Source organism: Deinococcus cellulosilyticus NBRC 106333 = KACC 11606 (assembly GCF_007990775.1).
GTDB classification, from domain to species: Bacteria; Deinococcota; Deinococci; order Deinococcales; family Deinococcaceae; genus Deinococcus_C; species Deinococcus_C cellulosilyticus.
The window spans coordinates 1-50,663 of the sequence record NZ_BJXB01000035.1 but is presented as its reverse complement, the minus strand read 5'-3'; the positions used below and the strand labels follow the sequence as shown (position 1 = coordinate 50,663).

General features: G+C 55.7%; 43 protein-coding genes. 23 read left to right on the top strand and 20 right to left on the bottom strand.

The window, feature by feature from the left end; genetic code table 11:
* Positions 1–51 precede the first annotated feature (51 nt).
* From DC3_RS25095 to DC3_RS25075, 5 genes are all read left to right on the top strand, one after another.
* Positions 52–432, top strand: a complete 381-nt coding sequence (locus DC3_RS25095; protein ID WP_146890113.1) for a hypothetical protein — start codon at positions 52–54, stop codon at positions 430–432.
* Between the two features lie 848 nt (positions 433–1,280).
* A complete protein-coding gene (locus DC3_RS25090; protein WP_146890110.1) occupies positions 1,281–2,444 on the top strand; it encodes an Ig-like domain-containing protein in 1,164 nt (387 codons plus the stop codon).
* Positions 2,441–4,510: a S8 family peptidase gene (locus tag DC3_RS25085; RefSeq protein WP_146890107.1), complete on the top strand. Its 2,070-nt coding sequence runs from the start codon at positions 2,441–2,443 to the stop codon at positions 4,508–4,510. The genes DC3_RS25090 and DC3_RS25085 overlap by 4 nt, the downstream gene beginning before the upstream one ends.
* On the top strand, positions 4,507–5,793 hold the full coding sequence (locus tag DC3_RS25080; RefSeq protein WP_146890104.1) for a type II secretion system protein GspD: 1,287 nt from the start codon (positions 4,507–4,509) through the stop codon (positions 5,791–5,793). Before DC3_RS25085 ends, DC3_RS25080 begins: the two co-directional genes overlap by 4 nt.
* Complete coding sequence (locus DC3_RS25075) at positions 5,790–6,242, top strand: hypothetical protein (RefSeq protein WP_146890100.1); 453 nt, start codon at positions 5,790–5,792, stop codon at positions 6,240–6,242. Before DC3_RS25080 ends, DC3_RS25075 begins: the two co-directional genes overlap by 4 nt.
* A gap of 509 nt (positions 6,243–6,751) precedes the next feature.
* Here the strand turns inward: DC3_RS25075 and DC3_RS25070 are convergent.
* Positions 6,752–14,311 (bottom strand): polymorphic toxin-type HINT domain-containing protein, encoded by a 7,560-nt coding sequence (locus DC3_RS25070; protein WP_186816255.1) that lies wholly within the window; start codon positions 14,309–14,311, stop codon positions 6,752–6,754.
* Between DC3_RS25070 and DC3_RS29375 the strand changes: the two genes are divergently transcribed.
* Both DC3_RS29375 and DC3_RS25065 read left to right on the top strand, forming a co-directional pair.
* Positions 14,255–14,848, top strand: coding sequence for a hypothetical protein (locus DC3_RS29375; protein ID WP_186816254.1), 594 nt, complete (start codon positions 14,255–14,257; stop codon positions 14,846–14,848). The genes DC3_RS25070 and DC3_RS29375 overlap by 57 nt on opposite strands.
* A gap of 296 nt (positions 14,849–15,144) precedes the next feature.
* Positions 15,145–18,117, top strand: a complete 2,973-nt coding sequence (locus DC3_RS25065; protein ID WP_186816253.1) for a Tn3 family transposase — start codon at positions 15,145–15,147, stop codon at positions 18,115–18,117.
* A 314-nt stretch (positions 18,118–18,431) separates the two neighbouring features.
* Here the strand turns inward: DC3_RS25065 and DC3_RS25060 are convergent, their stop codons facing one another.
* The 4 genes from DC3_RS25060 to DC3_RS25045 form a co-directional block, all read right to left on the bottom strand.
* A complete protein-coding gene (locus tag DC3_RS25060; RefSeq protein ID WP_146890092.1) occupies positions 18,432–19,061 on the bottom strand; it encodes a hypothetical protein in 630 nt (209 codons plus the stop codon).
* Between the two features lie 92 nt (positions 19,062–19,153).
* Positions 19,154–19,834, bottom strand: coding sequence for a hypothetical protein (locus tag DC3_RS25055; RefSeq protein WP_146890089.1), 681 nt, complete (start codon positions 19,832–19,834; stop codon positions 19,154–19,156).
* Between the two features lie 188 nt (positions 19,835–20,022).
* Positions 20,023–20,961, bottom strand: a complete 939-nt coding sequence (locus tag DC3_RS25050; protein ID WP_146890087.1) for a hypothetical protein — start codon at positions 20,959–20,961, stop codon at positions 20,023–20,025.
* Between the two features lie 160 nt (positions 20,962–21,121).
* Positions 21,122–21,853, bottom strand: coding sequence for a hypothetical protein (locus DC3_RS25045; protein ID WP_146890084.1), 732 nt, complete (start codon positions 21,851–21,853; stop codon positions 21,122–21,124).
* A gap of 405 nt (positions 21,854–22,258) precedes the next feature.
* Between DC3_RS25045 and DC3_RS25040 the strand changes: the two genes are divergently transcribed.
* Positions 22,259–22,591: a hypothetical protein gene (locus DC3_RS25040; protein WP_146890081.1), complete on the top strand. Its 333-nt coding sequence runs from the start codon at positions 22,259–22,261 to the stop codon at positions 22,589–22,591.
* A gap of 195 nt (positions 22,592–22,786) precedes the next feature.
* Here the strand turns inward: DC3_RS25040 and DC3_RS25035 are convergent, their stop codons facing one another.
* From DC3_RS25035 to DC3_RS25015, 5 genes are all read right to left on the bottom strand, one after another.
* Positions 22,787–23,209, bottom strand: a complete 423-nt coding sequence (locus DC3_RS25035; protein WP_146890078.1) for a hypothetical protein — start codon at positions 23,207–23,209, stop codon at positions 22,787–22,789.
* A gap of 85 nt (positions 23,210–23,294) precedes the next feature.
* Positions 23,295–25,088: an SIR2 family protein gene (locus tag DC3_RS25030; protein ID WP_186816252.1), complete on the bottom strand. Its 1,794-nt coding sequence runs from the start codon at positions 25,086–25,088 to the stop codon at positions 23,295–23,297.
* 423 nt (positions 25,089–25,511) lie between these two features.
* Positions 25,512–26,729, bottom strand: coding sequence for a hypothetical protein (locus tag DC3_RS25025; RefSeq protein WP_146890071.1), 1,218 nt, complete (start codon positions 26,727–26,729; stop codon positions 25,512–25,514).
* Positions 26,730–26,996: 267 nt separating this feature from the next.
* Complete coding sequence (locus DC3_RS25020; protein WP_146890068.1) at positions 26,997–27,239, bottom strand: hypothetical protein; 243 nt, start codon at positions 27,237–27,239, stop codon at positions 26,997–26,999.
* A gap of 121 nt (positions 27,240–27,360) precedes the next feature.
* Positions 27,361–27,756, bottom strand: a complete 396-nt coding sequence (locus tag DC3_RS25015; protein ID WP_146890065.1) for a hypothetical protein — start codon at positions 27,754–27,756, stop codon at positions 27,361–27,363.
* A 312-nt stretch (positions 27,757–28,068) separates the two neighbouring features.
* On the opposite strand from DC3_RS25015, the gene DC3_RS25010 reads away from it, so the two are divergent.
* Genes DC3_RS25010 through DC3_RS24990 form a run of 5 tightly spaced genes read left to right on the top strand, consistent with a single transcriptional unit; the run spans position 28,069 to position 31,352 of the window.
* Positions 28,069–28,500, top strand: coding sequence for a hypothetical protein (locus tag DC3_RS25010; protein ID WP_146890063.1), 432 nt, complete (start codon positions 28,069–28,071; stop codon positions 28,498–28,500).
* A 45-nt stretch (positions 28,501–28,545) separates the two neighbouring features.
* A complete protein-coding gene (locus DC3_RS25005) occupies positions 28,546–29,559 on the top strand; it encodes a hypothetical protein (RefSeq protein ID WP_146890060.1) in 1,014 nt (337 codons plus the stop codon).
* A gap of 20 nt (positions 29,560–29,579) precedes the next feature.
* The gene (locus DC3_RS25000; RefSeq protein ID WP_146890057.1) at positions 29,580–30,068 is read left to right on the top strand and encodes a hypothetical protein; all 489 of its coding nucleotides are present in this window, start codon (positions 29,580–29,582) and stop codon (positions 30,066–30,068) included.
* Positions 30,069–30,078: 10 nt separating this feature from the next.
* The gene (locus tag DC3_RS24995; protein WP_146890054.1) at positions 30,079–30,690 is read left to right on the top strand and encodes a TerD family protein; all 612 of its coding nucleotides are present in this window, start codon (positions 30,079–30,081) and stop codon (positions 30,688–30,690) included.
* Positions 30,660–31,352 carry a vWA domain-containing protein gene (locus tag DC3_RS24990; protein WP_146890052.1) on the top strand — a complete coding sequence of 231 codons (693 nt, stop codon included), beginning with the start codon at positions 30,660–30,662 and terminating at the stop codon, positions 31,350–31,352. Before DC3_RS24995 ends, DC3_RS24990 begins: the two co-directional genes overlap by 31 nt.
* A gap of 9 nt (positions 31,353–31,361) precedes the next feature.
* Here DC3_RS24990 and DC3_RS24985 read toward each other — a convergent pair whose 3' ends face one another.
* Positions 31,362–36,932 carry a tetratricopeptide repeat protein gene (locus DC3_RS24985; protein ID WP_146890049.1) on the bottom strand — a complete coding sequence of 1,857 codons (5,571 nt, stop codon included), beginning with the start codon at positions 36,930–36,932 and terminating at the stop codon, positions 31,362–31,364.
* A 129-nt stretch (positions 36,933–37,061) separates the two neighbouring features.
* Positions 37,062–37,967, bottom strand: coding sequence for an SIR2 family NAD-dependent protein deacylase (locus DC3_RS24980; protein ID WP_186816250.1), 906 nt, complete (start codon positions 37,965–37,967; stop codon positions 37,062–37,064).
* 518 nt (positions 37,968–38,485) lie between these two features.
* Here DC3_RS24980 and DC3_RS24975 point away from each other — a divergent pair.
* Both DC3_RS24975 and DC3_RS24970 read left to right on the top strand, forming a co-directional pair.
* Positions 38,486–38,896 (top strand): hypothetical protein, encoded by a 411-nt coding sequence (locus DC3_RS24975; RefSeq protein ID WP_146890043.1) that lies wholly within the window; start codon positions 38,486–38,488, stop codon positions 38,894–38,896.
* Between the two features lie 233 nt (positions 38,897–39,129).
* Positions 39,130–39,375, top strand: a complete 246-nt coding sequence (locus DC3_RS24970; RefSeq protein WP_146890040.1) for a hypothetical protein — start codon at positions 39,130–39,132, stop codon at positions 39,373–39,375.
* Positions 39,376–39,451: 76 nt separating this feature from the next.
* Here the strand turns inward: DC3_RS24970 and DC3_RS24965 are convergent, their stop codons facing one another.
* From DC3_RS24965 to DC3_RS24955, 3 genes are all read right to left on the bottom strand, one after another.
* Entirely contained in the window at positions 39,452–40,033 is a 582-nt protein-coding gene (locus tag DC3_RS24965) for a hypothetical protein (RefSeq protein WP_146890037.1), read from the bottom strand.
* 411 nt (positions 40,034–40,444) lie between these two features.
* A complete protein-coding gene (locus tag DC3_RS24960) occupies positions 40,445–40,645 on the bottom strand; it encodes a hypothetical protein (RefSeq protein ID WP_146890034.1) in 201 nt (66 codons plus the stop codon).
* A 109-nt stretch (positions 40,646–40,754) separates the two neighbouring features.
* Positions 40,755–41,321, bottom strand: a complete 567-nt coding sequence (locus DC3_RS24955; RefSeq protein ID WP_146890031.1) for a hypothetical protein — start codon at positions 41,319–41,321, stop codon at positions 40,755–40,757.
* Positions 41,322–41,486: 165 nt separating this feature from the next.
* On the opposite strand from DC3_RS24955, the gene DC3_RS24950 reads away from it, so the two are divergent.
* The 4 genes from DC3_RS24950 to DC3_RS24935 all read left to right on the top strand — a co-directional run bounded on the left by DC3_RS24950 (position 41,487) and on the right by DC3_RS24935 (position 45,525).
* Positions 41,487–41,879 (top strand): hypothetical protein, encoded by a 393-nt coding sequence (locus tag DC3_RS24950; RefSeq protein ID WP_146890028.1) that lies wholly within the window; start codon positions 41,487–41,489, stop codon positions 41,877–41,879.
* A gap of 113 nt (positions 41,880–41,992) precedes the next feature.
* Positions 41,993–42,925 (top strand): nuclease-related domain-containing protein, encoded by a 933-nt coding sequence (locus DC3_RS24945; protein WP_146890025.1) that lies wholly within the window; start codon positions 41,993–41,995, stop codon positions 42,923–42,925.
* Positions 42,926–42,967: 42 nt separating this feature from the next.
* Entirely contained in the window at positions 42,968–45,202 is a 2,235-nt protein-coding gene (locus DC3_RS24940; protein WP_186816249.1) for a KAP family P-loop NTPase fold protein, read from the top strand.
* 68 nt (positions 45,203–45,270) lie between these two features.
* Positions 45,271–45,525 carry a hypothetical protein gene (locus DC3_RS24935; protein ID WP_146890019.1) on the top strand — a complete coding sequence of 85 codons (255 nt, stop codon included), beginning with the start codon at positions 45,271–45,273 and terminating at the stop codon, positions 45,523–45,525.
* Between the two features lie 41 nt (positions 45,526–45,566).
* Here DC3_RS24935 and DC3_RS24930 read toward each other — a convergent pair whose 3' ends face one another.
* Entirely contained in the window at positions 45,567–45,902 is a 336-nt protein-coding gene (locus DC3_RS24930) for a hypothetical protein (protein WP_146890017.1), read from the bottom strand.
* Between DC3_RS24930 and DC3_RS24925 the strand changes: the two genes are divergently transcribed.
* Positions 45,895–46,410: a hypothetical protein gene (locus tag DC3_RS24925; RefSeq protein ID WP_146890014.1), complete on the top strand. Its 516-nt coding sequence runs from the start codon at positions 45,895–45,897 to the stop codon at positions 46,408–46,410. The genes DC3_RS24930 and DC3_RS24925 overlap by 8 nt on opposite strands.
* A gap of 3 nt (positions 46,411–46,413) precedes the next feature.
* Here the strand turns inward: DC3_RS24925 and DC3_RS24920 are convergent, their stop codons facing one another.
* Positions 46,414–46,710 (bottom strand): helix-turn-helix domain-containing protein, encoded by a 297-nt coding sequence (locus DC3_RS24920; protein ID WP_146890011.1) that lies wholly within the window; start codon positions 46,708–46,710, stop codon positions 46,414–46,416.
* A 197-nt stretch (positions 46,711–46,907) separates the two neighbouring features.
* Between DC3_RS24920 and DC3_RS24915 the strand changes: the two genes are divergently transcribed.
* Both DC3_RS24915 and DC3_RS24910 read left to right on the top strand, forming a co-directional pair.
* Complete coding sequence (locus DC3_RS24915; RefSeq protein WP_146890008.1) at positions 46,908–47,543, top strand: hypothetical protein; 636 nt, start codon at positions 46,908–46,910, stop codon at positions 47,541–47,543.
* A 106-nt stretch (positions 47,544–47,649) separates the two neighbouring features.
* Positions 47,650–48,342, top strand: a complete 693-nt coding sequence (locus DC3_RS24910) for an NHL repeat-containing protein (RefSeq protein ID WP_146890005.1) — start codon at positions 47,650–47,652, stop codon at positions 48,340–48,342.
* A 55-nt stretch (positions 48,343–48,397) separates the two neighbouring features.
* On the opposite strand, the gene DC3_RS24905 is transcribed toward DC3_RS24910, so the two are convergent.
* Positions 48,398–48,913, bottom strand: a complete 516-nt coding sequence (locus DC3_RS24905) for a YfbU family protein (RefSeq protein WP_146890002.1) — start codon at positions 48,911–48,913, stop codon at positions 48,398–48,400.
* Positions 48,914–49,019: 106 nt separating this feature from the next.
* On the opposite strand from DC3_RS24905, the gene DC3_RS24900 reads away from it, so the two are divergent.
* Positions 49,020–49,610, top strand: coding sequence for a hypothetical protein (locus tag DC3_RS24900; protein ID WP_146889999.1), 591 nt, complete (start codon positions 49,020–49,022; stop codon positions 49,608–49,610).
* 12 nt (positions 49,611–49,622) lie between these two features.
* On the opposite strand, the gene DC3_RS24895 is transcribed toward DC3_RS24900, so the two are convergent.
* Together DC3_RS24895 and DC3_RS29370 are read right to left on the bottom strand one after the other, a co-directional pair.
* Positions 49,623–50,048, bottom strand: a complete 426-nt coding sequence (locus DC3_RS24895; protein WP_146889996.1) for a hypothetical protein — start codon at positions 50,046–50,048, stop codon at positions 49,623–49,625.
* A gap of 7 nt (positions 50,049–50,055) precedes the next feature.
* Positions 50,056–50,211 (bottom strand): hypothetical protein, encoded by a 156-nt coding sequence (locus tag DC3_RS29370; protein ID WP_186816248.1) that lies wholly within the window; start codon positions 50,209–50,211, stop codon positions 50,056–50,058.
* Positions 50,212–50,663 lie beyond the last annotated feature (452 nt).

Here is a 50,663-nt window from a genome sequence, read left to right as displayed (position 1 = left end):
AACGGCTCACCCAAAACTTCCTAACACCCTCTAGGCACTCAGGGCTGGTTGGTGCATAACGGTGGGAATAAGAAGACTCCTCTTCCATATGAGTATGGAACAGACAGACAAGAATATGTCGAACAGGTAGCAAAGAAATTTGGCATTAACTTGAAAGGTTCTGGCCAGAAGATTCAAGTCATTTACGATGATACTATCGACTTTACTCAGGAAGGTCTGACCAAAGCCAAAGAAGGGGGTCTGATCATCAGGGTCGGTCCGGGATCATTCAAGACCAGTAATCCTGCGGATCTGGAGGCCAACGTCGCAAACACCATCGCTCACGAGTTGAGGCACGCAAGAAACTACCTCAAAGGCCTTAAGATTGATGACGAGCTCGACGCTTTGGCTTCCGGCGAGAAGCTCGAAGCATACATTAAAGGATGTAAATAATGTGGGAATGGGCTGATGATTCTACCGAGCAAGAGTTCTTCGCTGTGAACCGATCAATGCACGATAGGAAAGGACCTGAGTTTCCTGCTGTTTGTCCATCTTGTGGACAGCAGTCGATGCATTGGTATTGTTACATCTCAAGGCCTCAGAAGGGCAGCGTCTGGGTGTGGTGCCACTCATGTCACCAATACGTTCACTTTACAGGCCTTGTCCCGGAACAGTGGGAAGACCTTAAAGACTTGGATTTAACCAATGGACTTACCCTTGATCTCCTCAATCAAGAACGAGACAGGATCGATAAGCAAGTGGACAAGTTCCTTCAAAGTTAAAGCCGCAAGCAAAGCCCTCCTCGCAACGGGAGGGCTTTCCCTTTGTCCCCAGCCGATACCCCAGCCGACCTCCAGTCGATGGACTTCCCAGCTGTGGAATGAGCTTCAGCCGACCAGAGGTAGGATTCTGCAGAAACTTCTGATTTGGCTGAAGTGACCTGAATTCTCATGGCAGGGTCAGAAATAGGAGGGTTCTCTTCGCGCACGAGGAAACACGGGTCGTGGCCCACGGGTTCACAGCTGGAGGGTGCTGGAACCTTCTGGCGATTCATGAGGGTGGAAGCTTCCCAACTTCCTCTCAAAGTGCCCAACCAGCTCACCTGAGTCAAAACCCATGGCAACCCTGATGAGAGCAAACAGCTTTTACTGCCGTTCTCATGTTCTATGGGCCGACACCAGCAATAGAACACCCCTCTCCTGTCATGCATCCCGTGTTTTCGCAACAACATCCTTCATTCTCATGATGAAGGTCAAACCATGAAAACATCACCCACTTCTCATGTGTCATAATGGCTTCTCGTGAAACATTCTCGACTCAACCCTATAATCCTCCTCAGTGCCCTCCTCATCACCGGGTGCAGTGAAGACACCGCCCCACCCAGTGGAGCCATCCAGTCCCCTAACCACAACAGCACCGTCGGCGGGAAAGTCCCTGTGCAGGTGGTCGCCCGGGGGGACGCCGAAATCAGCAAAATCCAACTGTATGCCCGCAACACCGCAACGCATGAAGAAGGCATTTTCATCGGCAGCACCGTCAGTGCCCCCGGGTCCATCGAGTGGAACACCGGACTTTTCCCCAGTGGCGCCACCCTGGACCTGTACGCCAAAGTCACCGACGTTGCAGGGAATGTTGCCGACACCGACCCCGTCAGCGTCACCATCAACAACACCGACCGGGTGGAGATGCTGCACTTCATGGGCATCCGGGTTCCGCCCGCCAAGAAAACCACGGTGGCCAGGCAGCAGTGGAACCCCAGCGAGTGGCGCAACGTCACAGCCCCCAGCGATCTGGCGGAGCAGCCGAAAGGGCACATCCAGAAACAGGCGGACCCAGTGTACGACAGCAATTCCGAGTACTACCTGGACTGGGTGTGGAAAAGTTACACCCCCGGCGGCAACAAGGTGCTCAATGGCTACCGCCTGAAGTACAGCCACAACAGTCTCGTCGGCCCCTATGACCGCCGGGTCAGCATCCTTCCCCAGGACACCCCGGAAATCGACTCGGTGGACAAGGACAAACCCCTCACCCCCACCGAGGCCGCCGGAACCCATTACGGGGTGGTGGTCGCGGTGGTGGGTGGTGCTGAAATCGCGATGTCCAATTACACCCAATTCCAGTTTCCTGGAGAACAGAAACTCACCAGCCCCCAGAACGGCACGGTGGTCGCGGGTGGGAAACCCACCCTCAGCTGGGAGGCCCCCATCGGTGCAGACGCCTACGTGTTCTACGTGTACAACCAGAAACCTGACGCCCCCAACGTGACCCCCATCTGGACGGTGCCCACCAACGACAAGGGCAAACTGGTCGCCATCAAAGAGACGAGCGTCACCTACCCGAACAGCCAGACGGCCCTCCCAGCGGGGGTGTATTACTGGAAGGTCATTGGGTATGACTTCAACGACGAGAAAGTGCAGGTGGCGGCCACCATCAGCCCGGTGTGGAGTTTCACGGTCGTCCCATGAAACGCTCCCCCCTCTGGACACTCCCCACCCTGGCCCTGGTGCTCGCGGCCTGCGGGGACGAAGCACCCGTCAAGGTCACGTACCGCCTGAATCAGGTGGTGCCTGTCAGTGCCTCTCCTGGAGAGAAAATCACCCTGCTGGGAAAATTCCCCCAGAATGCCCGGGTGGTGGTGGCAGGTCAGACCCTTGACACCCAGCTGAAAGCCGAAGGGGTGCTGGACGCCACCCTGCCCGAATCCCTGCAGGCCGGGAACCTCCGGGTGCAGGTCACGGGCACCGCTCTGGAAACCCAGTACACGGTGGTGCCCAGAATCACTGAGGTGACGGTGAAAGAGAACACCCTGCACCTCAAAGCCCTCGGCTGGCAGGGGGGTGAAGACCTCATGGTGCTGGTGCAGGGCACACCGAACACCCCCACCGTGCAGGGGGACACCTTGCAGGTGAACCTCGCCAGAACCGGACTTTATGGCCCGCTGGACCTTCGGCTGCAGGTGAACACCGTCACCAGCCAGGAGTTCTTCTTCAAACACCAGGCCGCCATCGCCTCTGGCAAGGTGCTGCTCCCCGTTCAACCCTCACTGGAAGGCATGCAAAAACTCCAGGTGCCTCAGGAGGCGTCCTTCACCCAGCTGGCGGTGTACCTGAACCGCTGGACAGACCAGAATCGGCTGGAGGAACTTGCACAGACGGCTGGAGGCAAGGTCACCCGTTGCGTGGAGGTGTTTCAGGCCTGCCAGGTGGAGTTCCAGGACCACCTGCAGGCCCGCAGCGCCCTGCAGGAGTGGGGTGGGGAGGACTTCATTCGCACCCTGCACCCCGATGATGTGGTCGGCACCCAGGCGAACCCCTGCACCGTGCTGAATGCCGACCCGGCAAAACTCGGCACCCAGTGGCATCTCGCGAAACTCAACCTCGCCAGAACCTGGAAGAAAACCCTGGGGGAGGGCGTAACCGTTGCTGTGGTGGACAGTGGCGTCCTGCCCCACGTGGCTTACCAGGACCGCCTGCTCCCCGGGCATGACTTCGTGGATGGGGATGACACCCCCACCGACCTGTACGGGCACGGCACGCACGTCGCAGGACTGATCGGTGCCAACGGTCTGGTGAAAGGCACAGCACCAGGGGTGAACCTCCTCCCGGTCCGGGTGCTGGGTCCGACCGGGGAGGGCAGTGTGCTCGCAGCTGCAGAAGGCATCCTGTATGCCGCCGGGCTGCACCCCACCCTGAAAAACCCCCACCCGGCGCAGGTGATCAACCTGTCCCTGGGCCTGGACAGTTACAGCACCCAGATGCCTGCCTTGCAGGACGCGGTGCAGAAAGCCCTGAACAAACACATCCTGGTGGTCGCAGCCACCGGGAACAAGGGCTACAACCAGATTGCCTTCCCGGCGAACATGAATGGGGTGATTGCGGTGACGGCCGTTTCAGGCCCGGTGAACCCTTACCAGCCCACTTACGCCAACCGGGGAAGAGGGACGGTCCTTGCTGCCTTCGGGGGCGATCTGAAAACCGACCAGGACCACAGTGGCCTGTTCGACGGGGTTCTCTCCACCGCCATCCAGGGCAGTGAACCCTCTTACGGGCTGTGCGTGGGAACCAGCATGGCCGCCCCACAGGTGGCAGGCATTGCCGCACTGGCCCTCTCCCTCGGGACCCCGCCTGAGGAGGTGCTCCCTCTGCTGACCCGCAGCGCCTATGACCTGGGCACCTTCGGGCAGGACCTGGAGACCGGGTACGGCCTGATCAACCCCAGTTTCCTGCCCCGCCTCAAACCCGACACCTTCGTGGTGGCCCTGGACACCCAGAACCAGGTGGTCACCTGGGCTCCGGTGGGCGAAGACGGCCAGTTCACCCTGAGCAACCTCCCCCCGAACACCTCCCTCACCCTGATTGCCGCGAGCGACCCCAACCACAACCACATCCTCGGGGAGCAGGGCGAGGGTCTCAGTGCAGCACGCCCCCTGACTTTTGGCCCGCAAACCCAGACGTCTCTCCCAGACTTCCTCCTCCAGACGAGTGACGGGACAAAACCCATCACCCTGAATGACTTCAAGGACCAACCATGATGCGCAAAACCCTCCTTTCCCTGCTGCTGTCCCTCTCTGTTGCTTTCGCTGCACCCCTGGGGGTGCAGCAGGATCAGGGTTCGGTGATCCTGGCGAGCCCGGAAAGCATCCGTTACACCGCAGACAGTTTGACCCACACCCTGCTGATCACCGACAGCACCCTCCCGGAGAACACCACCCTGAATCTGGGTTTGAAGTGGGTGCAGGACGGCCCTCACCTGAGGATCACCGTGCCGGAGAACCTGTGGTACTACCTGTCCCCGGATGGCAAGAGGCTGTTCATCAGTGCCCCTTCATTGTCGAACAGCACCGTGCTGAGTGCCCCGAGCACCGAGAGCCGGGAAGCGATCATGTACTACCTGAAAAGCGCGGAACCCACAAAGATCAGTGCACTCCTCACCCGTCTCTACCCGAACGTCCGGGTGGAGGTCGATGACCGGCAGCGTGCGCTGGTGGTGTACGTGCTGCCTGCAGAGAAAGACAAGGTCGGCAAGCTCATCAAGCAACTCGATGCCGAGCGCCCCCAGGTGATTTTCGAGGCAGAAATCCTGGAGATCAACCAGAACAACAGTGAGAAACTCGGCATCGATTACGAGGCGGCGCTGGGCATCTCCATCAGTGAGGCGACCCCGGCGAGCCTCTTCAAGTTCGGGAAGTTCACCCGCAGCACCATCGGCACCGGGAAAGCCGGAGGGGGTGGGATCGGCTTCACCCTGAACTTCCTGAAAAGCAACGATGTAGCGCAGGTGCTGGCCCGTCCCCGCGTGACAGCACTGGATGGGGTGGAGGCGAGGATCAACAGCACCCGTTCTCAGGTGATTGTGGTCAGCAAGGATGGCAACCAGAACTTTCAGACCCTGACCACCGGGATCACCATGCGCCTGCTGCCCAAGGTGTCACCGGATGGGGTGATCGAGGCGAACATCACCGTCACCGTCTCCATTCCGTCCACCACCACCACTTCGGGTGAACTGAGTTACTCCACCCGTGAAGCGAGCACCACCGTCAGGGTCAGGAACGGGGAACCCATCGTGATCGGGGGCCTCATTGAGAACCGCACCAGTGAAGCGGTGAAGAAACTGCCGATCCTGGGGGACCTCCCCTTGATTGGGGGCCTTTTTCGCAGCACGTACACCACCAACCAGCGCAGCGACCTGGTGATCATCGTGACTCCCAGACTGATCGTGCCGGATGAATTTCCGGGGAGTGAAGTGAGTCTGGAAACCACCCCAGTCCCGCAAACCGTGCCTGCCATCCAGCCTCAGGAACCCGTGCAACCATGAAACCCATTCTGACATTGCTGCTGGCTCTCACCCTGGTGGGGTGTGCTCCGGCCATGACTTCCCCTGAGGAGGAAACTCCGGAGGTCTCAAGTCTCCCTGTGGAGACTGCTCAGCAACTGCAATCTGCCTTCCAGGAGGTCTTGGTGGATGCAGGGATCACCGTCCAGCAGAAACAGGCCTTCAAGTACTCGGGGTCCGCTGCGACGGGATTCACGGCCCTGATCAACCTGTACTACAAGAAGCATCCGGGGTTCTGTCCGGTGGTGGAGGGGTTTTTCATTTCTTCGTCCCGTCCGAACACCTACATGACCCTGACGGCGAAAGGGAAGCAGGTGAGTGCTTTCGTTTACGACCAGAGCGAGAAGCCAGCGGTGACGTACGCGTACCTGGAGGGGGTAAGCTCTCAGGTGCTGGAAACCCGGCCCTGTGACAACGATCAGGTGAAGTGATTTCAAGGGTGCTGCGGGGTGGACATCCACCCCGCAGCATTTTTGTTGTGCAGAAGGCACACGAATGGAAGTGCCGACCTACAGATCCATCGACTGGAGGTCGGCTGTGGTGTCGGCTGTGAACAAAGGGAAAGCCCTCCCCACAATGGGAGGGCCGGGACAACTGTCGGTTTATCTAGGACTGGAATAAAAATCAAATGTAGATATCTCCAACGACTGATTTAAATATAGTAGTACATAGCATTTATTGGTCCAGCCTTCTCTTGGAGAATCATCATTATGTAACTCTAACTGAATACGAAATGGAAATCTGAAATCGTCTTGTATATCTAATATTACATATTGTCCTATCATATTAACTACGGTTGAATATTTGAGTCGAAAATTAACATTATCATCTATCTCAATATTTACTGCTTCGGCCTTTAATAAATGGTCCTTAAGCCATAAGCCAGCTTGTTGACCATCTAACAGACTGCTTACTGCGCTCAAAATCTCTTTACTGATCATTAATGCAATCCTCCTCGCACAAACTTATCGAATAATAGAACATTTCTACCTCTAATTTCTACAATACGTCCAAGAATTCGATTCGCACTACCATTAATTTTAAGTTCATGTGTATATTTGCCCTCAGCACTTGTGAGAATCTTAATTCCCTGGTTACCCTCTGGCGCTACAATACCTTTAGTCATGGCGATCTTAAGCTTCTTTGCATCTATCGAGCCAGCCTTAGTGTCTAATTCATTATATAACTTCTTCTGAATCCAAGGATACTCAAAGTCATATGCAGATTTGGGCTCAATTTCAATGGGATCCCAGCAATTCTTAGTACCACCGTTATGCACCAACCAGCCCTGGGTGCCAACGAAGAAGGTGTGGGCTTCCTCAACCTCCAGATTGTACATCGTTCTTGCTTCCTGGATGGTGTTGACGTAGCGGACCTCACCCAGTGTGCCATCGGCTTGCTTCAGTTTGTCCCCAACCTTGAGGTGTCCTGCTCCCACCCACTTGTCGCTCAAGTCCGAGTGACCTTCGGGTTTGGGTCTGGGTTCGGTGTCTGAACGCTCCGTGACGTAGAAGGGGTGTTCAGGGGTGGTGGTGATGTACTCCAGCGCCCTGGTTTCAGGATCTTCAATCACCAGTCCAGTGATCGCAGGGTCCTGGTTTTCAAAGACCTGAGTGATCGGATAATACCCCTGCTCTCTTGTCTGTTCATTGAAGGCCAGCACTGGTGTCCCAATGGCCAGTGCTGCAATGGCCACCAGACCGGATCGGGTCCACACCGGGGTGTCCGCAGAGAAGGAGTTGCAACCACAAATACAACCCTTCCCGGCTCCAGTCTTCGGAGGGGTGGTTGTTCTCGGGGATGGGGTGCGGATCGGTCTGGAGGGCAAACCACCCATGCCTTGCTCGACGCCACCAGGGATGTTGTTCACCGCATTGAACGACATGGCCGTCATTCCGGCAAGACGCCTTGACGCTGGTCCGCCCTGATTGAATGATCTTGTGAGGAGGCTTGAATCATATGCCACCAACAAGTGTTCCTTCAATATTTCATCATGGGCCTGGTAAGGATCAAATTCCAGTTTGAGCAGGGATTCACCACTTGCACTTTTTGCACCTATCATTTTGATGCTCTTGTCAAGCATGGTGTTCAGGTGTGCTTTGACTGTTTCATTCTTACTTGATCCCAGATAATGGGCATTGAATCCCAACTGTAAGGTGAACATGGTGCGTTTTTCATACGGCCAATTCTGGGTGATTTCTAATATCTTTTCCACTTTTGACGCAATTCCAGCACCGACTTTTTTGGAAAGCATGTTTACAAGGGCCTTCTGGACGGCATCCAGAAATTCTTTCTTGCCCAGTTTCAGGTCCATCAGTTTCTTGTCGATGGCTGCCGCATCATCAAGTGAATCAGCAAGGTCACTGGCGAAACCCTCTACGTCATCCGCGCTGTGGAAGGGGATTACCCTGGGGTCCTGTACTCCATGCGATCCATCAGGTGATTCCACCCCCGAGCCGGTTCCACTGTTTCCTCCAGTGGTGCCGTTGGTGCCCCCGAGGTTGGGATTCATTTCACTGTCCGGTGCCACCACCCCCGTACTTCCGGTGCTGCCTGAGAGGTTGGGATTGAGTTCAGGGACAGGCAGTGTGGCCTGACCGACCCCGAGATGAGTGGAAGTCGTCAGGTCATTGCTGTCTGCAACTCCAGAGGCCCCCACCCCATTGGGGTTGGCTTCGTTGAGGGGGACCGGAGGACCGAATTCACCGGGATCAATGGGTTCAGTTTGGGTTTCGGTGTTGTTGTGGAGTTGGTTGGGGGTGGGGAGGGGGTTGCTGAAACCACTGACCCCGGTACTGTTCTGGGTGACCTGCACGTCACTGGGAGGAAGCACCGTGGACACACCAAACGGATTTCCGAACCCTTCAGGGGCATCTACACTGCTTGCACCGAGGCCGACGCTGCTCCCAGGGGTTGGGGCTTGGAACTCCTTGTCGGTATCGACGCCCAATTCAAAAGGCAGCACAGCCTCCCATTTGCTGGGGTCATCAACTGAATCTGCCAGAGAATACGTTGGGTCTCTAAAACATGGTTGTGTAGCACAGTATTTGCTTGTGGAAATGCCATATGTTTGAAATTCTTCGGGAGGTTCGCCGTTTTTGTCTGAATATACAAACTGAATTTCATTGTCTGCAAAGTAATATTTCTTAAGAGCATAAATTTTACTCTTGATTGAAGTCGAGTCGGTCACATTTAAGTGAAGTTCACTGAATAGAATCGTATTTCCAAAAGGATCATAAGCAAAATCCTTCATGTTTACGATAAAATAACTGGGACGACAAAAAATCAGGAGATTACAGCCGCCATCTTCACTCTTGCTATTATAAAATTGTGTGGCTTGCTTTTCTGTATTATATCGCTTGTATGTATATTCAGTATACGATTGTACTACATCAGTTCTAATATTTTTAACTGATTTTCTGGTTAATATATCACCTCCCGAGAGTGTTTCATAAGTGGAAGTAATTTCGCTGTACCCGGAATTGCCTGCCGCAGCTGAGAAATTTGATTGTGTTGTTGATAGCTTGGTACCAGCATCATCGTAACGTTCGCTCCAACTTGAACTGGAGGAAGAATCATAGGTCTGATCTGCAGCTCTACTACATTTCGAAAAATCATACATCGAGTAATGATAAATGTATTCACTGCATTGCATCATGATCGAAGTGGTTCCAGCAGAACTCATATTTTGAGTCCCATATGCATCGCTGTTATAGGAAAGGTCATATTTTGAAACCTTAAAGCAATTGTCCTTACAAGTCGGCGTACTCTTTGTTGTCGCATGAGGAGGGTAAATATCAGAATTTATAAGTTGTGACTTCCAGTAGCGATTTACCACAAAACTATAATTTGCCAGGTTCCGACCATAATTTATCTGGCGTTCTCCGGATCCACCTGATGGATCTATCACAGCATCGGTGATTTCTTTGCATATCTCGGATGTATTTGCTGGAAAGATAAGACTATTGGCCCCTTGAGTGCCGCTTGCGCTATTGTGCTTGATTTGTTTGGCGGTATTCGAATCTACCGTTGAATAATTGCAATCACTATACGTAATTTTCAAATCTTGATTCAAGATATAGCTTAAGATTCTATTTTGCTCATATTTGTATTTTACAATTTCAACTGCTTCGTTATTTCTGGAATCACGGTATGACACAATTCTTCCCGTCAGATCGTATTTGAATTCACTCTGTCTGCCAGACTCACGTGTCCTCCCCAGGCTAGTTGAAGTTGCATATTTTTCAGAATATGATCCATTGGAATAATATTGATATTCCGCAGTCATTATTGGGAGGATTTCTGAAAAAGCAGGGCTTTTCGTTATAGATTTAATTATCTGTCCTCTTTGATTGTAATATATCTCGGTGAATTCATTAAATGTCCCTCTGTCAAAATCATTTATCGAATCTTTGTAAGAAAGTGGAGTATACCCTGAAGCAGCAGCCTGCCTATTCATGGCATTATACGTGTAATCAAAACGCGAGAGAACAGTGCTTCCATCTACGGACACGTCGACCCGTGAAAGCATATTGCCAACAGAATCATAGTTCCACAAGGTGGTGTACTGACGTGGCATATTGGATGTCATGATGCTTCCATCCCTCTTCAAGTGATCGAATACACGGCCATCCCCAGAAAAAGACCTTTTCAGACGTAAACCGCGTCCATCATAGATGTTCTCCGAGGTGTACTCGGTGAACCGTGCACTTGATGTCCCATCTAAACCCCTGATTTCGCTTTTTGATACCTCAATGACGGGAAGTCCATCGTCTGACAGTTCATACAGTGTTAGATTCCCAGCTGTATCAGTGAACTGACCAGACACCCCATTGGTGATGTTCCCGGTGTAGTCAAAACTGGTGTAAGCCAACTTCATCCCGTCTACTCGATAGACATTGAAGCGGTACAGAGGAGCAGTGACTCTGCTAGGATCATGTGAACGGGTTTCGGCAACAACCTGACCAAGTGAATTGTAGACATGCTTGGTCACAAACTGATTGCGGGTTTCCTCCGTCAAATTGCCCATTCGGTCAAAACGGAAAGTCAGTTTGGGGTGATCAGTGTCGTTAAAACCAGCGGTTGCATCAATGGAAACGGCCTCAGCTCCAGCCCCAGTTGAGGTGCGCCGCGGCCAGTGATGCTCTGTGACAAGGCGTCCCATGCCGTCAAAGTCCCGGGTTACATCAAATTTTTCAGGGCTTTGAGTGTAGATCTCCAGACCTCTGGAATCATATCTGTGGGTCACCACAGCAGTGAATTCACCTGAAGGCAGTTTTTCTGACTGTACACGACCATCAGCATCATATGTGTAAGTGGTTGTGGCCTCCGATCCTGAAGCGGCATCGTTGTTTTCATGTGCCACAGTGATGCTTGCAGGATACGCCCGAAGAGAATAAACCAGTTGTTTCATTATAAACATTCCAGCATAACTTGTTGGTGTCCACTGAGAAGACAATTCGCCGGGAGGTACCGGACTTACCGCTGAACTGGTATTCACATCAGGTTCCAACACTTTTAACAATAGGCCATTATGTGAGTAAACATTGATTTTTCTGACGATTAATGCTCCGGATGAGTCGGGTTCAATTTCACTTGTGACGTTCCCGAGCAGGTTGTAGGTGCGCCTGCGTTCATACCCCCGACCATCAAACGACTGAAACACCCGACCCAGGGCATCAAAACTCTGATAGGTGGTGATCTCCTGCGCAGGAAGGTTCAACCCAGGCTCGTTGCCCTTTAGCACCTCCTGCTCAGTCTTCCACCCATTCCCCGCCTGATCCAGCGTCAACGTCGTTTTGTACCCCCTGGGGCTCACCGTCTCAAACAGCCGGTCCCAGTTGTCATACCGGAACTCCGTGATCTTGAACTCCCCCTCAGGCACCCCAGAGGCATAACTGCTCTTGTAGAAACTCGACAGGGTCGGGATGCTGTTCCCAATCAGTTCCCGCTCGAAGGTCTTGCGACCAAAGTCGTCGTACACATATTCCACGTAAGGCCTGCGGTTGTCCACGTACCCTTTGCCATTCACATCTGAGGTGCGCAGGGCTGGTTTCAACACCCGCAGCAGACGGCCCAAAGTGTCGTACTTCAGGTAACTCGAGTTGTCCGCTGCCGTCTGGTTGATTCCCAGAAGGCGCTGATCCGTGGTCTGCACCACCCGTCCGTACCCGTCATAATACTGGTACACCTGGTACGCCGCCGTGGCATCCGGGTATTGGGTGGCCGTCACCTGCCCGAAAGCATCTCGCGTGTATTTTGTGGTAGCTGTCAGGTTCACATCCCCACCCACCGGACGACTCCCCTGCACATTCTCGGTCACCGTATAAGGTTGACCCGTGATGTCATAGGTGGTGGTCACTGTTCCCACCGGACCCGCAGGGGTCGCTGTGATGTCGTCCGCACGGTTCACATAGGTCTTCTGGGTGGTCATCCGACCCAGCGCATCATAAGCAAACTCCGTCTGGAAGCCGTCCACCGCCTGCTTCAGGACTCGACCTTCACTGTCATACCGGTACTCGGTGGTCTTGCGGGTAGCCTGCACGGTGTTCAGGTCGGTTCCGTTGCCTTCTCCCCACAGGACTTTCTTCACCTGACCCAGGTGGGACCAACTGTCGGTGAAGTACTGGTAGGTGGTCAGGTTTGCGGTGTTCCCTTCCCAGGAGGAAATCAGTTCTCCGGAAGACGCATACAGGGTCATGCTTTGCTGACGAATCGGGCTGCTGGACGGGTACTCACTTGTTCTGGAGAACAACAACTGACCGAAACCATTGCTCTTCTGGTGGAGAGAAATATAACTGTACGAAGGGGTTTTGCTGGCGTCCAGGCTGCTCACCAACACCTTCTGGTCACTGGTGCCGCCTTTACCAAAGGTGTAATCCACCTCCACGTTGCCCAGAGCATCGTAGAAGTACTGGTGGGTGGTGAGCCCGTCATGGACGGTGCGCACCTGATCCGCATACTGGATCACCTGGTTGGCTGGCCCACTGGGTTGGCTGATGGAAGCGGCTGAGGTCACCTGCATTTGGGACCAGCGGTTACCCAGAGCATACGTGTAGGTGGTGGTGCGCAGGGTGCTGGTGGTGTTGCCAGAAGTGCTCTGTGTGAGACGACCTGACGTGTCGTAACTCTGAGTGCTCTTCAGGGCTGTACCAATCACACTCTGCAGGGCCGGAAGGTCAGGGTTGATCTCTCCAGTGAGGGTGGTGACCATTTTCGGCACCCGGAACGTCTGGTTTTTGCTGGGGTCGGTCCCGAAGGTGCTGGCCTCCCACTCCTGGTATTCGGTGGCACTGCCAGAAGGACTGTAACCGTAAGTGGTGTCGGTGCTGGACTTGCTGAAACTCCGCACCAGTCGGTTATCCCCATCGAAAGTGCTCTCGGTGCGCTTCACCCACCCACTCTGGGCAGCAGGGTTGTACGGACCACCCGCGGGAAGGGTGGGAAGGGCCACACTGGTGGCATAGGTGGTTTCACTGGCGAGGTTGCCCTGGGTGTCATACCCGAAGTGGGTGGTGGCCCCACTGGGTTCGGTGACCAGAGCGGTGTAGCCGTTGGCGTAATACCGGTACGTCCAGGTTAGCGTCTGGTTCCCGTCCACCTGTTGTTTTTGCACCACCTGCCCTTTGTTGTTGAGGGTGTACTTGCTGGTGTTAAAAGGCGCCTGGTAGCCCTGATCCACCTGCACCACGAACCCACTGGCAGGCAGGGGTTGGCCTCTGAGGAGGTTGTTGCTGGTGTCCCGGTAGTAGTACACCATGTTGTCCTTGCTGGAACTGGTCACCGCCGTCACCCGGGGTGGACTCACCTGCTCGTCATACGTGTAGGTGTACTCATCAAACACAGGGGTTGAGGACAGTTTGATGTCCCTGAGCAGCGGTTTGCGGAGTTTCTCCAGCAGCACATGACCATTCGCAACCTTATAGTCAAACTCAAAAGTCCGGGCAAAGTACCCTCCAGCGGTGGTGAACCCCTGCTCGAAGTCACTGGTATTGCACACCCTGGTGGGATCATACCCGGAGGCACCTGGAGTCCCGCACGTTGAATTCACCGCAGTGGGATCAGGAGCTTCCCGTCCCGTCTGTGCAATGTACATGACTTTCTTCAGCACGATCTCCGTGCCAAACGGCACCAGACCGTAAGCGAACCGGGTCTGTCTGGTCCAGCTGGTGTCGGTCTGGGTGCTGTCCTGAATGAGTTCCTGAATGGACAGCAGCACGTTGCTTCCCTGGTACGTGCCCCAGGTGTATTTGGTGAACCGTCCCCATTCGTCCGTCACGCTTGCCAGTTGACCGGTGCCGTTGGTGACATACACCAGATTGGTTTTCGGTGAGGCCCCGATGCCCTCAGGGTCACTGTTCTGGGCTCCCCGGAACTGCTGGGAGAGGTTCTGCTTGAAGTCCACGAGGTCACCGTCATTGAAGAAGGTGCTGCGGTTCCCACCGTGATCATAGTGATGGGCGATCCACAGGGTTTCTGTGGCGCTGATTTTGCTTTTCACGAACACCAGATATTCCTGGGGCACCTGCAGTCCCGGTGTGGCTTGACTGGTGTAAATGGCCAGCAAACTGGTGTCGAAATTCCCCCCGTTGCTTTTGATCAGCCCATTGAATTGACTGGTTTTCAGGTTCTGGTACCGCTTGATCCACGAGGGCAGTTTCGGGTCCTCAAAGGTGTTGATGAAGGTGTGGGAGTAAGCGGTGCCACTGCCGTCCCCACTGTAGAGCATCCAGCCACTTTGCATTTTGCTGTCGGTGGGGAGGCCGGTGTAACCTTCGAGCCTGAGTTTGCTCTGCAGGCTCCAGTTCGTCTGGGCGATGGTCTTTTCTTTCTTCTCGTCCTTGCTGCTGTTGGCATCGAGGATGTTGTTTCGGCCGAGACTTCCAGTGTCAACATACACATTTCCGGTGGCGAGGTTGATGGCGTCACTGACGTCTCCGAAGCCTGGGGTGTTGAAGGCGAGGACTTCGATGGGGAGGTCACTGACCCCTGCGCCAGGTCGGGCGTAGAGGCTGGGGGCTGCTGCGGCCATCGGTAAAAACTGCTGCAGGAGGTAGAGGAGGGCGAAGGTGAGGCCAACTCCTCTTCGGGCCGGGTCGGCCATGAGGGTGGTGCGTTTACGATTCCTGAGATAAAAATTCATACGATTTTAATGTTTCACAGTTTCATTTCAGTTTCAACTCAATCTCATAGGTCTGGCCACTGGTGTTACAAGAGCCGGGCTTTTCACGCAGCTTTGAGGAACCTTGTGTAACTGGCCCTACCAGAATGAACGTTTCTGGCAGGCCTCATGGTGTGCCCCGAACAAGTGTAAGACAGCTGCGAAAATGTACCATGCTGACCCATGCACAACGTAAAACGTTTCTGAAGTTCCCTGACCTGGACGAAGGCACCCTCCACCTCCACTACACCCTCAGCAAGCCAGAGCTTGAGTGGGTCATGGAGAAACATGGGGATGCCAGCAGGCTCGGTTATGCCGTGCACCTCAAAATCATGCAGCACCTGGTCCGGGATCCAGAGACTCTGGAGATCCCGGCTTATGTGATCCAGCACGTCGCAGCACAACTCCAGCTCCCTCCCAGCCTCTACCAGGATTACCGGTCAGGCAAGCAAGTCACCCTCAAGCAGCACCGGCAAGACCTCAAGCGCAAGCTCGGTTTTACCTCGTGCAAGCAGCTTGAACTCTACCGGGATTTCTCTACTTTCCTGAAACCCCACGCCCTGCAGCTTTGTACTGGATTCCCCCTGATGGCCTTGCTGGTCGATGAAATGCGGAATCGCAAAGTCATCTGGAGCAAAATCGGCCCTCTGGAAATGACCGTCCATCAACTCCTGGACTGGGCTGAAAAGCACACCCAGGACCTCCTCCTTGTAGGCCTGGGTGAGGAGGGACAGAGGCAAATTGAAAACCTGCTCAGGCCCCACAAGAGTTCCGATGACACCGAGTACCAACTGTTGGGTTGGTTCCGGGAAAAGCATCTGGATGCCAACCCCAAGAGCATCACCAGCCTGCTGGACAAACTGCACTTCCTGCAGCAGATGGGGTTGCCCTGGGAGGCTTTGAAACTCATCCCCAGGAGCCGGCAGGAAGCCATGTTCAGGGAATCCCGTTTTCTGCACGCCCAGCAACTCAGGCAAATGGAAAAAAGGAAACGCTGGTCCACCGTGCTGCTGATCCTGATGGATGTGACGGTGCAGATCACCGACCAGGTGTTCGATTTGCATGCCAAAATCATGCAGGCCCAGCTTCGCAACTGCCGCAACAAGTACCTCGAAGACCTGCAGGACACCCAGCTGGGTCTGGCTGATAGGTTGGCCATCCACCAGAAGGTCGGCAGGGTGCTGATTGAAGCCAGAAAGCAAGGTGAGGACCCGTTCAAGGGCATCGATCAGGTGGTGGAGTGGGACACCTATGTGAAGTCCGTGGATGCGGTGACCGAACTGACCCGCCATACGGAATTTGACAGCCTGTCTTTGATGGCAAGGCGCCTGGAGCACTTCCAGCAGTACTCAGGGAAACTGCTGTCCCACTTCCGTTTCGGTGCCACAGCAGCAGACACCCCTTTTCTGGACGCCATTGAGGTGGTCAAAGAACTGGGAAAAGACCCGGACATGCAGGTTCCAGAAGATGCCCCACTGGATTTTGTTGCTGGCCGCTGGTCGAAGTTTGTTGTGCAAGACGGTAAGGTCAACCCTGCTTATTATGAACTCTGCCTGCTGGACACCCTCACCCGCAAACTTCACGCGGGGGACATCCACCTGGAACGGAGCCGCAAGTACCGGCATTTTGAGGATTACCTGCTCCCGAGGGACACCTGGAGGATCCACCTAAAGCAGCACCCTTTGATGGTTGCCGAGGACTTTTCGGTGTACTGGGAAAACCAGATGAAACGGCTCTCCACCCAACTTACGGAGGTGGACCTGAAACTGGGTCAGGATGAGCTCCAGGACGTGCGGATGGAAGCTGGGAAGATGGTGGTCTCCCGCAATCGTCGGGACATCACGGTGTCTGGTAAAGCCAAACGCCTGGGGAAACGGCTGTATGGGATGATTCCGACCATCAAAATCACCGACATCATGCTGGAGGTGGACACCTGGACAGACTACCAGAAGCACTTCCAGCATTTTGCCCTTTCGAAAACCATCGAGGACGTGCAGGAGCTCTACTCGGTGATCCTGGCAGAGGGAACCAACCTGAGCCTGAGGAAAATGGCCCATGCCACCAATCCAGTGAACTTCAAACGCCTGGCTTTTGTGCGGGAGTGCTTCGTGCGAGAAGAAACGTTCCGGGCGGCTCAGGCGGAACTGGTCAACTTTCACACCAAACTCCCCATTGCCCAGCTGTGGGGTGATGGGGAGCATTCGGCGTCAGATGGCCAGCGGTTTCTGGCCGCCCAGAAGGCATCGGATACGGGAACCTTCAACCGCAGGTATGGCCGGGAACCCGGGGTGACGTTTTACACTCATGTCTCCGACCAGTACTCACCGTTTTACACCAAGGTGATTGCCAGCAACGAACGGGATGCCCTCCACATCTTGGATGGTCTCCTGTACCACCAGAGTGATTTACGCATCACCGAGCACACCACGGACACACATGGCTTTACCGAAGCGGTGTTTGCCCTGCTGAACCTGCTGGGCTTCCGGTTTACCCCGAGGATCCGGGATTTGAAGCACCTGAAGATCTTTGTGCCAGACCGCAGAAAAAAATATCCCACGTTGAGCTCAGTGGTGGGCGGCGGATACGACCGTTCATTGGTGGCCCGACACTGGGAAGACATCTTGCGCCTGGTGACCAGCATCAAGAGTGGGCATGTGACGGCCTCGGTGATCTTGCGCAAACTGTCTTCTTTCCGGCGCAGGAACAGTTTGCTGGCGGCCCTCATTGAGGTGGGGAGGATCTATCGAACCCGGTTCATGTTGGACTGGTGGTCAGATCCGGCCATGCGCAGGGTGGTGCAGCGGAACCTCAATAAGGGCGAACTGTTCCATGACCTGAAAAAGGCGGTGTTCTGCCATGGGCGTGGGGAAGTGCGGGATGATTCCCTGTTCAGCCAGGAACGGCGGGCTGGGGGCCTGAACTTCCTGACCTCCCTGATCAGCACCTGGAATGCGAGGTACCTGCAGGCAGCAGTGAAAGAATTGCGAAGTCAGGGGGAGAAAATTGACGATGAGGTCCTGTCGCACATTTCCCCTTTGAGGTTTGAGCACATTGTGTTTTCTGGGGATTACGTGTGGCGTCAGGATTTGCTTCCTCCAGAGGGGCAGCTGCGTCCACTGGTGGGGATGATGGAGGCGGCAGATTGATCGGTGAAACCCGTGACAGAATCAAACCGCCAGAATCCCATACGTTTGTGTCAGTGTTAGAAACGGAGATTTGGTGTCCCAATTGAGGTTTCCATAAAAGAGGAGAATGGGACAAGTAAGGAGTCGAAAGAAAATCAGGCGTTCTGGACATGGAATTTTCCAGTTTATCCAAAACACCTTTAACAATGGGACAACCCCTACACCTGTGCGAACAGCTGTTTTCCATCCCCATTGGGGCTCGTCTGATCTCTGCCCCTCCAAATGCCCTTCAGTCAGCTGTTCAAACCGTCTGACGGTTCAGGTGCCCTCCAGGTTCACGGAACCGTCCGGGCAGAATTCACCACCAGCCGGACCAGCAGTTCATCCTCATCGGTTTTCGCCTGTCCATTCGGGCCGTACCACAACACGCCCACCAGGGACGCCAGGTCACCCGTGCCAAAGAACAACCGGCTCTTGGTCCCTTTGGGGTACACAGTCATCTTCAAGGTGGTGGTGCCCACCCTGAAGGTCTGGGTGGTGGTGTCATCCAGGGCATTGTTCTCGGAAATCAATCGGTCCAGGTGGTGCATCCACCCCCGGTCGTAGGTGTTGCCGTGGGGAGCACCGTAAGCAAAAGCCACGGCAATGCCCTTCTCGAACTTCACGAACAGGCTCTCTCCTGCATCGTCCGGACAGTACCCATTGGTGTACCCACCCAATGGACTGGGTTGATCGTCGGAGACGTAAAGCTGATCCTCCTGGCTCCAGATCAGGGGGGTGTAGGTGCCCTTGATGCAGTACACGCTGGCCACGTGGGTTTTGATGCCCTCGAAGAACTGGCGTTTCGCTGGACCGAAACGTTCGGTGAGCTTCTCAGGGGTGAGGCCAAACAAACCCACCGCATGAGCAGGGGTCGAGAGCGTCAAGGTTGCGATGAGGATGTGGGAGAACATGGCGTTTTTCATGGTTCATCGTTTTCCTTCTGAGGGTGATCACCACTCCAGGTGCGGGTGTTCTTGTGGCGGCATGGGGCCTGCTGGATGTGTTCCACTGGTCTTCAAGTCTTGTAGCCTTCAAACAGTTGACCCAGCTGCACGATGCTCACCCTCCAGCTTTGCAGGTCCTGCTGGAGTTTCTGCAGACGGGGCAGGAATTCATCGGTTCCAGGGATCTGCTGCCAGCCTTCCACCACCTTCAAGAACACCTGGGTGTCCAGGTCCTGCCGCTGTTGCACCTCCCGGAGGTGTGCCAGCAGGTCCGGCTCCAGTTGCCCGGCCACTTCCCCGGCCTCCTCAAGGAGTTCCAGCACCTCTTCGGTGCCCTGTTGGTGGTCCCGCACCACGGCTTCGATCAAAGGCAAATGCAGCACGCTGCGCTCACCGAACTTTCCAGTCAGGGGCCGGGGGTGTTCCAGCAGCCGTTCAGCGGCCAGCAGCACCGCTTCTTGCACCGCCTCATGGGCGTTCAGTGTCCCTCTGAACGTGCGGATCTCCTGGAGTTGCCGGACCGTCTGGGCCTGACCTTCCCACACATTCAGGGTGTGGTGGATCTCCCGGTTGTCGTGGATGTCCTGCCGGAGTTTGTTGATGGTCTCTTGCAACATGCGGCGTTCCAGGGCATTTTGAGGGCGGCTGGACTGGTAGAGGAACTTGTGGTGCAACCGGTTCCCGTGCTGGACCCGGCTTTGCAGGTCTTTGAGGAGCACGGGCAGCTGGTCCAGGGAAGGGCCTTGGGTCATGGCCCAAGTGTACTTCAGGAAGACTGCATACCCTTACCCCCTCAACCGGAAGGAGGAGAAGGTCAAAAGGGTGCACAGCCAGCTCCCAGGACTTGTTCAACAAGAAACCCATCCCTCGGATGCAAAGTGAAGCCTCCGCTGTTCTGGGTGGGCCATCCCAGCAACACCGAAGGCCTGAAGCCTCTCCCTCAGCGCAGGCTGGATTGCACTTGCACGGGGTACACCAGCCACCGGTATCCCCACGGCACCTGCACCACCAGACCGGAAGGCTGGAACGCGGCTTCTTCGCTGGCCAGGTGCTCCGGGAAGTACATCTCGTGGTCCTCATGCCGGGCCAGGGTGCCGCCCAGAATTCCGGCCTGCTCCTGCAGCTCATCGGGGGCACCCGTGATGGGCTGGGTGTCCAGGGCACCGTAAGACAGGAAGGCCCCCGGGAAGGTTTTGTGCACAAATTCGTACAGGAAGGTGTCCACCACCTCCCAGTGCGCCATGCGGGGATCATCCATCAGCAGGACGTGCGCCTTCCAGAAATGCACCCAGAAGTCGAACAAGAGGGCGTCTTCAGGCAGTTGCTTCACTGCGGCCTGCAATTCGGGGGATCCGTGCTGCAGTGCCCACTTGCGGTTCTGCACGCTGATTTTTTCTGCCTGAGTGAGGAGGAACTTCCGGAAGCGCTCCACCACACCCCTGCCTTTGGCCTGATATGCTTCCTCCAGGGTTCTGCCGAGAGAAGGGTGAATGAATTCATGGTGGGGCAGCAGTTCCTCATCACTGAGGGTCACAAGTCCATCAATGCGGTCCCGGAGGGCCTGCTGGGCTTGCAACCACGCGGCTTTGCGGTCCGCGTAATCCTCAAAGAAACGCATCCAGCGCACGGTGTCAGCGGGATGCAATTCCGGGGCGTAATGGGGTCGGCCTTCCAGCATCAGGGTACAGCGGGCCTCTCCGCCGGTGAGGTCACGGATGAACTGCTGCTGTTCAGGACGGAACACCGCCAGGTTGATGATCCGGTGGTGCGGTGCCCGCTGAGCGTCCGTGTGAAAGCGCTGGAGCTGATCGGACCACCGGGGGATCGCAGAGGCCTGGGATTCGATTTCAATGGTGTGCAGAATGGTGTTTCTCGCCATTTTTTCATTGTACTGGAAGGTCTTGCCGTCTGGCATGGGGCTTTCCCGGAGTGAATTGCCCTTCCTTGCGTGGCCTCAGGTTCACCACCCGCTCTGCCGCAAAGCATCCAAAATAAAAGGCTGGTGGTCGTGGGTCAGCCTGCCTCAGGGTCACACAGGTTCAGCGACGGTCCTCTATGATCCCCACCATCAGGGTGAAGCCCTCGATGTTCTGTTTGGGACTCGTGGGCAGGTTCCTGCGGGTGCCCAGGGTCACGGTCATTTCACCCGCTGCACCCAGAGGGCCGAGGGTCCAGCCGTGGTTCCCGTACACGTTTGCTTTCAGGCCTGCAGGGGCGATGAACTTCACCTGCGTGGAGAACAGGGAATCAAACGGGGTGCTCTGGGGATCTTCCACCACACTCCCGGTGCCATCCCGGAGTTTTCCCCTTTGTGGGGTGAGGGTGTAGGCTTCCTCAGAAGCGTCCGTGCCATCAAAATACCTCGGCACCCGGTAAGGGGTCGGGCCAATGGTCGGGAAGGTGGCGTTGTTGTTCAGATCCTGATCCAAGTCGTCCAGGTTGATGGGGACCACCCAGAGGTTCTTGAAAGCCCGTCCAGAGGCATTCTTCAGGGTGAAGGTGCCGGACACATGCAGCACGTTGCTGGCGTCCTTGAAGCCCGAACCGTTCAGTGATGTCCACTGGATCACAGGCTCGGGTTGCACCGGGCTGGACTCCATCTGCAGGGGAATGGCTGCTGCATTGACCTGTTCCCCTTTCACCGTGAACCGCACCTCGAAGAGCTGCACGTCCTGCAGGGTTGAAGAGACCCCCTGCGAACCGCAAGCCGAGAGGGCACAGGCCAGAAGACTGGAGACGGTCAGGGTGGCTTTCAGGGGGATTCGTGGCATGCAAAACCTGCTTTCAGCTGATTGACAGAGATGGGGAGGGTCTGAGGCTTTGAAGAGGATGATAAAACAACCAAGGGGTTCTGCAGCTCAGGCTTTTCCCTGAGGGGATGACGCGGGCTGTAGGGCAAGAAAACCGGGATGGGGTGCAGAGCACCAGTCACCAAGCTTTTCGTTACCATTCTTATCCACTGGCTTTGTGTCTTTGCTACTGTGAGGGCACCATCCATGCCACCTGTCCCCGCAGGAAAACTGTTTGCTTCCATGGATGCATCCGGACATCACTTTTGTGGTGTCCTTTTCGCTCCCTGCCCCTCACCGCTGGAGGTTTCCTGACCAGAGGGTTGCACCCCGTCTGGTTTTGCACCGACCTCAGCGTGTTTTGCTGGATCCCCGTACACTGGTGGGGTGCTGAAGCTCTTTCTGGTCCGGCATCACCTGGATTGCGTCCTGAAACTCCTGGCCACCAACGACTCCGCCCTGTCCTTGCAGGAAGTGCACCGCAGGCTGGAACACAGCCACCAGTTGCTGACTTCCCTCCAGAAAGGCCCACCCCCCAGGCCGTGGGAAAGCTGGTCGGTGCTGCAGTTCCACTTCCGCAAAAATGAAGTCGATGCGCAACTCCAGACCGCACGGAACCACCTGCGGGGCTGGGTTGGCCCTGATCAGGTGCATCTGGCCCAGCAGACGTTGCTGGTGGTGCACCTGACCCTGGTGGAACCCACAGCAACTCAACGTTGACGGTGGCTTCCATGCCTCAGGCAGGGAGCCGGACACACCATCGATTTGACACCCTCAGGAAACCCAAAGAAGCTGTTGGGTCTGAATGCTGGACTCAAGCAATGGCATGAAACAGGCCCACCCTTGGCCAGATGGGCTGCTGCCCCTTCACTACTTCAGGCCATGAAGAGGTCAGGACTCGGCCCTTAAGGGCGTTCATCGCTTTTTCTGTTGGCTGAGGTACAGCAGGGCCACTTCCAGGTCACTCATGCCCAGCACCTTGTTGATGGTGCCTTCAGACAGTTTGTCGGCCAGTTCCAGCACCTGAGCTGTGACTGCGGTGAGGTCTTTCAGTTGCCCTTCCATGGTCTGCACCCGCTGCAGTTGGGCCGGGGTGAGGGTCAATGCCTTCCAGCGTTCCAGGGTGATTTCGTAGGCGTAAAGCATGCCTTGCTGGTCGGTGTAGACCTTCTTCACCCGAGCGATGATTTCATCGTTGAGCACATGAGGTCTGTCCAGGGCTTCGGTGAGGGTCCCCAGCTGCTCTCGGGTGCCTGCCAGTTCCTCGGTGAGCATGGCCTGGATCATGCCCATCTGGGAGAGGGGAATCACATTCACTTCCTCACGGTTCTCGGTCATACACCATTGTAGACAGGTCTTGCCAGAACGGTTTCGAGATTGAGGGCTGATTCTGTTGTGTATTGTGAGCGGTGAACCCCTGATGTCAGGTTGCAGTGGATGGAAACAAGGTGGCAATGCCTTCGAAAGGTCCGCCTTCACCCCAGCCTAGATTGTTGGCATACTCTTGGGAAAGTTGCTCAAATCTGGTCACAATGGCCGAAAAGTTCTCTCCCAGTAAAACCCGCAATTGACCTTCGTGTTCTGTGAACCACAAATGGTACGGAACAACTGTCGTATTGCGATTGTAGTCACTCAGCAGGTACAGTCCCCTTCCAAAGCGGTTTTCTTTGGTGAGGGCGACCATGTTCATGACCATTTCAGCAATTTGAAAGAAGAACATCTTCGGATCGTCTTGCACTGTCCAGTTGCGGTCGAAAGTCCCGATCAATTGTTCCATGGTGAAGTGTTGAACTGGCAGGGTGTAATCTCTCCCGAGAAGATGGTTCACCAGGTCTTTAGGTTCACTGGAAAAGCGAATCAGTTCAAAGATGGTCACAGGTCGGTTGTTGGAGTTCACGTAGCTCCATCCCATAAAGCGCTGAATGTAGTTCCACTGTTCGTGTTGCAGGGCTGTGGAAAAGAAATGCAGCGTGAAAATGGCCATGGAAATGCGCATGAGTTTTTTGGCATCAGGCCAATGATCGGTCCGTGGGGTCGGGTCAATGTGGATGCGTCGCAAAAATACCCGCTCCCAGAGATCCAGCAGAACTTGATCCTGATCGTACTTGAGCAGGGTGGCCTGAATGCACTGAACACGGGCTGAAAACTGAACAATCTGATACAACTGGTTCCTTCGAATGTCCAGGTTGCCTCCACTGGTCCAACCATCAAAATTGAGGCGCAGTTTGTTGTATTGGTCTGCCTCTGATTCCAGAAGGTCCTGCAGCCGGATGCGGTAGCGATCCAAGTTGGACAGGCACAGTTTTACTTCGGCTTCCAGCAGGTCCAGGGTCTGGGGTGGGGTCCACTGGGCGGTCTTGAGGCCGAGCACTTTGCTTTCCAGCTGGGAGAAAAAAGGATCTGCTCCCATGCCCTCAATCAAGCGACCCCTGCGGTTCTGGAGGAGAGTCTGGGCCACAGGGCTGGGCTGGCTGTACGACGACCAGTACAGCATGTAACGACGGTTGGGGGAGTGTTCTATGCACTCCCTCAGGGCGTGGTCCCAGGTGCCACTCCACCCACAGGTGATCAAACCGAATTCATCGAAGATGCGGCACAGCAGCTCTTTCATGGTTTGCGGGTAGACTCTGAGGTCTTCGTTGCTGTTGCGAACGTTGGCTTTGCGGTAATCCCCGTGCACTTTGATCAAAAACACTCCTCCATGGGCGTAAGGTTCTGCCGCTGGGATTTCTTCGGTGCTGGTGATGGGAAAGAACTGCACGCCAGCGCCTTCCAAGGCCTGTTCCATCAGGTGGTCGAAATTGGTGGTGATGATGATGCGAATGAAGCCCTCTTTGGCGAGTCGGGCGATGGCATGGTGAGCATCGGTGGGTTGCTTGTGGCCCTGTTCCCGGTCTTCTTCGGTGGGTTCAAAGTAGCGTTGCAGCAGCGCCCGTTGGCCTGCAATTGTGGGTTCGGCTTCCTCAATGATGGTGCTGTAGTCGGCTTCCACACCGTAGGTGTCCCGGTACCATTGGTCCAGTGCATTCCCTTCTGGGATGGGGTTTACGTTTTCAAGGTGGGCCTTTTTGCGGATCTGGTCACGCACAATATCCCAGGCGCTCGGCACCCTGGCGGTCACGCTGATTCCTGCCCCGAGGAGCACAGCGTACACGCCGGGGTTGTGGTGCATACTGATGGCCAGTTCATTCAGTCGGTTTTCGGTCTGTGTGGGCATACTGCCTCCTGGTGTGCCAGCTCTGATAATTCTCATAATAGAATTATTGATTATGAGTATAATGAGTAAAGAACGCCCTGAATTCCATTCAAACCCTAAAATGGATCGTGACCTTCTCTTTCTGCCTGAAGCCTGCGTCAACCCCCAGCTGAGTTCCAGCCTGGGTTTAAGTCTCAACCCCTACAGCCCCGAAAGGACCTGATGTGAGGCGAACCGCGAGACGCAACACCGCACCCCTCCAGCCTGAAAAGTCAGATCCTCAGACCAGGAACTCAGTTCCAAAGAAACAAGAAGCATGCCTCCTCAGGGTGACATGCTTCTCAGGCTCATTTCGAACCCAGACCAACGCATGGCGTCATCATGAATCAGAAATCCTTGCAATCACGCCATGCACCTCCCTGGCCTCCAACAATGAGGCCTGGGCTATTTCTTTTTGCCATTCTTGCCCTTATTGGGCTTCAGCAGCAACGTGTCCCACCAGGCCAACAGGGCAGAGCGAGCAATGTACTCAAATGCATTAAGGTTGATTGGAGCCATGGCGCCCGTCCAAACGGCACCAAAGCCCTGTGCCGTGGCTCCCTCCGGCCCTGATGTTTCTTCCCAGCCTGGGCCATATCCTCGGTCCCACAATCTCTTGTGCATGGGCCAGGGGATGGGGTTCGCTGCATGAAGTGCCTTGGACCTCACCCTGTATACCGTCTGAAACACCTCACGCATGGCATCTTCATCTGTCCAGGGCAAACTGTACTCCTTGCTGGGCTTTTTTTGTGGTGGCTCAGGCAAGAAGGCCATCAAGAAATCTTTGAATTGTATGGTGGATTCCGTGAGGTCTTCAAACTTTGTTGCCACTTCTTCCAGCACCAGTTTCCCCTGTGCTGCATCCTCTTCTGAAAGGGTTTCATCTGTCTTGCACAGTTTGAGCAGATCCGCACTGAGCTTTGGGTGCAACTCCTGAAACCGTTCAACAGGACCACCTGCCAGCTTCTTGAAGTGGGCCTTGGCGGCCAGCTCCACAGCGGTCACGAAATAAAGTAAAGCCAGGTCTGGGGCCGACTCTGCAATCCAGGCTCCTTTCTGGTATGCTCTTGCAGCCAACACCACCATCCTGGATTCTTTGGGTTTCAAGTCCATCAGTCGTTTCAGTCTGGTGGCCTGATGCACATCCACATCATCACGCACCAGATTGGGAACCACCCGGTTTCTTCCCTTCGAAATGAAGTGCGGGGTTTCTTCGGGTTCAGGTTCTTGGTACCTTGGCGCTTCACCTTCTCCAGACAGTTCCAGTTGTAGACCACCGGCGTGGAGCCGCACCCCCAGTTCCAGGCTGAGCAGTGCGGCAACCTCATCGAACATCATTCCGCCATGGTAGCCGGTTGCATCTGGCTCCATAGAAGTCAAACCGTTCAACTCCAGGTGACTGTCCGCAGTGAAAACACCGACCCGTTGGGGTTCAGCTGGAAGTCCGGAGTTGGCTGGAAAGGTGACCCGGTATGGGCCGTATTGCACCTCTGCTGGCTGAAAGGCACTGTCAGAGTAAAAATATGACCTCAAACCAGTCTCTTTCTGATCCGGTGTTTGGAGGTGCAATTTCCAGTCCTCGTAAATGATGCTTCCAGGCTTGGGGTTTTGCATCTTGTTCATGAAGTGTCCTTTCAGTGGCCAAAAGACCAATAAAGAGGTCGTTCCCCTGGACGGAAATTTTTTCCCGTTAAGAAAAACTCAGCGTGTCAGACGTGAAGGATTATTCAGTGTCACTGAAAGTCAGGATCTGTCCCATTTGAACCCTCTGATTTTGGAACGCTTTAACATCGTCTGGGACACATAGAGCTTCTGGGTCAATCGAAGTAAGCCTTAATTGGGACTGCTAACGGGAGTTTTTCTCCGGCCAGGGGAATGACCTCTTCCTCCTCACTGGGCCCTCTCTGTGTTCTTCTGCAGCCTGGGGGCCAGCAGAAGCAGCAGGGACACCAGGGGCCACCACATCAGGTGTGTGACCGTGGAGAACAGCTCAAAGAAGGTGAGGGTGCGGTCGGGCTGCAGCACGGAAATGTCCCACACTTGCAGGATCCCAAACGCAAGGCCAGTCAGGGCCATCAGGGAAAACAGCCCTGCAAAGATCAATTCCATTTGCTTCTGCGATTTGTTCATCATGCGTGTCGTGACTCCTGCATTCAGGTACGGCCAACCCTCTGGAAAGTTGCCGATGTTTGCACGGAGTTCAATCCCTCCAGCCCAGCATGTTCCCCAACCGCCCCTCACGGTTTTGGGGCAATCACGATTGATCCCAGCAGTCAATGGTCAGCAGGTGACTGGCCGGGCACGTTCGGATCAGATCGGCATTCATTTCGACTTTACCCCTCCAGCCTGGGGGCAGGGCGTACTCCTCGCCCTCATCGATGCCGAACACCCACACTCCCTCCCTGGGAAGCGAGGTGGTTTCCCCCTGCAAGAGGGGCAGCACATCACCGGCCAGTGCAAGGTAACGGTTCGGGTATCCCCCTCCGGAGAGTCTGGTGGCTTTCCCTGCATCGGTCAGGTCATCCAGCCAGCGGACCCCTTCCACTCCAGTTTCCCACTGGGCGAGGATGGCCCTTTTGCGCCCTTCCAGGTCGGTGAGGTCCCGTTCCTCCGGGGTCTGCATGGACACCACAATCCACCAGCCGATCACCCGTGCACCTCGAAGGTCTGGGGGCTCACACGGGGTGGGTCTTCTTTCTGCCTGATCTGTGTGCTTTCATTGAGGGCAATCAAATGTCTTGTCTTGTTCATGTGCCTGGCTCCTTTCGGGCGGTTTTCAAGTCGGGAACGGCAACGAGCATTCATGGGATCCAGCAGAGGGGCGGGTCTCCAGCAGTCTGGGTGGCACACCTCTGGTGCAACCATACCGCAGGTCACCAGGGAACACCCCACTTCCAGTTCAGACAGGTCGTCTGTCGAATCCTGTCGCGGGCACCGGTTACGCTGAAGTGAGTTTGAACCCATGCAGCACTCCGAACAGACCCATGCCCTCACCCGAGAGATCCTCCGCTTCCTGAAACGCCACGGCAAACCCAGGGCCACCCAGGGGACGCACCCGAGAAAGACTCTGGACACATACCTGCAGGACGTTGAAGACGCCTTGCAACAGGGCCTGCCGGAATTGAAATCCCGGGTGATCTGGGCGGTGGGTCGCCTCGCCCGGAATCCTGAGCACGTCACCCTGAAGGGTCTGGTGCGTGCTTTCCAACAGAGGTGCCAGCACGATGAAGCCCTGTGGCTGAAGTTCCCCGTGAACCTGAACCACCTCCCTGAAGACGTGCAGCAGAGCCTCAGGACCCATCTGGAGCAGCAGGAGGATCAGGTGTTTGCTTTGACTGAAGTCATTCAGGCAGGCCTGTACACCCTGGGACACCCGAGCGAGGGGAAGCCCTGATGGTTCTGCACTCCCCATTCCAGTTACCCTGATGTCAGGAGTCCCATGAAAAAACGTTTGCTTTTCGCCCTGATGACCCTCAGCCCCGCCCTGGCCCAGGGGTTCTACACCGAAATGTTCTACCCCGCCACAGCAAGCATCGATGCCGCCTGCACCGAAGGCTATGCGGACGGCTCCCTCCCCATCGGGGAAACCTCCGGCACCGTCCGGCATTACACGAAGTACGTCTTTGACCTGAAGAACCCGAATCCTGAGGGCTTCGACATTTACGATGTGATCCCCAGCTCCCTGCAAAACGGCCTGGGCGGCATCTACAACATCTGTTTCTCCTCCGGCAAGAAGCTGGACAACAAACCCAGCCTGTCAGCCCTGAGCAGCGCTCCGGCTTCGGTGCTGGTTTACATGTATGCGGTGGCGTCCAGTCCCACCGTGGCCAGAGATTACAACACCGTGCTGGTCCTGAAAGACGCTGCCGGAAAGGAAATCGCCCGCTACCAGCCCACCCAAACCCAGGAGGGGGAGGACTTCAAGGTCAATTGCAGCAAAACCCCTTGCACCTGGAGTGGGGACAACATCTATTATTTCAACCCCAGCAAGATGCCTTCCCTGAAAGAGAACCTGAAGCGCACAGCGAAACTCACCGTGCTGATGTCCAGGGGGCGCGGCATCGAAAGTTTCGATGTGCTGGAAGGGGCCAACAAGCTCACCGAGGACCACAAACCCACCGGTCCCAGACCCGCCAACGTGCAAAGTGGAGTGCCGTACACCCTGCTGTCGGATCTGGTGGTGGCAATGAACAAAGTGGACCCCCAGATGGAGTACATCACCATTTTCGACGATCAGGTCACGGTGCGCTTCAAAACCCACGATGAAACCCTGAAGTACAGCGAAACCGCACCAAGCGATTACATCCGGTACAAAGATCAGGCTTACCTGAGCCCCGAAGTGCTGGCCAGGTTCAACTGCAAGGTGCTGGGCTTCGAAGCAGGACGGGTGAAAGTGTCCTGCCCGGAAATCAGCCGGGATCCCCTCACCCTCACCGGGCAGCAATGGGACTGAATCAGGCTTACAATGCAGGCATGCGACGCTTGTTTCTTGCACTGGCATTGACGCTTTTTCCTTTTGCCCTCGCCCAGGAAAAGCCTGCACAACAGGCCATCCCTGAGGTGAGCTTGCTGCAACGCTCCGTCATCCCAGATGAGGGTTTCGGCCCAACATTGATTCTGTCCCTCAGACTCCACCCCTTGCCGGACATGCCGCTGGATTTCCAGCTGGGCCAGTGTGACTTCCGGTACCGCCTGAAAAACCAGGATGGGGTGGAATTCCCCCTGAGGAAATACGGCAAGATCGGGGAGACCCTGTGCTCCCTGCAAATGCTGCATGTGAAAGCGGATGGCAAGAATCCAGCAGGGACAGAAGTCTTCCCGGTGTTCCAGGCCACCGGGCATCTGCCGGACGGCACCTACACCCTCACCGGGGCGTTTTACCGCACCAGCCTCCCGGACGGCAAGGTGCTGGGCGTGTATTCCCTGAGGCCTTTTTCGTTCTCGGTGCCGGTGAAGCCCTGAGGTTTTTTGAATGTTGATGTTCAGCAAAGGCCAGAAAAGCCCTCTGATCTCCGTGACGCCGCTGCCGGAGTTCACGGTGGCGGTGCGCTTCAAGAACCCCCAGAACCTGACCCTGGACGCCACCCTGTTCGGGGTGGACCATCAGGACCAGCTCTCCGATGACCGTTTCTTCTGTTTCTTCAACCAGCCAGAAAGCCCACGGGGTGCCCTGAGGTTGCTTCCGGGTCAGCCGGGGGAACTGCAGCGCTTCCAGGTGAACCTTGCTCTTTTGCCTGCTTCGGTGCGCAAACTGGTGTTCACGGTGAGCATCGATGGGAACGGCACCCTGCGGGACCTACCAGAAGGGCAAATCACCCTTTTTGCTGGGGACCGGGAGGTGATGATGTTCCAGGTCATCAGTGCAGAGTTCCTCAAGGAGAAAGCCCTGATCTTCCTGGAAGTCTACTTCAAGGACCAGTGGCGCATCGGGGCGGTGGGTCAGGGGTTCTCTGGGGGCCTCTCCCAGCTGCTCCGGCATTACGGCGGGGTGGAGGAAACCCCCACTGCTCCGAAACCCCGAAGCTCAGCAAAGGGCTGGATTTGGAGAAGCGGGTGCAGGCCCACCCGTCCAGTGAGAAGCTGATCAACCTGGTGAAGACCGTCAATTTGACCCTGGAGAAGCACGGCGTTGCAGACGAGAAAGCGGCAGTGGTGCTGGTGATGGACGCGACGGGCAGCATGAAGAACGCCTACCGCAGTGGCACGGTGCAGCAGGTGGTGGACCGCATTGCGGTGCTGGCCATGCGGCTCGACGATGACGGGAAACTGGAGAGCTGGTTTTATGCCAGTGAGCACCACCACACCGAGGACGTGACCCTGCAGAACCTGGAGGGGTACGTGGCCCGGACGGTGCTGACGGAATCCGGGCGGTTTCTGTTGGGATTGGGCGGGGCGAACAATGAACCCCCGGTGATGCGGTCATTGCTGGAGCGGCACAAGAACAGCAATGACCCGGTGGTGATTTTGTTCATTTCCGATGGTGGGGTCAGCCAGACCGGAGCCATCAAACAGGTGATCACCGAGGCGGCGCACTTCCCGATTTTCTGGCAGTTCATTGGTCTGGGTGGCAGGAATTACGGGGTGCTGGAGAAACTGGACGCTCTGGAGGGGCGGGAGGTGGACAACGCGAATTTCTTCGCGGTGGATGACCTTTCGGAGATCAGTGACGCGGAACTCTACCGCCGCATGCTGGCCGAATTCCCCCTGTGGCTGAAAGCAGCACGGGAAAAGCGCATCCTCAGGTAAGGGAGGCATTCAGGTTCCCTCAGGAGGTGCATCCGTTTCATTTGAGGCTTCACCTTGGTTTTCCCTTTCAAGAAGTTGCTCTTCTTCCTCTTTGAGGGCCGGAATGATTTTTTCTGGCATCAGCAAGAAGGCATCCCGTAAATCCACGTCATACCGTTCCATGCGCCAGAGCACAGAGAGTTTCATGTCCCACACTGCAGATGGGGTATCAGCACCATGTGTGTTGCAGATTTGACTGATGCGTCCCAGCAAAAGCGGCAGCAGCGCTTGCTGATCAATGCACACCCCATACAGGGTTTCTGCAAAAACAGTCATGTCCACTGTGGCTTCAGCTGGTGTCCTGCACAGGGCCACGCAGGTTTCCTCGATGTATTCAAAAGAGGTGACCCAGTTTATTTTGCTGGCCCGTTTGATCAGGGTGATCAAGGTGTCCTGCAAGATTTTTTTCTGCTGCTCAAAGTCTTGACAGTAAACCATGAGGTGGGACACCACTGCCAGACCCGTCAGTGCCGATTCAATGTTTTCCTCTGAGATTTCTTCCAGTTGCAGTTTTTTGAATTCCTGAAGCACTTTTTGTGATTGGAGGTCATCAAATTCCTCTTCCTGGGTTTGACGCACCAGCAACCAGTCCCACCACGACCAGGTGTCTTTGGTGAACAATGCCTGCTGGTCGAAGGCATCGTATGTGGTGGCGCTGTCCTCTTCTGCCTGTTTGAAGAAGGCCTCAAAGATCTGCTGTTGTGATGTGGGCAAGATCGAAGCCATGGCATCGTGCTGGGGAATTTCAAGCAGCAACCACCAGGACTGCAAGAGTGGCACCCCTTCATCACTTGACTCTGATTCGAAGAAAACCCGGTCCAGGTCCACCTGATTCAGCTGCCGTGTGACGTGTGCGGGTAAGGCATGCTTCAGAAAGGTGACGTACAGCATGTTGGGGTTCGTCCGTCCAGGCCATGCCCAATCGTTGTTGAGGCTGTTTTTCCGGGTGAGGGTGTTCCCCAACATGGGCACTTCTGCTTCAGAGGCAAGGTCCCTGATGTCGTTCAGGGAGAACCCAACCCGTCGGAGTTGCACGTACACCCGGTGGGCATGGCTCCATAAGGCAGCCAGAATGGCCTGGTTAGACCATGCTCGGGTGCTTCCTTGGATCTCACGGGTGATCCAGAGCAGCACCTGCTGGAAAACGTCCACCTCTTCTTGAAACCCGGGGCGGGTCAACCGCCATTGCAGAATCCGAAGGAGCTGCTGCACCCGTGCGCTGGGTTGCGCAAGTCGACTCAGAAAACGATACGAATGCATCACCGTCAAGGGTCCTGCAAAATTCGAGGCCCATTTCCGTGCGGTGATGTCCTGTTCTGCCTGGGGCAACGCGAGAAACCGCTCAGTCAGGTTGTCCGGCAGGGGAACAGGCAAGGATGAAATGGTTTCCAGGGCATGCAGAACATTTCTCTGGTTGCACAACTGCGCTGCAGCTTCAGCATACAGCTCAGGTGTTGCTGGGTGATCAAGCAAAGCCTCCAGACGCATGTAATGCAAGATGGTGACAGGCTGTTTCGGCAACCAGTTCACATGGCTTTTCACCAGCACCTTTGAAGCCTCCAGGATATGGAACAGGTGGGTGTAGTAGGTGAAACTGGTGTTTTCTTTGAGGTGCTCGAAGGCTGTCCAGCGCTTGTTTGGGTCTTTGATACCGAGAAGTTTTCGAACGGTGGGTTCTCGTTGTGCCTCGGGTTGCTCAAGCAGGGCAGGGTGACCTTTGAGGTACTCTCGGACATCTTTGGGATCATCGGACAGCAGGGCCACATCCGGGAACTGCACTTGTTTGTGCTCTCGGATGTTTTTTTCATTGACCAGCCAGAACACGCGTTCGTCCGAAGCGATGGGAATGGACTCAAACTGCCGGGTCACCCGAAACCATGTTTTCTTGGCTTCAGGGTCAAAGCGCTTCAGGCGAGCGTCTTTGCTGGGAGACCAGGCGGCTTTCTTGAAAGCATGAATCAATTCGCGTTCTTCAAACTGGAAGTTGCCCCCAAAATCCACGTATTGCACCTGCCCGAGGATGCGGTTGTAAGCGGGAATTTTAATCAACTCCTGCTGCACCTTTCGTGGCAGCATGGTTTGGACTTCCTGAAAGAACTGGATGTGTTTCAGTTGCTCTTCAGGGGTGGAAAGAGTTTCGAGGCTTTCGCTGATGGCTTTGCTGTGGCGTTCTGCGAAAAACCTCGCCAACTCCGGTTTTTCCCTCAAACGCACCATCAACGTTTCGCGTTCATACCAGCGACCGTACAGGCGGTTCCGCCGTTGTGCTCCCTGGGTGCCAATGGTGGTGAAGTACGATTCAATCTCACTGGCCTCCAGGTTTGGTTTGTTCACAGCACCAACGGGAAGGTTTGTCCAAGACTGTTGGAAGATGGCGTAGAGTGGCACGTGCAACACCCTGTACAACCACCTGGCTTTCAGCAGTGCCGTCTCATCCTGGGATTCGTGGAAAAATGCTCCGGTGATGGCTTTGTGAACATGGTGGTGGTGTTGAATGGCAAATTGCACTTCATGGAACTCCACCTTGCCATCTGCTGCCTGAATGGGAACGAAGTGGGTGGAGCCGTGGAACACTTCGCTGTAGTACTGACGGAGCAATTTCAGTCCTGGGGTTTCCCTCAAAATCCGACCTTCAATATCGGCCTGGTTGAGGTGGTACAGCAGTTCGTCTGGGGTCACAGGAATGAAACGAAGGCGTGCCTTACGCAGGTGTTGCAGGGCCTCGTACATGCGCTCTGGTTTCCACACTTTGCGTTCCACCAATTGATGGAGGATGTCGAGCACATCGAAGATGGGTTGCTTCAGGGTATCTGCCTGAAAACCCTGGGACCAGCGGTCCGCGACGACCGCCCGGGATTCCGGGTGGGTGGCGGTGGTGAGGTGCCAGAGGCCCAGCAGGTGATTGCCGAGCCCTTCTGGGTCCTCAGGCAGTTCTTCGGGTTCGGTCAGGTAGGTGAGGTGCCCTTCTTGAAGTTGATCTCGAATGAACCCCTGCAGGTGCAGGGTGATGTCTTTCAATCTCGGGTACTGGTGGAGGTCCAGCACATGAAAGTCTTTGACCATCAGGTCGTGCAACACCTGAGAGTGGAACCTGGAGACCCGCACTGTGAAGGTTTTGGCCACATCATGAAAGCATCCGAGGTGCATCAGCAGGCTGAGGGACATGTTATCAAGGCGCAATTCTTTGACCTGTCCGAGTTCACTGGAGCGGTTCTTGACTTTCTGCACGGGCACCCGGTCTCCCCGGAACAGGTACAGGGGGGTGTACTGCCCGAATTCCACCCTTGTTTCGAAGCGCATGGCCAGTTCAGGAAGGAAGTAGTACTTCATGCCTCTGCCCAGGTGATAGAGGCTCAGTTGCCCTCTGTTGTACATGTCCCACAGCACTTCTGAGCGTTTTTCTTCGGCCTGCTGTTCCTCTTCTGAGGCAGGGTCTTGGCTCTTGAGGATCATGATCAGTCGTTTTTCGATGGGTTTGGGGAGGTCCAGTCCAATCTGTTGTGCCTGGTAGCACACCTGGAGCAATTCCGGGTTGCCCAGGGGGACCTTCATGCAATGTTCAATCATCTGGCGGGCGAGGATGGGCTCGTAGGGCCTCACCTCTTGCAGCATGTGAAGCACTTCTGGCACGCTTGGAGTGTGGTCCCGCAGGATGCTTTTGACAACGCGGGTGAAATTGCTGATGTCGTGCACATTGCGATACAACAGGGCCAGGTTCCACAGGGCTTCAGGTGTACCTGTTCGAAATGCCACCCTTTCGGCATTCGCAGTGGCCTTGATCATCAAGCCCACCCGGATTTGCACTTCCATGCGCAGGTGGTTCAGGTACTGGTTGTCCAGCACCCAGGGTTCATTTTCGAACTTCTGGAACCATGCCCAGGCGGTGTCCCACTTGTGGGCTGTCATGGCGGCCTCGATGGCAACAAAGAATGCTGTCTGCATGTGCGCCTGCTGGATGAGGGTTTCACCGTGCTCCAGGCACCAGGTCCATTCCTTCAATTGCATCCTGAGGTGAAAGGCTTCCAGGTAATCCAGCACGTCTCCTTCCTGTTGGTACAGGGCGTACAGCCGTTCGCTGACTTGCAGGAGTTCTTCAGGGGTTCCAGAGAAGTGTTGGATGTAGACCACCCGTAAATTGGGGTGTGCGTCCCACCCGCCAAAGTCTGGAATCAGTTCATCAATCCACTCCGGGTGGTTGCTCTCTCCAGCGAGAGACATCCACAAATCCAAAAGCACTGCAGTTTCTCCGAGGTCAATCAGGTATGGCTGATAGGCCTGTAGTTTATCCCGGGCCTCTTCGAACCTTTCCGCATGCAGCAGGTACCGCACCACCACAACTTTGCCGTTCGGCGAAGGATGTTTTTCAAGGTCGTCCAGGTCACTGTCCTCGATCACAGGCCAGTTTCTCACCAGTGCCCACAAGTACATTTCAGGTGTGAGGGAGGCGGTTTCTTTGAGGCTCAGAAAGAAGTCAACTGCTTCTTTTCTTTTGCCTTTCTGGCAGGCCAGGGTGGCCAGCATCCACATGTTGTAGGTGTTCTTGAAGGCGGGGGTGATGTCTTGCTGACTGAGCTCCTTGAAGAGTTGGTGGGCCTGAAGCAAATTGGCCTGGCTTTCGGGGTCCTGTTTGATCATTTCCCACTGCAACGGCATCGGCCAGTTTGCTTCTCCAGGCAGGTGGCGCTGATGCACAGCAGAGTAATACAGGATCAAGGCATGCACATGGCGCACCTTCTGGTTGTTCCGCTCCAATTCCAGTCCCTGATTGATGTAAAGCAGGGCAGCATCCAGGTCATGCTGGTGGAGGAAAACCAGGGCTTTGAGTCGGTGCACGTCCACCTTCAACTCAGGAAGTTCTATGTGATCAAGTTCCCTGTGGGCTTCCTCGTACCGTCTCAAATCGAAGAGGCACACGGCACGTTGCAAAGCGGCAGCTTCTGACCCCTCACCAGTGAGGGTGGCCAGGGCTTCCTCGGTGCGATGGTCTGCCCGAAGCAATGCTGCGTCCAGCAGTTTGACGTTCGCGGTTCCATCCAGGTGCAGGATGTCTGCTCTCAATGCAGTGGCTTCGTCTCTGGCTTGCATTGTTCCTGCATTCAGCACCTGTAGGGCCAGGAACGTCAGGAATTCCACCTGGGTGTTCAAGTTTAAGTTGTTCCAGCGGACCGGGTCAGATTTCAATTCACGAATTTCCCGGATGATGTCAGGCCAATAAAAACCGCTTTTGGCTTTTTTGGTGTAGGCGTGGAGCTTCTTGCGGTACTCCTCAGCCAGCAAATGGTCCAGGGCGGTGGCCTGATTTCTCCAGAAGGCCTCCTCTTTCTGCCGGAGGCCCACACTCTGGGCCATTGCCCCTTGCTGTTCTTTTGCAGGACGCGCCTCAGGGAGGGGTTCCTCCATGAAGGCAGAGGAATTGAGGTAGGCCAGGACTTCCTGGAATTCAATGACCGCATCTTGCTCTTGCGCTGCGAGTTCAATCAAGTGCTTGGGGGACACCAGTTGATCCCTGCAGGCTTTTTCCTTCCACAAAATGTCCCACATCTCATATGAATACATGCATTCGGGCACATCTCTATGGTTGCCTCCCGCTTGTTTCCACAGGGTTTTCGCCTGTAAACGGCTGTCAAAGTATTCTGCGAGGAGGTCAACGATTTTCTGGTGCATGGGTGGTTAAGACCTTAATTTTTGCAGGTATGCCATGGACACCGGAGTGTCACTTCCGTCTTCCTGCACTTTTTCGAGCAGCAGGATCATGCGTTCTCTGGAGTTCTCAATGCGGTGGAGCAACGCCGACCACATCTGGGTGGCGTTCTCAGGTTGGGCAGGCATTTGCCGCACCAGGCCACCTGCTCGCTTCCACAAGTCTCTGGCAGCCAGTGCAGAAGGGTAGTGTTCTGCGAGTTCGTAGATCAGGTCATTCTTTTCGAGGCGTGTAAAGGTGGGTGTCACAGGGGTTGGTTCCATCAGTGCCTGAAGGATCGTTGCGATGTATTGGTGTTGTCCTTCGGGATACCAGATGGCTCTGATCCCGCGTTGTCCGAGTGCTTTGACCTTTTCCGCTCTTTTGGCTTCATCTTTGATTTCTGACAACAGAGCGTAGTGGGTCATTTTGATGGTGTTCTGGGTGAGTTGCAAGATGGCCTGGACCGTTCGATCAGGCCCGAGACTGCAACCGACGAACAGCAAGCTGCGGCTGTGCACCATTGGGCCAAGAATTTGAGGAACCGGGGCATGTGGGTCCACTTCTTTTCCCACACCATATGCCCTGTGGTATTCGGCGGTGGTCAACACCCGGGTGCTCTGCTCAGCGCAGTCCCCGTGGATTTTGTACAACAAAGGCTTTTGCTTTTGGATGAGGTCCGCGTAAGTTTGTTGCGGAAAGCCGTGCAGTGTCGGGCGACCGTGAATGCCCACCCGTCCTGCGGCTTTTTCCAGCACATGGTCGTAGTTGGTCGTGAGGATGAAATTGCGGGCAATTTTGTTCAACAAAAGAGAGACGGGGTCGAGCGTCACCCCTTGCAGCTTTCCATCGCCGTATTCGATGGAGATGGTGTCTTTCAGGGCCTCACTGGACATGGCTTCTTCCAGGATGTCAGCCGCCCCTTCGTAGTCTGGTTTCTTTAAGGCTTGGGCTACCTGAGCACCCACTTGAAATCTTTCAGCGTGTTTCGTGAGAAATTGAGTCCAGAGGGGCATGTTGTAAGAAGCAGATGCGCCTGCACCCACAAATGGGATGACCCCTCCAGGGGATTGGACTTGCTGCTGGAGCCCAGGAAAGTGGTGGGCGTTGTCACCCAGTTTGAGAAATTCAGAAAATGAATCAAGCATTGTCATCATTTTACCCGACGAAGTGGTTGTTGGGGCCAGACACAGAACAGGGGTATCATGTGCCATGATCGGCAGCATCCTCATGATGACACCCAGAGAACATATAAAAATCCATCTCGTAATGTCTAAAAATATAGCAAACATTTACAAAGATACATCTTATGTTCTGGTATAATAACGAGATGCACAGGATATTTTTCAATTGCGTGGGCTCTTGTCTTATCATAGGTTTATTGTTGGGGTGCAACAATCAAATCTCAAGTCAATTGCCCATCCTCAGTTACGCTGAGGCCCTGAAGGCAGGGTTGAGTTTCACCCAGTACGCGGTGACCACCCGGGTGATCCTCCGCAACGAAGGGGGCTGCGAGCAGTTCTCTGCAGGCTGGCAGGACGACAAAGGCATCCAGAACCTGCTGTTCGTGGGGGATCCCGCCTCGCAGAAGTGGGCCGCAAAAGGGATGTATGCGCAGGACACGGTGAGCATGGCCCTCTTCTGGGATCGGCAAGTGAAATTCATTTTTGCCTGTGAGAACCACGGGCAAGTGGAGCACTTCAGCACCACCTGGGGCACCCTGGACCGGAATGCCATCCAGCAGAAAGGGCAGAACCTGGTGCTCACCAGCACCCTTGAAGAAGGACAACCCGCGTTCCGCTGGAATTACGCCTTGAAGCCCTGATTCGTCTGGGACAGCTTTCACAGGCAAAATGAACAGGGCTTGACAGGGGATGTAAGCTGAAAGAAAGCAAAGAGGAATTTTTGACTGCGCAGGCCAAAAGCCTGCGCTATTCTTTGCACATCCCTGCAGGACGTGTTTGGTTCTGCTCCACCCCAGGAATTCTCGCTTGGACTTCACCTTTGCGGGCTGCCTCACAGCCTGCCGGGGAGGTGTTGTCGTGAAAGGAACCCCCCATGGAAAGCCAACAATGGTTGTTGTGGCCCGCCCTGTTCCTCGTTGCCCTCTGTCTGTTCACCCAGCAGGTGCTGAATTTCGCCCTGAGGGTGCTCAAAATGGCCGGTGAGCATGGTTCGAAGAGCTTCCAGTACGCCCTGGGTCAGCTGATGCAGCTGCTCCGGACGGTGGTTCAGCACCTGCTGCCTTCATTTTTGCGTTCAGCCCTCTCATCCCAGCAGGATCCCCATGACCCTCCGGTGTGAGGGTCCACAGGCTCACACCAGAGACGGAAGGCACCCGCAGCAACAAAGCCGGTGCCTTCCTCCTGCAGACCAGCCTTCAGGACATTTGATAGACAGGATCCCATTTACCCAGCGGATCGGGAATCAGGCCCTGCAAGGCATCCAGGGGCACCTGGAGTTGATGGTGATGACGGAGGAAGGTCAGGTGGCCGAAGCGGGACGTGCTGTACCTGAAGTGGTGAATCTGAACCCGCTGACACATGAGGCTCTGGGGAAGGGGGGACACTGGCCAGGTCATGAACAGGTGCTTGTCGCGCTGCAGGTGCAGCAGTTGATCCTTTGATAGCGACACCTGGGTGCCCAGGTCGTCATGAATTGCGGTGTTTTCGTTTTCGCCTTTCAGGGTCACCAGCAAGGGATGGGTGAGCAGGACCCCCACGCTGTCCAGTTCGGGCAGGGCGTTCACCAGTCGGTTGTCAGGGCTGTACAACACCGCAAAAGCCTTTTGAATGCGCCGGAGGTTGTCCCCCTGGAGGCTGAACAGCAGCAGGTTGTTGTCGGTGCGCCGGTGGGGGTTGGGAAGGGTCAGGTCCTGCACCCATTCTGCGTGGGGCACCAGCAGGTGGGTGGGGTGATCTAAATTCGGGCTTCTGTGCTTGGTCCAGGGCCATAGGGTCATGAGGGTCTCCAGGGTGTGACATGAATAGGGGGGCGCGAGAAGATCCAGTGGTTTTTGATGACCTCACCTGACGGTGGGGTTCTTGCTTTTGCCTGTTCAGTATTGACTGTTTTGGGGGATCAGTGGTCGGTCTGTCCCCATGTCATTTTGATTCCACGCTCAGACAGGTGTGGTGGACCGGGCATCCTGTGAAGGGGGCAAAAAAGAATTTGCCAAGTGAGACAGGTGCCTGAAAGCTGCTGAGCCTCTCAGTTCTGCTTTCCTCAGGACCGGTCGCCTTCTGAGAGGTCTGGCCGACAGCCGTGACCGCATGGGATTTGCCAGATGAACTGCACATTTGAGAAAGCAGAATGCCGCGTCCAGTGAAGTGCCAAAAGACCGGCTGGCCTGTCAAAGATCAAATGCAGGATTTCATTTGACCAGCACCGTCCTGGCCTGCATTTCGTATTCAATCAGGGTGTAGGTGGGTCCCATGGGGGACCAGCGGATGGGAATGCCGTGGTCCTTGAGGTTTTTGAGTTGCGCGGCACTCAGGGCATCTCCCAGCTTCACCATCTCAGGGGATCCTGGGGGCAAGGCCAGCAGTTTTTGGTGCAGGGTGGGGTCGGTCATGTTTCCCTCTGGTGTCATTTTAGTCCAGGGGTGCAGTCAGGACCGGACAAATTTGGCTGCTGCAGAGAAATTTCAGGGCGGGTTTGTCCTGAGTTGGGGCAGGTTCGCTTCACAGCCAGGGCAAGGGGCGCAGCACCACATCCAGGTCCCAGGCCTGCACCAGCAGGGTCTCCGGTGGGCTCAGGGGGCCTCTTTTGCAGGGGACGTGCAGGTGCACCAGGTCTTCGTGCTTGAAGAACGCCTGGTAAGGCCAGGTGAACAGACCCGTGGGATTCCCGCGAATCAGCACTTCAAAGCCGTGCGTGGGGGCCTCGGGTTCGGGTTCCTGATGCCTGCTGACCACCGGGTGGGCAGGTTCACTGAACCGGATGAATTCGTGCTCGGGTCTGGGGCGGGGCAGCTCGTGATGGGGTTTGTAGGGCAGGTACAGGCGCTCCATGGCGGGGGCCAGATCGTCCAGGCGGGCTTTCGGGGGGTGGTGGGGCATGAGTTTGTCTCCGTTCCAGCTGAGGAATTTGGCTTCCATCAGTTGCTGAATGGGCTTTTGCACCTTCTGGTAGTCCTCGTGGAGGTGCTCGGCAAGGCTTTTGATGGTGTGGTGGTCGGGTTTTTCTTTGACGGCCTGCAAGATTTTGGCGGCCCGAACGGACACGCTGGTTTCGGTGTTGGGGGGCATGTTTCTCCTTTGTTATAAATTACGCTCTCGTAGTATCAATAATTTATATTCGTATAGACAGATTTTTGCTGCTTGATCCTCTTGAGGCCAGCAGGTGTCGCCCATCGATCGAAAGGGAGGTCCTGTGGGCCAGCGGTTGCAGGTGGGGCGTGCTAAGGTGAAAACATGAAGCATCTGGGAGTGCTGGGCAGTGTGATGTTGATCTTCGGGGTGTTCTTGCCTGCGGTGCATGTGCCCCTGATGGGAAGCCTGAACCTCTTCAACAACGGGCAAGGAACCGGATGGTGGTTCATCCTCCTTGGGGTGCTGGGGTTGTGCTTCTCCGCTTTGCGGTGGCACCCTTACCTGCTGGTCCCCGGAGCCCTCGCAGGGCTGCTGTTGTACGTGAAACACCAGGACTTCCAGAAGTTGTGGGGGCGGGAGGACAACTTTGACCCCATCATCCAGATGCAGTATGGCTGGGCAGTGCTGGCCGGGGGTGCCGAGTGCCTGATCCTTGGGGCTTTCCACCGCACACCAGAAGCAGGGGCAGAAAAAGCTTCAGGCCTGCAGGCCTGAGTGAACCCAAGGGTCATCCAGGCCCGATCCCTCACTTTGGTAAGGGTTTTCCCTGAGTTCAGTGCAGCTGCTCTTGGGGCCAATTCCCGCGCTCAGTCGCATAAACTGGGTTCATGATCGTCAAGAATTCCGATGCCCCCACCCCCAAAGACAAGTTCGAAGCCGCTGGCCTGAAGGCCGAGCAGCAGATGGCCTACTACCTCCAGCGGGCTTTCGGTGACGACAAACAGGTTTTCGTGCTGAACGGCCTGAGGATTGAGCATGGGGGCAATGTGGCCCAGATCGACCACCTGATCCTGCACCCCTACGGCTGGATCATTGTGGAGTCCAAAAGTGTCACCAGTGAAGTCTCAATCAACGAACACGGGGAATGGGCACGGAAATGGGAGGGCCGCTTTCAAGGCATGCCTTCTCCCATCAAACAGGCAGAAAGACAATTGGAGCTGTTCAATCGCTTTATGGATGAGAAAATCCCCACCCTGATCACCCGCAGGATGCAGATGCTCGGTCCCATCAAAGCCAGCGAGTTCCAGAGTGGCATTCTCATTGCCATCAGCGACAACGGCCTGATTTCCGGGAAGCACCGCCCGGATGGGGTGTTGAAGGCTGAGGCGATTGTGGATGAAGTGAAAAACCGCATCCAGCAGAACCGCAAGACGGCTAAGGCCCTGTTCACCCTCAAAACCTACCAGGACCTGGGGGAAGGAAACCTGCAGGACTTCAGCCAGATGCTGCTGTCCCACCACACCCCTCTGGTGCAAGGTGCACCAAAGCCAGTTGCTGCTGAAAGGAAGCCTGCTGTTCCTGTCGTTCCTCCCATTCAGGGTTTCCAGAAGCAATGCCGGAAGTGTCAGAGCACCAAACTGGAGATGCTGTGGGGCAAGTATGGCTACTACCTGAAGTGCCTGGAGTGTGAGGAAAACACTCCAGTGGCAGCTGTTTTTCCGGAATTCAAAGAGGGGTACAAGATCCGCAAACAGGGGCCGCAGTTCTTTCTGGAGCATGCAGAGAAAGGCACGTCGGTGCTCTTCCACACCAATCCCTGAGGGCAGCCGTCGTTCATCTTTTTTGCCTGTGAGGTGCATGCTGTGACCCGACCGTTCAACCACGATCAACCGATTGGTTCACTGGAAGAAGACCTGCTGCAGCGGGGCGAGTTCGCTCAGGCCCTCGCCGCCACCCTGAAACACAACCACGGCCATCCAGGCCTGTCTGTCGCGGTGTGCGCCGCCTGGGGGGAAGGAAAAACCTCTGTCAAAAACCTGATGCTCCAGCACCTGAGGCCTGAAATCGATCAGGGGAAAATCATCTACCTGGAATTCAACCCCTGGCACTGGTCTGGCAATGAGGACTTGCAAACCGTGTTCTTTCGGGAAATCGACCGCAAAATCACCCAGTCCGGCATCATGGGGGACCGCAAGCTTTTACGGTCACTGAGCGTTTACGCTGCAAAGTTGAATTACAGCGGTTTCTTTGAGGATCTGGTGCGCCTGAATGTGGTGCTGGCTGCCCTGTCAGGCGCCCTGACGGCCGCTGCCGTGGCCACCCGGGGCACCTGGATGGTTTGGCTGTTTGCAGGCCTGCTTCTGGTCTTGTTGTGGTTTCTGGTGTTCCGGTTTCGCAGCACCGCCATCAACAACCAAATCCTGACCCTGAAAGCCAGCACCGACAAATCCCTGGAGGAAGTCAAACAAGAGCTGTCAGCGGCCATGCAGAAACTCCAGGGTCAGCTGGTGGTGTGCTTTGATGACCTGGACCGCCTCGACAAGGCAGAATTGAAGAAAGTCCTGCAGATCATCAAGGCCAATGGGGATTTCCCGAATGTGACCTACCTGTCGTTCTTTGATCGGGAAATGGTGGAAAGCCAACTTCATGAAACAGGCCAGAGTGGCCGGATTTACCTGGAAAAGATGTTCCAGGTGACCTTGATGTTGCCGGAACCCGACTCAGAACACCTGAAGCGGTACTTCCTGCAAGAAACACAAAAGCTGCTGGGAGAGGATCCCAAACAGTTGAGGGAGGTGCGGGAGGTTTACGATGCGGTTCTGCAGCAGCAGCTGACCAACGTGCGGCGCACCAAACGCTTCCTGAACAATCTGGGGTTTTACGCCCTGCGCTTCAAGACCTCCAGTGGGTTTGAAATCAGCGTGATGGATTTGATGCTGCTTGAGGCCCTCAGGTTGCATGAACCCAGGGCCTACAGTGCCTTCCTGGAGCGCAGCTATCCCTTCACCAACATCGTCTATGCTCAGCTGTTGACCAGCCAGCGGCAGGCCGCTTTCTCTGCCATGTTGGAGGAAGCCACCGACAAAACATGGATGAGCAAGGTGCTCTGGTTGCTGTTTCCTCTGGACCGAAAGGGCATTGAGAAACTGCCTTTGTTTGATTCAGAGATCTTTTTGCGTCCCTCTTCGGCAGGCCTGAGCCTGCAGGTGCTGTTTCAGCAGTTCCGGTTGAGCCATCCGCATTTCTTCCACCGGTACTTCATGTTTGGCATCCGGAAGGAAGACGTGCGCAAGAGTGAACTCGACCAGATGCGTGCTTTGTTTGCTGCCGGGCAGTCCATCCGGGATGATGTGCTGAACCTGCTTGACGGTGAGCGTCTGATGGACGCCTTGCAGGGATTGCAGCACCACCAGTCCTGGCAGGATGAGGCGTTCGTTTTGGCCCTCACCGAAGCGCTGGTGTCGATGGAGGCCGAACTGAGGGTCAGGGATGCAGACAAGGGCATTTTTGATGGTCTGGTGTTGGTGTGGGTGCGGTTGTTTCAGAAAGGATCAGTGGACCAGAACTCTCCTGCTCTGCTCAAAGCCCTCCATGCAGGCAAACAAAGCGTGTTTTTTCAAACGCTGTTCCTGAATCGGATGGTTGTGCGGACCAGGGAACTGGGAGACCGGGGGGTTGCGTTGCTGGACTCTGTGCTGAAAATGTCCTGCACTGAGCTGGCCACACGCATTCAGGCGGAGTCGAAGGAGCCGGGTTTCCTGCAGTCGGAGCATGCTGCTCGTTTTTTGCTGCACTGGCGTGAGCATGGGGACAGGGTGGCGTTTGAAGCTTTCTGGCAAGCCCGAACTTCGGATTTTGCTGCGCTAAAGGAGTTGATGAAGCTCTTTTTGTCCCCCATCCGGGAGCCGTCAGATCAAGGCATTCGGCATGGGTTTCGTTTGCATGAGGACCTCATGGCTGTGATTGACCCTGAGGTTTTGCTTGCCAGATGGCGGGTTTTGCGTCCGGAGGTGCTTTCGACGGAGGAAGAGGTGCTGGAAAAGGTGTTTGAGAGCAAAGTTTGGGTGGGGGGCAACGATCAGGCTCTGGAGGATTGATCTGTGGACATCCTTTTGGTTCGAGAACCTTGTTTCTTGAGTACGCAGGCAACATAATCAAGACAGTGATGTTCATCGTTCACGTGGTCCGAAAACACCACAGTCCCCTCGGAAACTACCCCAGTCTGCAGGCCGCCCAGCAAGCCGCCCTGGCCTGGTGGGCCGAGGTCTGCCGTGAAGACCCTGAAGATGTCAAAGGCACCTGGCTGGAAACCTACGACCACGAAAGAAGCGTCCGGCTGTGGGTTTTCATTCCCGATTTCGTCCTCCTGCAGGCCTCCCGTTGGCGGCTGCCGGGGTGCGAAATCCGCCTTGTGGCCTGAGCGACACCCACTCAGGGACTGGCCCGGGGGCACAGCAGGTGCTACCGTGAAGCATGCGTTTGCTCTGGCCCACCCTGCTCCTGTTGTGTTCCCCGGCGCTGGCCGCACCCTGGACCCTGAATTCCGAACCCGATCCTTTCACCGATGAGGTGATCAAAACCGCCATGGTCTGGGACACCACCCAGAAAGCCCAGGTTATCCTGTCCTGCACTGGCAGCCGTCCCATCGTGATGGTCAGCAGCACGGAGTTCTTGAAAACCGAGGGCAGCATCCCCACGCTGTACCGCCTGGACCAGCAACCGGCCCTGAAGCTCAACTTGCGGCCCACCCCCAAGGGGACTGCTGACCCTGTCCTTGCTGGATGTGCCGTTGTTCATCCCGGCCTTCAAGGACGCGGGGACCTTCCTGGTGAGGCTCACGAATTACAATCAGGAGCAGTTCACCTACACCTTCAAGCTGGAAGGGACCCGCAAAACGCTCGCGGAGTTGCCGTGTTTTGTGAATCTGCTGGACACACCGCCCCCTCCGCCCCCACCTCCGGCTTACGTGCCTCCGCGTGGCAGCCAGTATTTTGAGCTGGGGTACTTCATCACCCAGGCGCACCTGACCCCCAATTACCGGGTGTTTTTGGACGATCTGGGGAGCGGAGAGTACCGCCTGCTTTACAAAGGGGAACCTGTGAATTTCACCCTGGGAGCCTCTTACGTGGTGCTGAAAGACCGCATGGTGGGCTTGAAGTCGGCCCCTGCCATGGTCTACGGAAGTGTCTGGCTGCCTCTGGAGGTGCTGTCTTTGCTGGGCTGTGAATCAGACCAGCTGGTGGACACTGGACTGCAGGCCACCTGCCAGGGGAACACCCTCTCAGGCATCGCCAGACAGTTCTGACATTCAGACCGACAGTGCCACGGGTCGGGCTGAGGCCATCAGGCTGTCAATGTCCTGCTGCCAGTGAATCAGGGTTTCTGGGCTGAACTGCCAATGCTGTGCAAGCCTCAGGGCTTGCTCGGCTTTCATTGAGCACTGGCCGTGCACGAGCCGCCTCAGGATTTCAGGGCACAACTCGGTGTCCTGGGCCAAGCCGTGGAGGGTGTCCCCGTGGTTTTGCATTTCCAGCAGGAGGTAAAGCCCGAGGTGTTGTTGGGTTTTCTGGAGGGGGGTTGGGATGCTGGGGGTGGATGGAAGCATGGATTCCTCAGGGGTGAAAGGGCTATTTTTATTATGTTAAACCATAAAACAGAGCTTTCAATTCTGTTGATAATCCATTGTACTTCAGATTCCCTTCAGCGACCACAAACGGGTGCAGACCACCGGGATCCTCCCAGATCAACATCAGGGAAAACCCGGAGGCAGCGTGTGATTTTTTGCCTTACCCTGACTCTGAAATGCAGCACGACAAAACAACATTCAATCGTCATTACCTATGCCCTTGCGGCAAGCACACCGTTCACACCGTCACCGATTCAGCCGGGAACACCCAGCACCAGATCCTCTGCCCGATTTGCCGCCTCACCTTCACGGTGGTGCACATTCCAGCGAACCGCATCACCCAGGGTCAGGGCCTCACCCAGAAGCTGGTGCGCCTGGTTCCCCTCAAGGATCACCTGCAGCACCAGAAATGGGTGCAGAAACAGCAGGACCTTCAGCGCAAGGTGTTGAAAAGAAGCCATCAGCGGCACCTGCCGATTTTCCTGAACGTGGTGCTCTCCCAGGTGCAACCCGTGGACCGGTGGATGCTGCTGGGCACCCTGGCGGGACCCCCGACCCGTTCCTTGAAGGCCTTTTTGACCTACGGTTCGCAGGCCCAGGAGCGCATGATCAAAAACCACTTCCAGCTGGACCGCCTGCCACGGATCCTCGCTGGTCTGGGCATTGAGGATCCAGAACTGAACCGGATGCTTGCAGAGTTGACGGAACTGAGCCGCAAGATCCAGATCAGGGAACTTCGCTTCCTGGAGAAAGGTCACTGCCTGCAAAGCGTCCCTGCCCCAAAGCCCCTTGCTACCCTGCGGGTGCGTTGATTTGAGGTCGTGGTTCGGGGTTTTCCCTGACTGGTTCCAGTGACCCCTTCTTCTACACTGATGTGGGCTGCTTTTTGGCCCAAATCCACTTTTCATTGGAGAGATCATGAAACGCATCGTTCCCTTTGTGCTGCTGCTGGCCAGTTGCAACCCCACCACCCCTGCTCCAGAAGGACCCAAAGACCCCTTTTATGCAGCAAGCTTCTCGGCCCTGTATCAGGTGGGCACCTCGAACGCAGTGGACCAGAAAATCGGCAATTTTGACCTCACCAGCACCCTGCTGGACCTGGCCCTCAACCCCAAGAACGGTGAGCTGTACGGGGTGAGCCCCAGTGGGTTTTTCTCCATCGACAAAACCTCCGGCAAGGCCACCGGGATCACCATGACCGGACTGGTGGAACTCAATGCCCTGGCCTTTGATGCAGACGGCAAACTGTGGGGCATGGGCGGAAACAAACTGTACCTCCTTGACGTGGCCGCCAAAACCTACGAGAAGAAACTCACCCTCAGCACCGCCAAAGTGGCCAGTGGGGACCTCGCCTTCCACAACGGCACCCTGTTCGTGACCCTGGACAATGGAGGGGCAGCGGACACCCTGGCCACCATCAATCAGGAGAGTGGACAGACCACCGAGCTGGGCACCACCGGGTTTGATGAGGTGTTCGGCCTGACTTCCCTGAACGGCAAGCTCTATGGAGTCACGTCAGACAATGAACTGCTGACCCTGAACACCACCACCGGAGTGGGCAGCAAAGTCCGGAACCTCAGCTTCTCCAGTGTGGGTGGCCAGAGCCTGTAAGGCCGCTCAAGGAACACCAGAGCCCCAGCCTGATGTGGTCTGGGGCTATTTTCATTCAACTGTTCAACAGATCGTCCAGGACAGCGCGAGACATCCGGGGACGCTCACTGAAAGGGACCTGTCTGAATTTCTCCAGCATCAGGCGGTATTGGTCCATCATCGGGATGCGGCCAGCGAAATTCGCCTTCTTCTGTCCCTGTTTGACGCTGGAAAAGCGCTTCTTTACATCCACCACGTGAGCCGCATATGCTGCCAGGTGGGATTCGTCTGCCTCAGAGAACCCTGGGAACAGCAGTCTGCCCTCAGGCAGGGGGTCTCCGAGGTGCTCTTTTGAGTCCAGGATGGCTTCATACATCTCCAGAATGTCGAGGATGTCCTGACAAACTTCAATCGGCAGTTCCTCTTGCAGGTTGCGGGTGAGTTCCCGGTAACTGAGGGTGTAGCCGTTTTTCAGAATCGTCTGGGCCTGCTGGTGATGCTCACGGTTCTCGGGGTCCAGCAATTCAAGGATGCGGTATTGCAAGATCAGGTTGAGGCGCTGGGCCACGGTCAAGGTGAGCTTTTCAGTCATGTGAATGAGTGTAACACGTTTCTTTTCAGTTGTCTAGACAACTGAAAAGGTGACCCCTGAAGCCACCAGAGGCCCCTTGAAGCCCATCTTCTACACTGGAGTGACCATGGAAGCCGAACCCTGCCTGTCCCTGCTGGTCCTCACCGGACACCCCACCGTGATCATCGGCGACAACGGGGCCTACCTGCACCTCGACACCGATGGAGGTGACCCAGGTCTGTTCCTGCGCACCCCCATCTCCCTGAAGTTGCAGCAGAAAATCAAACCTCTGCTGGACGGTCGGGTGAAAGTGCAGTACTTCCTGCACACCCACAATGACGGCAGGGTGCACCACCACCTCACACGCCCCTTCCGCATTCAGGCCCACCCGGACGGGGAGGCCCTCAATCAGGTGATCGTGCGGGGCAAAGTGGTGCAGATGAACAAGTGCGACATGCACGCCGTGGTGCGCATCTTCAGCGAGCAGCTCCGAGAGCCCTTCGTGGTGCACGCCCATGGGGAGAACGACATGCTGAACGCCGCACTGGATTTCTGGGCGGTCAAGGTCTCCGGACAGGTGCAAGGGGACCTGAGGGTGGTGGCCCAGCGCATCGAGCAGGCACGTGTGGTGATCCCGGAGAAGTTCAGAGGCTGGAAGCCTGACCTGAGTTGGAGAAAGGCGTTCATTCCAGCGGCTGGGACAGAAACTTCGGGGTGATCCCTGAAAGCTTCACTGGTAGAATCTCAGGGGTCCCAGGGTGAAGAGGAGTTTCTTCTGGTCCGATCTGGGGAGCCTCGGGCGGCTTTCTTGCACGTCCCGCTGCAGGCCCCGGATGACGATGACTCCGACTTTGAGGTCTTTGTGAGTGTGTCTGGTCACGGTCCTGGCGTACATGCGGAACCGCCTCCCTTCGGAGTGCCGGAGGGTGAGGGGTTTGGGGGTGGTGAAGGTGAAGGTGTGCTGGCCACGGTCTGCAGTTTGGATTTCAGCGTGAAGATCGGGAAAAGCCTGTCGAATCCTTTCGATGTCCTGATGCAACCTGTCCAAGGTGACCTCACTGCCATCCGGGAAGTGCGAGGGGACCGTCAGGGAATGCGGCCCACCCCTGACACACTGGGTTTTCAGGGCCTGGGACTGCTGCACCGTCGCGTACACCCATACCTCATCCCAGAACTCCGGCACCCTTGCTGTCAGTCATGCGGATCACGGTACCCATGTTTTTCACGCTTGCAGGACGGAAGGGCCTGGCACCACTGCGGACTTGCTTGGGGAGGCGTTTGCTGTTTCTGGCTTGGGTTTCACTGTTCTGGTTTTGCATGACTGTTCTCCTCAGCGCTTGGTTTTGGGTTTGAGTCGAAGTTGTATCTGTTTCTCTGATTCGCTGATGAATCCCGAGAAGGGCCGGGAACGGCCCAAAAAATGCAGTCACCAGGACACGCCTGCCCACACACGCAAACGCACACTGGCAAGGAAACCAAAACAAAAAACAAAAACAATTCACGCACACCGAACACCACACTGCACCAACAGATCCACACCAAAGAAGAACATGAACGTTTCGCGGTTGCACTTTTGAACTCACCTGCCAGAACACCCACCTCAAGAAAAACAGGAGCACCATTTATGAACACCCGCACCGACCCAGCATCCACAAAACAAGAGGGGTCAGGGGGGTGACAAGGGTCAGGGGGGTCACAAGGGTCAGGAGGGTGACAAGGGTCAGGAGGGTGACAAGGGTCAGGAGGGTGACAAGGGTCAGGGGGGTCACTA

Excerpts from the sequence above, each read along its gene's own strand:
- DC3_RS25085 (WP_146890107.1), top strand. The coding sequence starts at position 2,441 with ATGAAACGCTCCCCCCTCTGGACACTCCCCACCCTGGCCCTGGTGCTC.
- DC3_RS25080 (WP_146890104.1), top strand. The coding sequence starts at position 4,507 with ATGATGCGCAAAACCCTCCTTTCCCTGCTGCTGTCCCTCTCTGTTGCT.
- DC3_RS25075 (WP_146890100.1), top strand. The coding sequence starts at position 5,790 with ATGAAACCCATTCTGACATTGCTGCTGGCTCTCACCCTGGTGGGGTGT.
- DC3_RS25065 (WP_186816253.1), top strand. The coding sequence starts at position 15,145 with ATGCTGACCCATGCACAACGTAAAACGTTTCTGAAGTTCCCTGACCTG.
- DC3_RS25060 (WP_146890092.1), bottom strand. The coding sequence starts at position 19,061 with ATGAAAAACGCCATGTTCTCCCACATCCTCATCGCAACCTTGACGCTC.
- DC3_RS25055 (WP_146890089.1), bottom strand. The coding sequence starts at position 19,834 with ATGACCCAAGGCCCTTCCCTGGACCAGCTGCCCGTGCTCCTCAAAGAC.
- DC3_RS25050 (WP_146890087.1), bottom strand. The coding sequence starts at position 20,961 with ATGGCGAGAAACACCATTCTGCACACCATTGAAATCGAATCCCAGGCC.
- DC3_RS25045 (WP_146890084.1), bottom strand. The coding sequence starts at position 21,853 with ATGCCACGAATCCCCCTGAAAGCCACCCTGACCGTCTCCAGTCTTCTG.
- DC3_RS25035 (WP_146890078.1), bottom strand. The coding sequence starts at position 23,209 with ATGACCGAGAACCGTGAGGAAGTGAATGTGATTCCCCTCTCCCAGATG.
- DC3_RS25030 (WP_186816252.1), bottom strand. The coding sequence starts at position 25,088 with ATGCCCACACAGACCGAAAACCGACTGAATGAACTGGCCATCAGTATG.
- DC3_RS25025 (WP_146890071.1), bottom strand. The coding sequence starts at position 26,729 with ATGAACAAGATGCAAAACCCCAAGCCTGGAAGCATCATTTACGAGGAC.
- DC3_RS25020 (WP_146890068.1), bottom strand. The coding sequence starts at position 27,239 with ATGATGAACAAATCGCAGAAGCAAATGGAATTGATCTTTGCAGGGCTG.
- DC3_RS25010 (WP_146890063.1), top strand. The coding sequence starts at position 28,069 with ATGCAGCACTCCGAACAGACCCATGCCCTCACCCGAGAGATCCTCCGC.
- DC3_RS25005 (WP_146890060.1), top strand. The coding sequence starts at position 28,546 with ATGAAAAAACGTTTGCTTTTCGCCCTGATGACCCTCAGCCCCGCCCTG.
- DC3_RS25000 (WP_146890057.1), top strand. The coding sequence starts at position 29,580 with ATGCGACGCTTGTTTCTTGCACTGGCATTGACGCTTTTTCCTTTTGCC.
- DC3_RS24995 (WP_146890054.1), top strand. The coding sequence starts at position 30,079 with ATGTTGATGTTCAGCAAAGGCCAGAAAAGCCCTCTGATCTCCGTGACG.
- DC3_RS24985 (WP_146890049.1), bottom strand. The coding sequence starts at position 36,932 with ATGTGGGACATTTTGTGGAAGGAAAAAGCCTGCAGGGATCAACTGGTG.
- DC3_RS24980 (WP_186816250.1), bottom strand. The coding sequence starts at position 37,967 with ATGTCCAGTGAGGCCCTGAAAGACACCATCTCCATCGAATACGGCGAT.
- DC3_RS24970 (WP_146890040.1), top strand. The coding sequence starts at position 39,130 with ATGGAAAGCCAACAATGGTTGTTGTGGCCCGCCCTGTTCCTCGTTGCC.
- DC3_RS24965 (WP_146890037.1), bottom strand. The coding sequence starts at position 40,033 with ATGACCCTATGGCCCTGGACCAAGCACAGAAGCCCGAATTTAGATCAC.
- DC3_RS24960 (WP_146890034.1), bottom strand. The coding sequence starts at position 40,645 with ATGACCGACCCCACCCTGCACCAAAAACTGCTGGCCTTGCCCCCAGGA.
- DC3_RS24955 (WP_146890031.1), bottom strand. The coding sequence starts at position 41,321 with ATGCCCCCCAACACCGAAACCAGCGTGTCCGTTCGGGCCGCCAAAATC.
- DC3_RS24950 (WP_146890028.1), top strand. The coding sequence starts at position 41,487 with ATGAAGCATCTGGGAGTGCTGGGCAGTGTGATGTTGATCTTCGGGGTG.
- DC3_RS24945 (WP_146890025.1), top strand. The coding sequence starts at position 41,993 with ATGATCGTCAAGAATTCCGATGCCCCCACCCCCAAAGACAAGTTCGAA.
- DC3_RS24935 (WP_146890019.1), top strand. The coding sequence starts at position 45,271 with ATGTTCATCGTTCACGTGGTCCGAAAACACCACAGTCCCCTCGGAAAC.
- DC3_RS24930 (WP_146890017.1), bottom strand. The coding sequence starts at position 45,902 with ATGAACAACGGCACATCCAGCAAGGACAGGGTCAGCAGTCCCCTTGGG.
- DC3_RS24920 (WP_146890011.1), bottom strand. The coding sequence starts at position 46,710 with ATGCTTCCATCCACCCCCAGCATCCCAACCCCCCTCCAGAAAACCCAA.
- DC3_RS24915 (WP_146890008.1), top strand. The coding sequence starts at position 46,908 with ATGCAGCACGACAAAACAACATTCAATCGTCATTACCTATGCCCTTGC.
- DC3_RS24910 (WP_146890005.1), top strand. The coding sequence starts at position 47,650 with ATGAAACGCATCGTTCCCTTTGTGCTGCTGCTGGCCAGTTGCAACCCC.
- DC3_RS24905 (WP_146890002.1), bottom strand. The coding sequence starts at position 48,913 with ATGACTGAAAAGCTCACCTTGACCGTGGCCCAGCGCCTCAACCTGATC.
- DC3_RS24900 (WP_146889999.1), top strand. The coding sequence starts at position 49,020 with ATGGAAGCCGAACCCTGCCTGTCCCTGCTGGTCCTCACCGGACACCCC.
- DC3_RS29370 (WP_186816248.1), bottom strand. The coding sequence starts at position 50,211 with ATGCAAAACCAGAACAGTGAAACCCAAGCCAGAAACAGCAAACGCCTC.